Source organism: Rhodococcoides fascians A25f (genome assembly GCF_000760935.2).
Taxonomy (GTDB): domain Bacteria; phylum Actinomycetota; class Actinomycetes; order Mycobacteriales; family Mycobacteriaceae; genus Rhodococcoides.
This window is the reverse complement of record NZ_CP049745.1, coordinates 1-57,671: the sequence shown is the minus strand read 5'-3', so window position 1 is coordinate 57,671 and position 57,671 is coordinate 1. Positions and strand designations below refer to the sequence as shown.

The window sequence follows — 57,671 nt, the reverse complement described above, 5'->3', positions numbered from 1 at the left end:
CGAGGTCTTGTTGGATCTTCGCGTCGCCGGTCTGCTCACGGTCGAGAACGCCCACATCGGTGTCGGGCCGGTCGAACTCGACGACATCGGCCATCGTCACGGTCTCACGTCGGCCGTCCGTGCCCGCATCGTGCGCCACCGCGCCGAACGCATCGTCTGGCGAGAATGGCTCGCAGCGCGGGAGGAGGCACGCACCCCGCCCGAGCCCGATCGGTCATTGTTCGCGATTGGTGACGATCACCCGGCCGATCCACCCGACCACGACTACATCCTCGCCGTGATGGATACCGGGCCGCCAGACCCGTTCTGACGCACTGAGTACCGGTCACCCATCTAGGGCAGACGCGGGCGCGCCGGCCGTGTTCGCGTTGCTCGCGCTCGCCCGCCGCGTGGTTGGACGCGGCAACGGTGGATCGAACTGGTTCCTACACCGACCTCGCTGTGTGATGCCGCGCTGCGCGATCCGTCTACGTGCTCGACTTCGGCCCAGATGGCGTTCTGTATGAGATCAGATGACCGGAGCGTTGGGTTGGCGACGGATGAAGTCCGCCATCCCGGGGACGGTGAAAGCAACCAGGCCGCGGGCGGGAGACCAGATGAGTCCTTTGCGTATGCAGGAGTCACGGTGCGGTGCCATCGATTGCGGGTTCGATCCGAGGGCCTCGGCGAGGGTTGCCGTCCGCGGAGTGTCTGTTCCGCTGCGTGCGATGGCGACCAAATATCGCTTTTCTGCTTCGGTGGCCCGTAGCCACCTCGAGCTGTAGAAGCCGGAATCGAGCGAGGCATGGCCGGTGTCGACGGCGTCCTCGGCGTCGGCGAGAGTGAACGGGGATTGCTGGGCTGCCTGCCAGAGCTCGTGACCGAACACTTGAAGGAAGTACGGGTATCCGTCACTTGCCGCGACGATGTAGTCGGTCGCTTCGACAGAGATGTCTTGGTTCAGCCTGGCGATGGGTGTGACGATCGCATCGCGGGCCTGATCGTCAGCGAGCGGACCGATGGTCCTGTAATCGAACTGGCGCTCGGCGTACGACCGTGCGTCTGCCAATGCTTGCGCGAGGTTCGGCAGGCCTGCGCCACACACGAAGAACGGCCATTCTCGCTGGGCCGCACGGTGCTGGGTTGCCAGGATCACTTGCAGTAGCGCCGGCTCGAGTTCCTGCATCTCGTCGATGAACAGCCCCAGCGCGGTGCCGTCCTTGCGCAGTTCCTCGGTGAGATCTTCGACGAGATCCTCGAATTCGACCCCTAAGGTCGGCTTCTCGGTATCGGTTGAGCGAGCGAGCTCGACTCCGACACCGAACGCGGTGGCGGACACCGAGAACTCTTCGGTCAACTGCCGGATCTTGTTCGCGACCGGGCCGGCGAACTGACGACGACGTACAGCGCGAGAGATGTCTTTGGCGATGCGCCGTCTCAGGGCTTCGGCACCTTCCACACTGGTCTGGGCCTCGACCTCGACCACCACCCAATTGTGGCGGCGAGCCTGGTCCGCCATGGTCGCCAACAGCGTGGTCTTCCCTACCCCCCGCAGACCCTGCAGCATGAGCCCACGGTCGTAGCGCCGCCGTTTCGCCCGCGCGACCAACAGGTCGAATCGTTCGAGTTCGGCAGTGCGCCCGACGAGTTCGGGTGGTCGGGTGCCAGACCCTGGTGTGAAGGGGTTCAGTCCGTACTCCATAGCCTCAGACTATCGGATTGTATCTAGTTGTATCGGATTCTATCTTATATTTGCGTATACAATCTGATAGGAAAGCTGCATGGCGTAGATCCGGGCGCACTACGTCGACGTGCTGCACCTGGGCGAACGGAGTGTTGCATCGACTTGTCGGTGTCGGTGTCGGTGTCGGTGTCGGCGGATGGACGGTAACGGGCTACCGCACCGTCGAGAGATGTTGACAGTGTGCGGGGTGTCGGGACTGAGCCCGTAGGCCGCACGTCATTTGTCGCCGTTCTGCGTTGAGGTGCTGGACCCCTGTTGGGGCAACGAGTTGGTGTCCGATCGCTGTGTTCGATGAGGTATGCGACGGTGGGGTCTTGGTGTGTCGATCTTGAGCCGTCGTGTCAGGTGCTACCACCGTCGGCGGATGAGTCGAGGAGTTTCAGGGTGCGTTCGAGGAGTTGCTCGATGCGGTCCTCGACGTCGTCGACCATGTCCGGTACATCGGCCAGCGCCGTGTGGGCACGGCGACGTGCCTCGACGCCCGAGCGGTAGTACCCGGAGTCGAGGTCTACAGAGACCGGCTCCGGCGCGGCGATTGGGTCACTCCGATCGGTACCGTCGGACGGTCTGATGATGGGACGACGTGGGGTGTGCAGTGGAGAAGCTCCGATGCGGTGCCTGGCAATCACCGCTCCGACCTCGGCTGCGGTCATCGCCGCGACTGGCAGGGGCAGGTGTCCCCACCGGTCGATCGGTACCGCGATCGGACCCGGGCGGTGTGGCAACGCGGTCATATCCGGAAACGTGTTGCGCTGTAGATGTTCTGCCAGCAGTGTCGTCGAGGGGTAGCTGTCGGAGAACCGCAGCACCGTGTGCCATCGGTCCCATATCGTGGCCGGCTCGAAATCGGTGGCGTCGGTGGGGGCGATGCGGATTCGGTGGCGGCCGCCGATCCACACACTGTCGCCGTCGGTGGTGATGTCGGTGCGGTCGAGTCCTGCAATAGCCTTATGGGACAAGCCCGCTCCGGTGAGAATGAGCAGGACGGCGTCGCGGCGACCGAACAGTGCAGCCGTCGATCCGATATTGGGTAGTTCGGCCGCGATCCCTTGGTACTGCGAGGCACGCCGCATCGTTCGCTCGCTGCGAGCCGAGTCCAGTGCCATCCGAATCGACGTGACTCGCCCGGGCGCAGGATGGCCAGCATCGAGGTGAGCGCGGTTGATCGCGGAAACCCGACGCAGCTGAACCGCGTCGCCGGCAGGGTTCTCATCGAGGAACTCGGCCAACGTGACCGGCAACGCGGGGAGAGCCTCGACGTCGGCCGCGGAACACCAATCGACGAACAACGACCACTGATAGCTGTAACCGCTCACCGCGCTGCCCCGTCTCGGTGTCACAAGTGCGACGGTACCGGGCTAAAAGCCGACCGGATCGGACACAGTCGCCGTGGGTCGCTTGCCGCGCACCTGGTGCGTATTCGCGTTGATAGCCGAGCCGGCGATATCGATGGCCGATGTCGCCCTAAACCCAGGCACGGAAGACCCACGGCACTCACGGCAGGCTGTATTGAAGCGCTTCCCGGCGAGAAGGCGGAGCCACTGCGGTCGGTTTCGCGCACCGAGCTCGAGTGTTCTCCGACGCACACGGTGTCGACCGCATAACGAGCTTCGTCTCCGGCACGGTGCCTGCTATCGAGAGACCGTTTTCGCGAAAGTGCTTTCGGTGCGCGTCCCCACCGCATCACCCCACGAAGAGCGCATTAGCAGAATTCTGGCCGAAGACTTCGATTCGAGGCAGATCCTGGCAAGCCGGTCGTGAAAGGCTAGTAGGGATGTTTCGTCGTCGATTACCGAGGTTTGCAAGCCGCATCACGTCCGCAGAGGGTCGAAGCGCAGACCGTCTGCTCCAAGTGGGCATCGTGCACGAACGCACTGCGTGCATCCACGACCTCGCTATCAACGTTAGCCCATGGGGTGTTGGGCAGTCGGCGTCACGGTTGCCTCAGGTCGGTCTTGTGAATGACCCTACGAGACAGAGTTATTGCTCCCATGTTCTGGCGCAGCGTGTTCCGGACCGGCAAAGCTGAATGACGAGCTTCGGTGATCTACTGGGTCGTTCCGTGGACGCGGCTGCTTGCTCAGTGCGGGGGCTTGGGGCCTGTTCAATTTGCCGCTCTGATGTTGCTATACGGCAGGAACATCAGAGCGGCCCTCCTGACCGTCGCGCCCGGCAGGACCTGTCAATCCTGACAGGTATAATTCGAGGCGACAGCAATTAGGTTCCTACTGATCTGCGATCGCGGCGGTTTCGATGTCGGGCGGAGTGATCCGCGCGCGGTTGTCACGTAACCTCTCGTGTTCGGCACGGCTCATTTCCGCGGCGCTGGATTTGCGTCGTTTCGAGAGTTCCTCCAGTTTCGCTGAACCCATCCGCTGCGCGAACTCTTCACGCTTCTGCTTGAGGCTTTCGAATTCTTCTGAGGTCAAAGGTTGGTGAGTGGTCATGGTCTCCTCTATCAATCGCAGGAATTCTGATGTCGATGGCTCGACCGCGTTGTCAAGACCATCGAGCACAACGAGCAAACGATTCCGTAGAACCGCGGCCCGATCGATGCGTTCCTCGATCAGGACCAACTGCTCCCGAATGAGGTCTCCGGGATCCAAGTCGGGTTCGGCGCGCAACGCCGCAGCGATGTCTTCGAGTGGAAACCCCAAGCTCCGCAACGCCACAATGCGATGTAGCCGCCGAACATCGGCCTGCGTATAGCACCGATGGCCGCCCGACGTTCGCGACGACGCGACTAGCAATCCGAGAGCCTCGTAATGGTGCAACGCCCGCACTGTGACGCCGGACTCCCGGGCCAACTCTCCAACTCGCCATACCCGCTTAGCCAAGATCCCCTCCCATCGATGTGCGCCTCCTACTCTAAAACCTGACGTAGCGTTAGTTTCAAGTAACGATTTGATCACACCGCACGCGGGCTGAACCACTCAGCCCTAACAGTCAACTGAACTAGGGGCAGTCCCAAGCGTCAGACGGAGTTCTGTGACAGCTGGTCGATGTCTGGGGGTTCAACGTTGCAGGCGCGTATTCCGCAGTTACCGCACCGTCAAGACATGTTGACGGTCCGTCAGGCAGAAACACAGAACTGGGATCCGTGCTTTACCTCCAGAGGTGATGACGTACCTCTTCGGCGAGCCTTGCCTTTAACCCGGTCACATCGGAAATATCTTCGACGGGCAGACGGACTGTTGGTACACCGCAACGCTGCCACTGCAGATCACGGTTCTTGTCATCGGCGAATCGACGGCTACTGCGATGGTGCGGCCCGTCGACCTCAATCACAACGGCTCTGCGGTTACCCAAGACGACGAAATCAGGAGTCCAGGTGTGACCGGCGCGAAGTCTGACTCCCGGAGACGGTGCGATCGCAATTGTCCGGTCTTCCGGTGCACCCTGCTGCAGGTCTTTGAGCACCTTGTATACGGTCAACTCTTCTTTACTGCCGAACGTGAGACCATCTTCGACTGGGTAATTCGCCAAGTTGCGCTCACGTCTGGCCTGATTGCTCACCAGATCTCTGCCTAGACGTCCGGCAAAAATTTCGCGCCAGTCGCCGACTATGTCAGGCAGGGCTGGCTGCACCCGTACCTCGGTGATGTTGGGTTCACCCAACCGTCCAGCGACATAGCCGAGAACAGCGCTGATCTGTTGAAGGACGTCGTTCGTGAATCGATTTACGAGGTGATCATCGACGTCGAGAAGCGCCGCGCGGTTGTAAACCTCCTCCGGGAGGTTCGTCCAAGCGTTTTCGTTACGCCCGATCACGGTGGATCCGTCGGAGATGGTCATGGTTCTGACGTCAACGAGGAGCGCGACAACTCGCTCGTCGCCCCGCTCCGCGAACAATGCCGTTGTGCGAGCGAGGATGCTGTCATAGATTTCGGCTTGCCATTCGTCGTCCATACGCTCATCCTCCCTGAGCGCTCGGACACGAGGTCTTCCGTGCAGAAGCGACGTGTGGACGAGGCGGACACAGCAGTGTGCTGTCCACTCAGCCTGGGGGCCACAGATGCGGAGCCCCCAGGCTGAGTGGAGATATTTCTGTCATTCATTCAGTACACGTGCTGAAGTATCCCTCGCTGAGAAGCGACCCAAGGTCGTACCTGAAAACCGCATGGCAGATACGGTTCATCGAAGCGGCAAGGACCTTTGGCGCGTTTGGATTAGAGTCTGACCGCTTTGACTGCGGACTGGAAGGATGTCACGCCGGGCATGTTCGAGAACCTCACTGTAGAACGACTGACCTTGCATCATGTCTTCAAACGAGCGCCAGGCGGTGAACGGGTGACACCCATCTACGCCAGGTCGGTGTTCCGGCCCGATACCGACGTCAAGCGACTCATTGAGCAACGACTGGTCATGGCTGTAGCAAATCAGTCCAAGGCGATGACGGTAGACATTGTCAAGGCTGGTGCAGATACAACGTTCCAGCTGGGCAGGCAAGCAGCTTTCGCTAGCGACGATGAATTCATCAGGATATCCACAAAAATAACTGACGCACTTGCGGATGCCCAGAGGACAAAAGTTCCCCCCGAGGGATTTCTCTTTATCATCAACGGAACGACGGGGTATCCCGCTTTGTCATTCGTGGCCTTAATGAAAGCAGAGCCACAGTCCGGATTCTCAATTGACGAATCGGATTCGATTTCCCTGAAGCTTCTTGACCAATTAGTCTTGACACCTGCTTCCAAGCTCTACAAGGTGGGTATCTTTGTCGAACGGGACGGCGACTTATCTAACGAAATGGATGCCGAAGGTTGGGAGGCCGTCGTATTCGATCAGCGAATGACGCAAGCTGACAGACAGAATGCATCAAAGTACTTTTACGATTCCTTCCTGGGGTGCGCGCTGCCTAAAGATAGCGCATTTTTAACCAAACGATTTTATGAGCTAACAAGTCATTATGTGAACAATGCGATCTCGTCGCCTCAAGAGCAAGCGGATACTAAAACCGCACTGTACTCTTACTTGAAGATTGACGTAAGTCCAACAATCTCAGTGGAAGAATTCACTGAAAGATATCTATCAGAAGACACGAAGAGAGCGTCGGATTTTAGGCAATTCATGGAGTCCGAGAACTTTTCTACACGAGCATTTTCAAAAGACATTGGGGATATTAAGTCTAAGCTGAACAAGCGCACCGTCGCCTTCCCTTCTGGTATTCGTTTGACGGGTTCTGTTGAATCATTCTCCAAAAATGTAAAAATTGAGTACAAGTCTGCACGCGAGACCGGAGAAAACCACGACAAAACTGTTATCGAGATCAACGAGAACCCCACAGAAGCATGACCATCGAAAAGGATGCGCTCGCGAAGTGGAACCTTGAAAAGCCTGTTTACCAGGCTTGGGGGAAGTTTATCGTTCAAAGTGTTCTGTCGAGCCTAAAGAATATCGATGGTTCTTCGTTGGATAATTTTCTAAAAATACCACCCGCCCCCCGATTGAAAGCAGATGATTCGTACCTCGCGAAGGTTCAGAAAAAGACGGCCAAGGATCAAGATATCGAGACGATAGATGACCGTGTAGGTGTCCGATTCGTTGTGCTACTAACTGAACAGATTTCCGAAATTGAAGACATCGTACGGAGTTTTGGCCACTCCGTTTCGAAGGACAGGGACTACGAAGCGGAACGTGATCTGAAGCCATTAGAGTTTGCCTACCAGTCCGTTCACCTTGTAGTTCGGCCTAAGTCTGATCTGATCTATCAGGGTGTAGCTATTCCAGCGGGCACAGCTTGCGAAGTGCAGATCAGAACTCTTTTACAGCATGCGCACAGCGAATTAACGCACGACCGCCTCTATAAGTCTAAGCGCGAGGCTCCGAAAAGTCTGCACAGATCTGTTGCTCGTAGCATGGCGCTGATCGAAGCCACCGATGACATCTTTGGCGATGTGGCGAGAAAGCTTGATGAAGCGGAGTCTAATGTTCGAGGTGTTGTAACGAAATTGGATGAGATTTACCGAAAAGCTGTTGAGGTCGAGCCGACGGCAACCAACTATAACTCCGAGTTCATTGAAGATCTGATCGAATTGGGCTTCGAAGGCGACGGCACTTCTGTGGCATCTAGGGTTGAGTCCTTGATCGAATCGAAGCCGTATCTTGCCGAAAAAATTGCGAGTAATCGTGAACGCAGACCATTGATGTATGGAATTTCTGGAGTGCTCTACGCATACCTACTGGCGACTGAAAGCCTGTACGATTTAAAGGAATTGTGGCCCCTTGACCTTTCATATCTTCAAGAGATTTGTCTGGACCTTGGGATATCGATCGACTAGTCGCTGTGTGACTGACGGTAGTCTTCCGCATTTCGCGAGGTGAACCATCCGAGACCGTCGTTCTCGGCGTGGCCGTCGGAGTTCACTGCGTGGGCAGATGGCGGCGCATCCCCGTCCCCGCGCGGCTCCCGGGACACCCGATAGCAACAAATCCGCTTACAACGGGCACCCACAAGATGCCGGCGGTTGTCGAGACGGATCTCGCACGCTGGGACGAAGGAAGACGGTCGACTTGGCATGTGTCCAATCAGTTAGCACATGACTGTGTTGCTCCGCGCGGCCTATACCAAGAGGCCGTGAGTCCGGGCAGATGTGTGTGAAGGTGGCTTGATGTGCATCGAGAGTCTCAAGGAATCCGTGACTGGCGTGTCTTAGTCCGAATTCGATGTACCCGTCGCTGCACTGACTGCCTCGCTGAGATTGCTTGACCAGTTGCCATTTACCCTTTGCATCGGAGCTAGTCGATCTACAAAATTTGGGTGTCGAGGGAGTGTGTCGGTGGCATGGAAGAGGAACTCCCATCTCCCGGTAGGCGAGTACACACACGCAGCAACCACATCGAACTGATCTACACGGTAGTAGCGGCTGGCTGGATCGTTGCGTGAAGCTCTGGTCTTTTGCACCTCAACCTTCATGTCTCCATTCGCGTAGGTCGTGGGGCTGGCGTTCTTGCACTCCACTCTCCACGAACTACCAGTGGTCATGGTGACATCGAAGTCATGCTGGGCGTCTTGATCGAGCCTGTCGACGCGATCGATCTGTAGGTCCTGCTCGAGAGCGCGTTGTAGATGATGCTCAGCGACACCACCGCGAACCGCAACCTGGAGCCTGTTCCGGGTTGCAATGATGTGGAGGATTTCTGCACTGGTCAGGTCGAACTCGGATTCCAACGCGTGCAAACCTTCGGCCGCCGTCGCCCCGCTCGCTGCGGCTAGTTCCGCTGCGCTGAACCGCAAGGCGTGATCCAGGCCGAGATCAGTAGCTCGACGTTCAAAGCGGGCGTAGTCCAACAGCCTGTCGGGGGTGAAGGCCACCATTGTTTCGAGTCCCGCCGGGCCACGAGGGGAATTTCGTTTGCGTCCAGCTTTGTTTTCCTTTTCCCAGACGTGCCAGCTGTGGTCGGCAGCGCGGTCCATCTCCGCGGTCTTCGTATAAAAAGAGATACCCATCGGTAGCGGATCGTAGAGCGATGGCTGGAGACCGACTGCCAGACCTGCTTCGATGTCTACGCCAAGCACGAGCGTTATGTCGACACCCGTGATATCGCGACCTAGCGGATGGTAATCACGCCAGGACTCTTCGCCGCCGTATCGGATCTGACCGCGTACTTCATCGGTCGGCCGATGGTTTATTGCCTTGCGAGTCATTCGGAAGGGGTAGATCAGCAGCCCGAGTCGATCACCTCGACTGTCCTGCACACCCAGGTAGACGGGTGCTCTGGTGCTGTCGCTGGCATAGAGAACCTGGCCGCCTGACTGTTCCACGGATCGGATGAGGAAGTCGTGTATGTCTTGGCGGCCTTTGACGCGGTACACCCGCGGGTAGAAACGACCGGCGAGGAAGGTCTCCGACATCTCATCTCCTGGGACGTTTACGGCTCGGCGTCTCCGATGCCTACTCACGCCACTATGGCCGCTGAGCTTTTTCGCGACGCGGCAGCATCCGATACAAGCGGTGGTCCGCAGGCATGGGAAGCTTACGGGTATGGCAAGTACCCACGGAGTCGCTATCTCCCTGTTCTCCGGCGCGGGTGGACTGGACTTGGGCGCCGAGCAGGCAGGTTTCGACGTCCGCGCAGCCGTTGAACGCGACCGCGACGCGGCTCTGACAATGGAGAAGAACTTCCCGAAGTTGGCGTCGCCCGTGATCCAGAAGGACATCCTCGACACCAGCACCGATGAGATTTGTCGCGCTGCGGGACTCACAAGGGGGCAACGGCCAGACCTCTTGATAGGCGGACCGCCCTGCACACCGTTCTCGAAGAGTGGGTTTTGGCTGGAGTGGAAAAGATCGGGTCTGGACCCTGATGCCACGCTTCTTCAGGAGTACACGCGAGTACTCCGTGAAGCACGACCACGTGCCTTTGTTCTAGAAAATGTGTACGCCCTCACATACAACAACAAGGCAAGTCGACCTGCGCTGGAACGACTTTTGCGAGAGATAGGCGAGGCCGGGTACGACCACCACATGCAGGTCCTGAATGCCGCGGACTTCGGTGTCCCCCAAGCTAGGCCACGCTTATTCATTATTGGGGTTCCTAAGGGTAAGCCGCTGCCGCCACATCCCTTGCCCACCCACGGGGGCCAGTGGGAACGACGCGCCAGCGGCAATTCGGCCAAGGGGTACGTCACGGCCGGGGAGGCGCTTGCCGGGTTGGTCAGCGATCCTGAGCCGGAAGAGACGGTCGGAGGCCAGTACGGGCCTTTGCTGTCAGAGATTCCACCAGGCGGAAACTACCTGCACTACACCGCCGAGAAGGGCCACCCGGATCCTCGATTTGAGTGGCGCAGCCGCTACTGGTCGTTTTTGCTCAAGCTTTCTCCAGAAAAGCCATCGCCAACGATTCAAGCTCAGCCCGGACCAAACGTTGGCCCATTCCACTGGGACAACCGTCGCCTTCGAGCGAGCGAAGTCAAACGACTCTTCACGTATCCAGACGACTTCGAGTTGGTAGGAAGTCGAGGCAGCGTCCAGGCTCAGCTTGGGAACTCCGTTCCGCCGCTATTGGCCCGTCGCGTACTTGAGTCCGTGCGCACACACATGCGCCGCTAGCTCCGCCCGGGCTCAAGCTTGAGGCCTGAGTTCTACAACCCGATTTCCTCGACGGCGTTGCCGGCAAGGGGGGCGTGTTCGCGGCGATACCCCTCGACCGAGTCAAGACTGGCATGTCCCGTCTGCCGGGCGATCGACGGACCATCGGCACCGTTCCGAGTGCCTTGGGTGACGAACCCCGCCCGGAGGGAATGTCCGCCAAGTTTGGCGAGTACAGAGTGGTTGTAGCCGGCCTGTTCGGCTCGGCGACGGATGGTCTGATGGATCGCAGCGCCGGAGAGTGCAGTGCCGCCGAGGTTGCCGTTCTTTGCAATGGCGCGGAGCAGCGGTGCGCGGGCGGCGGTGCGCGGCACTCCCCCACGGCACACGTGCCCGTCGAACGGTTCTCGCCCCCGGAGCAGTCGGATCACAGACGGGCGGCCGCCGGTATCGAACGCGGCCACGACCTGGACCCAGCGGACGTATGCGCAGGGTGGGCAGGTCTCGTGGGACTCGGTGTAAGGCAGCGCCTTTACCACTCCCCTGCCCTCTTGGTCGGTCTTCGACTTCCGTAGCCGGATGTGCAGGCCGTCGTGTCGATGCACCGTGACGTCCCCGCAGACCATCTCCGACAGCTCGCTGCGGCGGTACGCGCCGGCGAACCCAAGGAGCAGGATTGCCGAATCCCGTCGTTCAAGGACCTCGTCGGCCCAGCATTGACACCCTTCCCGCGCGGTCCACACGAGCAACTTGATGTCGTCGACCAGCAGCGGGTCTCGTGGGGTGCGGGGGCGGTCGCCCGCCACGGCGTACTCGCGCCGAATCCCCGACAGGGTTGCGGTGACCAACTCGTGCGCGGACGGGGACAGGTGGCCGGTCGTCCGGTGGTGATGGTTGATCGCCGCAATCCAAGTGCCGAAGGTGGCGACGGCATAGGCCCGCTCCCCCGTTTCGGTTCGGGTGTCGGCGGCGTCGACGAGATAGGCGGCGACGGTGATCGGGTGCGCCGGTAACGTCACGTGACCATTCGTCTCGCACCAGTTGGAGAAGCGTCGCCACGCGGCGGCGTAGGTCTTGCGCGTTCCCTCCGACCGTGAGGAGTCCACGGCGGCCGCGATCCGTTTCGCGACGGCGGGTGGGATCTCCGGCTCGACCGCGACTGACCTGCCAACCTCGGCAGTGCCCGCAACGGTGGTCACGGCAGGTGTTCGGCCTGATCGGAAGTCCATATCGGCAGCATAGCGCAGGTCACTGACACGCCTGCAGCGAAAAACTACGCTGAGCTGGTGTTTCGTCGCATACAGTGCGGAAAATGTAATTTACGTGGGTGTAAACCAGAGACCTATGGGTGACAACCAATACGGTGACTGTGTCCATGCTGCCCAGCTTGAATGAGCCGCCGTAATAGACCCCCGTCGAAGTTGCCACGGGGCTGCACCAGGCGATCTTGGCGGTCGTTGCCTCCCCCCGGCGGATACAACTGCCGGAGTTTCGCATCCGCATTTGGGGCCTCGAACGGTGGGATGTCCTCGGTGGCCGTGGTCTTGACCGTTTACCCCGGTATTCCACCGAATGATCGGTTACGTTCGGGGCGTAGTTGTGGTTCCGACCGGTCCCCCGACCTAGGCAGGAACAGCCTCACGGTGGTGCTCGTGTGTGGGGTGTCGGCCTGACGCACGTCTCGCACCTTGAGAAATCGTGCCGGAGGCGCTTGTGTACACCGCCAACCGGCAACTTCCCGTCCTCCACGCTGAACTCACCGCAGGCTGAGTTGGTTGAATCCGACGAGTCGCGCGACATCCCATCGGTCATCGTTGTACGGGAAGGGTCCGTCCACCTTTTAGGTTGGATGTCGATGCTAGTGACGATAGCTATCCACGCTAGCAACGCTAGGGGCGTACTCGCCGAGCATAGTTTCACACGAGTTGAACAAGGCGCGCCCGGTCCGTACGTGATCACCGCTCTCGATTTGGTTGCGGTGTTGCGGCTCTGACGCATTCCGTCGCGGGTCGTGTCGCCTCTGCATCCAGTCCGCAGCCCCGGGTGTCCAACGACATTCATCTGACGCACTGCGGGGCAAGGTGTTGCAAGGCTCTGCAACGCCAGCGCCCCGCGGGCCCTCTCGGGTTTCAGCATACGTGGGTGCTAGGCCATCTAGCATTGCTATTTACCCTGTTGATGGCCGTTGCAGGCGAGTTGCGCCTGCGTGCGGTGGGCGGTTAGTCAGATTCGTTGGTGCGTGTTCAATTCATTCTCAGTTACGAGAGTATGAGTGCAATGATAGCTAGCAGAGCTAGCTAAGGACACAAAGCGAGCAGAGCAAGGTAAAGTAAGCTAATGTAGCTGACATAGCTAGCGGACCAAGGCACGATAGGGGCGATATACTAGTTGCGGGTGCTACGCAAGCGTCGATAGCGACGCAAGTGAGCGTTGCTGACATAGCACGCGTTTCTGGCTTAGCTAGTGCCACTTGGGTAGATAGGCAAAGTATTGCAGCGAGGCGTGCAAACAGTGCTAGACAAGCGAACCAAGCTACGTAAGCGAGCAGAGCGCTCGTCGCAAGCGACGCTCCGCGTGTTAACGCAGCACACGGAGCAATTGGTTGTAGCGTAGCGAGCCACGCTACGTAAGCGAGCAGGGCGCTCGTCGCAAGCAACGCTCCGCGTGTTAACGCAGCACACGAAGCAATTGGTTATAGCGTAGCGAGCCAGAAGGCTTGCAGGGCATAGGTCCAGGGTGCGAGCCAACGCAGTTTTCCTCGGAGAATAGTTCGTTGGCCTTGATCCTCGAACAGAGAAAGGAACGCGAATCCCAATGTCGACGTCGTCGAAGCAACCCAGGAAGTTCGCAATATGCAACCAGAAGGGTGGGGTTGGGAAGACGGCGACAACACTCGGATTGGCGAGTGCTTTGGCCGACAAGGGCAAACACGTCCTCGTCATCGATATGGATCCTCAGGCCAACGCGACGACCGGTCTGGGAGTCGACGTTGATGACGAAATGCGAACTACCTTCGACCTGATGTCGGTCACTGGCGAAGGTGCGGCAGCGGATGCAGTAGTAGCAACCGAATGGGATCGGGTCGACCTGATCGCGGCGACTCAGAGCCTCGCCAATCTTGAGGCTGACGGCGCAAACGACCTGATCTTTCGGTTGGATATCGCGCTTGAAGGTGTCGATCTGTCGCCTTATAGTGCAGTTTTCATCGACTGCCCGCCGTCGCTCGGAAAATTACTCTTCGCGGTCCTCTGCGCCTGCGACTCGGTCATTGCGGTTACCGAACCCACCATCGACAGCGTGCGTGCGATTACCAAGGTTGAAGAAACCATCACCAACGTCAAGCGGCGTGCGAACCCTCGTCTCGAGCTTGAGAAGATCGTCTTGTCTAAGAAACGAAGAACCTCGGAGCATCAGTATCGCGAGGACGAGTTGCGTGCTGCATACGGCGAATTGGTTGCAAGAGCAGGGATCCCGGAGCTGGCGGCGCGCCAAGACGCTCATAGCAGCCACACCCCCATCCATTCTTACAAGGGAGGCCGGGCGATAGACCTGCAAGTCGCCTATGACGCCCTGCTAAAAGAACTGTCTATCGACCTTCTAGGAGAGCCTGCCGCATGAGCGCACAACGCGAACCCGCCATCCGCCGCCACCCGGCTGCAGACCTCCCTTCGCGACCAACGGTTTCACCCCGGCGCGTTGGGAACGAAGCTCAGCAAGAATCAACCGCGTCGCCGAGCGTCGACTTCTCGACCAGTGCTGGCGCTATCAGCCCGACAAACGAGCCCACTCAGCCGGCGTCGAACGAACCGTCGGCTCCGCACAGTGCGCGGCCGGCGGCAGGACCAGGCGCGGAAAAGTTCACTGAGCAGCACAATGTGCGGATACGGAGTTCGACCAAGCTTCGTTTGAACAGAGCCGTTGACAGGCTGCGTTATGAGACGGGGGATCGATCAATCAGTATTGCTTCATTGACCGACGCAGCGCTCTGTGAGTACCTCGACAAGCGGGGCATCTAGACCGCTGAATGAACATGCCCGCTTGCTGTGCTAGCTAGCGTTGCTAGCACAGCTCGTGGGTCACCCATAAGCTTTGACTCGTGTACGCGATGGCGTAGACCTCTGATCTTGCAGGACATGTGCAAGCTCACAGACCTCGACCACACCGAAGCCGGTGTGCTGCTACAGATTCGGCGCACATGCGGTATGCACGAGCGTGCCGCCGCAGCTCAGTGGCTCGCGGATCTCCGCGCCGCTTGTAACCACATCAAGTACCCTATCCGGCCGCTAAGGCCCCGGCAGTGCTCCACACACCGCCGGGGCCGGTCGATCACAGAACGGACCTGCGATCAATGGACAACGCTAATACCCCTGCGCCAGACGTCACCAGCGAGGACACCCTCGACATCCACCCCCGCGTGTTGACCGGTGCCCTGATCACCGGCCTGGCCATCGCCATCATCGTCGGCGCGGCGTCCTTCAAGCTCTCCTTTTCCACCCTGCTCGACCTCGCCGTTATGGCCGGCATCCATCCGGCCGATGCCTGGGTTATCCCCGTCGCTCTCGACGGCCCGATTCTCGCTGCCGCCGTCATCCGGATCGCCCTCTCACAGCACACCGACGCAGCCACGAAGCGAGGTCGGCGACTCGTAGTGGCAGTGCTGACCGCCTCGGCGATCCTGTCGATCGCAGGCAACGCCTACCACGCAGTTCTGACCGCAACCGTCCTCAACGCCGCCGTCGCAGCCGCAATAGCCGCATTAGCGCCAGCGATGGTCCTCACGATGAGCGAGATCGTCGCCGTCGTCCTGCGCGCACCCCGCCGCCGTCGTGCCACGACCACAATCGACACGCCCCAACCATTCGATACGGCCACTGAGACAGCTCGCATCGACGGCCCGATCGATCGTGTGGAGGTCGAGCAACTCGGCGCGACAAAAGGTTCGACTCTCGCCGGGGTAGACGAAGATCTCGATAATGGCCTGCTCAAGCCCGCCGTGTGGACCAGCGTCTACCTTTACCTCGCGCACCCCGACTGGTCGCTGAGTGACATCGCCCGCCACCTCGAGCTGCACACCTCGACCGTCTCTCGGCACATCAAGACCTGGACACAGGTCCAGCAGAACATCGCCTGCGAACGCAGCACCGCAGCCCCCACCGTCGCAGCTAACCAGGCGCACAGCACCACCACCACCGTCGATGGCGACCACAGCGCCGACGACGCAATCGAATCGAGTTCGGGGTACGACGCGGACGACTACGACTCGATAGATGCCGGTCGTGACTACGCGGGCGCGACGCGGTGACCGAAGAGCACTACGTCAGAACACGCGCCGACGTACTAAACTGAGCAGCAACAGAGTTCGCGCCTGACCCGGTGATCAGGAGCATCGCGATACCGGCCCACTTCCGGGCGGTGTCTGTAAGTGTCGCGTGAGAATGTGTGACCCGCTGCGGGAGTGAGACATCGTCGTGTCGTGCGCGTGCGTCGATGGTTCACGACTCGCTGCGATGTACCGCCCGTGCGTCCTACAGTGCGGACATGATGCGAGAACTGCCCGACGGTCAATCGTTGTTGATCCGCACAGACTTCTCCGACGACGCCCGGTGGAGTGACACTGTCGAGGCGGCGACGCAGCCGACAGATGAGGGGTTTCTCGCCGGTTTGACCGTGGTCGACGACGCGGAGTTCCACCGACTCACGCTCGGCGAGTTGGCCGTGATCATCGGGTCCCCGCGATCAGACGTCGAGGCTGTTTGTTACCCGGCGTCAGGCAGCGCATCCCAAGTCCGTCCATCAAGAACGCGACCATTGCGCTTCGGGGTGCGGCCGCCCCATTGCTTGAAGAAAAACGGCACCCGAGCAACATCACACGTATCGCGAATGTCACGGGCCCACTTTGCGTCCATCGGCCGCGCCTGAGGCCCAGATTCGCCCCCTACGATGACCCAGTGCACACCGGACAAATCCAGAGCATCCAACGGCCCTAGTAGCGGCTCACAGGTGGGGAAGAGCTGAAGAATTTGCCGGTAAAAACCTACGAAGATTTGCGCGATTTGTATCCTAGTGAAGTATTACCGGACTATACATTTTCTTACTGTAGCCCCTAATTTACTCGATAAAGTGGGGTCCGCCTTGCCTCGTTCTCCTGTTGGCTGGTCACTTTAGATACCGATACAGAGTCGAACGCGAGACACCCACGACGTCTCGGATATCGGCTAGCGACATGCCGCCGGCTCGCATCCGTCTCGCCTGTTTGATCTTCGCATCGGACATCGCACGTGGTCGGCCACCCAACCGGCCTTGCGCACGCGCGGCCGCCAACCCGAGCTGAGTGCGTTCACGGATCAGGTTGCGCTCGAACTCGGCCAGCGCCCCGAAAATCGGGTAGATCAACTTTCCACCCGAAGTAGTCGTGTCGATCGACTCCGTCAACGACCGAAACCCGACACCACTGGATTCGAGGTCCTCGACTGTCTGCAGAAGGTGGGGGAGGGATCGCCCGAGACGATCGAGCCGCCACACCACCAGAGTGTCACCCGACCGCAGATGAGAGAACAGGTCCGACAACTCCGGCCGAGACGTCGTCGCACCGCTCGCCGTCTCCACCCACACCCGAGAACACCCCGCAGCGCTCAGAGCGTCCCTCTGCGCATCGGCGCTCTGCTCGGTCGTCGACACCCTCGCGTACCCCAAAAGCTCGCCCATGAGCGTCGAGTGTGTCAGAACTCAACGATATGAACCATTTTCCGCTCGCAGTTTTGGACACGACTTTTGACACATGCTCCAACCGTCGGCGGTGTCTCGAAGCGACTATGTGTCTAAAACGTTTGTTTTTGGGACACGATCTAAATCCGCGCTCCGGACGTTGAGGTGTGAACCGGGGCGAGCTGCAGTGAACCGATCCGGTGGGTGGTGGCTGTGCCTCGTTTGAAGCGAAGCATCGTAAGAGACCTGTTGCGCGCCTATTGTTGAGGGTATGGATGATGGTGAGACTGGATTCGTCGATCGCTTGAGCGGTGCCGCCAGCAATGCTGCTGCGCTACTTCGCAACAATACTGGGACGACTCGCAGTACAGCGAAAGATGCTGAAGCCGAGAATGTTTCGTTCGAGCAGGCTCTCAATTCGGTCGCAACACCTGTCGAAGCGGCCGTGATCGAGCGGGAGTGGCTTTCGCGGTATTACTCGCCTGGGCTGGCGCAAAGTGATGTTGCCGAATCTCTTGAGTCGGTTCGTATCACCGCGACCGATATGGAAAGGCAGTTCGGGCCAGGATGGCTTTACTTCGTGAACCGAATCAACAACTTGGTTGGAGAGTCGTTCGTGGGATTCGTCCAAACAGTCGAACGAGATACTTCATTCGAGGAGTTGATGTCCTCGGCCGAAGAAAGCTCCGATGTTGCAGTCGCCGTCGCTGAACAGTATCAACTAGACGAGCAGTGGGAGAATTCCGAGATCCTGTTGGAGGTCATCTTCGGGTATCACTCGGGGGTGTGGTATTCCTCGCGATCAGACGTCTCCGATATCGACACGGACACCCAACTTTTAGGTCGAGCGGAATTCGCCCTTAAGAAGGCTATTGCCGATGAATTTGTTAGTTCGTCAAAAATTGATGGCACTGCAAACTGAATAAAATGTCCGAATGCTGTTGCCTCGGGTCTACCGAGGGGGTACCTCATCCGGATAGTGCGTAACGCCACCCTCTTCGATGACATCCCATTCTTCACCGGGCGCAATGCCCTCACGGGAGTCCTCGATGAAGTCCTCGACGGTGGTGGGCTCTCGTCCGTCGACGACAGGGTCCTCTAGATCCGCGTCATATTCTTCGGGCACCGAGACCTCCTGGTTGGATACCGTCGGCTCGGGTGGTGCTGAGGGCGTAGGTTGCGAATTACCCTCAGCACCACCGAGCCAGAGTGTGACTGCCAGTCCGACGGAGGCGAGCACTGCAGCGCCGAGCAATGCTCCGTTTCGTGCTCGTCCAGTCAACTTCGGCATAACTTCCACTCTAGCGTGTTGAGCCCGAATCTACGGCGTGGGCGGCAATGCACCCGAGATCGGCGTGACGTAATACGAGTCCTGATTGACTACCCGATTCTTCCCGTAGAAACCTCCGAGTTGGCCGCCTGCTCTGAGGTTCTGGGTGTTGTCGATCATGCACACGCTGTATCCCTTGTTCGTCGTCGAGGTCAAGTCCGGGACGTGGCATTGAGGGTTGAACGATCGACCGAGGCCGTTTTTTCCTCGGGCACCTTGGTTGGTGCTGGCAAAGGGATATTCGTCGCAACTGCGATCAGGTACGCCCGCTTGTCTATCTGCTTGAATTTTTCCGCCGCGGGGGCATGCTTGCCTGCGGTTGGCGTTACGATCCGCAATGACGGTGGTCCGCTGAAGCAAGCTGCTCTTCGATCCTCCTGGCAAGCCGGCGGCCAGCGCTGCGAGCACATGCCCTGAGGCCTGCGAGACGTCTCCGAACTCGTTCATGGCCCAACCTGGTCGCGCTTGAGAGATAACGCACCCTTCTCGGAACTGCCCTCCCGATGTCTTCATCGTATTGTCGCATCGCACCATGTCTGACTCCACGGAGGCCCGCGACGATGGGCTGTAAATATTGGCCTGATCGTTGGTGAACCACCATGACAGGTAGGTCTGCCGGGGATCGACTTGGCCCTGTGGGACACCGGTGTAGTTCCATTCGAGCTTCCAAGTGATTTTGGTGTTGCTTCCCACAATAGAACCCGTTGGGTGGCTGGCAGTGACTGTCAGATCGGACCCGGCGTGGTCGCCGTTAGCCTCCCATTGCAGGTGAGGGATTCCGGTTGAACCCCATCCTTGCCCGAGTTGCAGGGTAACTTCTTGAACGAATTTGCCCGACAGATGTGAGGTCACCGTCGAGGCCGACAGTGTTCCTGGAATTCTTCCGACGGTCTTGGTCGTATCTTTGTCCTTCACGCGATAGCCGCTCACATAGTCAATAAGACAGGCTTGCTTTCGGACCGCCTTCCACTTCCCGACTGAGGTAGCTGCCGCGCTCAGGCAATCTTGTGGCATGAAGACAGACGGAGTGGGCTCGGGTGCGTCCACGACGGGCTCTTCAGGATCAGGTGTACCTCCAATGCAAGATGAAGTGGTGGTGCACGGTTGCTTCGTTACGCCACCCGCTGATACAAGGTCGAAAGTCTCGGCGGGGCTGCGTCCATCGCGGGCGTCGTAGGCGAAGTCGGCAGATGTGACGGGAGTCCGACCATCCACGAAGATCGGTTCTATATCGCCGTCGTCGACGATCGCCGCAGCGTCGGTGTACGGCCATGACATCAAGCCAAACTCGAACTGCTGACTCGAATTAGCACCGGAGACAACAGAATCCGCAATCGGGTAGCCCCAGGAGCCCTGCTCGTAGCCCGAGGACGTGTACCGGCTCAGCAGACCACCTGTCACAGGATGAGCGCCACCATTCGGTGACCAGTAGATAACTCCCCGTTCGAACCTGTTCATCCGGCCTTGCCCATCCGGCAGAACGATTTGGTCGCTCAGTGGATATCCAAGAAGGCTGCCGTTCGTTTCGGCTCCGACGCTCCACCACTTGTCGCGGATCGCTCCGGTGACGTAGTACGCCTCATTGAGCTTCCAGTGGATCGTTCCGCCCTGGAACTCCTGACGTCGACCGATACCGTCCGGATTGACGATTTCATCGGTGGTCGGGTACTTGAGTACGCCGGCTTCCCATCCGTTGCGTTGCCAGGCTGCGAAGAAGTGATTGACCACAGGATGAGCGCCGCCGGCGGGGGACCAGTAGATCGGGCCGTTGAAGAACGTCTGACGTCGTCCGTAGTTGTCCGGGTTCGCGACATCGATGGCAGTAGGGGGTCCCAGAAAGCTGCTCGAGCCGCCCAGCGAATCGTATTTGACTCGAATCTGACCGCACACCTGGTGTGGCGATGGCCAGTAGTACATGCAGTCGGTGGGCGCGGCCAACGCGCTCACTCCGCGCTGCATGGATCTCTGCTTGAGGAGTCGTGCCTCCTCGATTTCGGCCTTGTCGGCGTCTTCCTTCGTGAAGCCCTCGGGGAGCTCTTCACGGTCGGAGCGCATCTTGCCGGGAACGATTGTGTCGTTGGGGTTTTCGGTAGGAAGACCCGTGAACGGGATCTTTTTGGTGCCGGGCGGGGCCTCCGTTGCCGTCGACAGCGACAGCGACGGCTCAGGCGTGGCAGACGGCACCGTTGGGGTGGTCGTGTCCAGCGAGTCGGGCGAGGTCTCACACGACGGTTTGGCAGCATTTGGGTCGGTGGTCGTCGGTGTCACCGTGGTCGAGGTCGGTGCACCACTAGTGGACGTTGAGGAGGGTGTCGGTGTCGCACACTGATCGGTGGCCGGTGACTGCTGAGCATCAGCCGATTCCGAAGTTTCGGTCGTCGGTGCGGGCATCGGTGTCGTTGTGGGTTGCGCCACCGACATGGGCCCACTCGACAGCACCAGCAGCACCGCGGTGCCGGCAACGAGCAGCGAGCGAGCTGCCGCACGCCGTGGGGCTCGTGGAGGCCTGAGAGGTCTCAGTGAATTATTCATGGGCGTCCTTGTCTCGCAATCGCGGCACCCGATCGGTCCGCTGTCAGCATCTTCAAGGAAGTCCCACAGGTTTACAACAGAAACAGAAAACACATCAGTAACAAACGGTCGCCAGGCCCGCCTTCTACACCGAAACCGGACTTTGGACCGAACGGTGAAGGGAGACTAAATCATGAACCACTTTGATAGGCAGAAGGATTCAACTACACCGGGGTGTAGTTGAGAGCACATTTTCATTGCCACTAGATGCGGTATAGCGCTATCGGTGCAGATTTCGGGAAACGCCAAGGATGCTCTTCGGTCGGAGATGAACCCTGTCCCGATATGACGGCAGTCTGGGCACGGAGCTCAATCGTCGAACCACGTACCGGCCACCGCCCGCAGCGGTGCTTCGGTGTTTCTCTGCGCACGAGCCGACGCAGCGCCGAGGACCAATTCGAGTGGGTAGTGCGCGCAGTCAGCGAGGATTCGTGAACACAACACGTCCGACAGAGACTCTCTAACGGCAGCGATATCGACCGGGCCGTGAGCTTTCAGCGCCGCCAACCAGTCCTCTGACTCTGTCTGCGCCAGAGACAGTCCTGCGACGTGCAGGGCCGGCCAGGCAGCAACACCGTATCGCGCCGCCTGGGTCGCGGATTCAGGGCTGAACGCCGAGGCGTCGAGTTGATCGACGTGGTGGGAGATGAGCAGCCCCGCGGACAGCGAGGTCCGTGCCGCTCTGTCGAAAAGCTCGGTGGTGAGTCGTCGGCTCACCCCGGACAGTCCCAGGCGGCTCGAACTCGACATCAACGCTTCGAGGTTCTCAGTTGGGAGCGCGGCGAGGTCAGCCGCAAGAAGATCCATGCAGGCGTCGAGAACGTGAGGGGCCGCAACGGCGACCAGCGCATACCCCCACGTCCCGAGTTCGAGGACCGTGAGGTTCTCACGCTGCTCGATCCACCATTCCGCGCGAGCGCGGTTGATCCGCACATCGTTGACCAGGCGGCCATAGTCGATATTCGGTCCGAACGTGGACCGAGCCGGGTTCATCGGCCCGACGTCGCGTCGGACTTTCGGGTCGATCGCGGCACCGATGACCGCGATGTCGAGGGCGAGCCAGGTCGGGCCATAGATCCCGCGTAGTTGCTCGGCTGCGTCGCTCCAGGGAGCGACAGAATTGGGTGAGAGGCGCACTTTGTTCATCGACCGTTGCACCTTGTCGAATCCGGCATTGACGTTCTTCAGTCGCCGGAACGCATCCTGCCGCTTCAATGTTCGGAGGGACGTGCCGCAGTGTCCTGACCGACGAGCGAACAGGACAGTCGATTCCTCATCTTGGGCGAGCCGAAGGAACTCGCGCGGGGCCAGCGTATTGACGAGGTCGGACGCAAGGCCGCCCTGCGGTGCCGCGACGTCCGAACAATGGCCCGCAAGCACCGCGTTCACCAGTCTGGCCTCCAGATCCGAGCCGGCCGTCGGTACGACCCCCGCAGCGATAGCAGCCGCAATCGTTCGAGGCTTCGACAAAGCGAGCCGGTCCAGATCCGCTGGTTGCAACAGGCGGCCAGCAGCGATGGGTATCCCCAACCGCAACCACGTCGATTCGTCCGCGCCGCCGATACCCGGGCGGGCCTGAACAAGCCACCATTGCTCCAGTCGAGCAGCATCGATTCCCAGGCCGGCTGCCAGTGCGATCCGTTCCATTGAGATCGGCTGCTCGGGGACCTGCAAAACGGAATCGAGCAACTGCGCGTGCAGCCGGTCGGCACCGCGATCCGCCGGCATCACCGGAAGCGGTTTTGCAGAAGCGTTACTCGCCAGCAGCAGGCGAATGCTCAGGTCGTCGGTGAGCAAATCCACCGCGCGCCGCTGCGCAGTGGTCTTGGACGAGAACACACCATCGGCCAACAGCGTCCACGCCGCGACGCGCTCCGCCAGGGGGTGCCGCGCCTCAGCGAACTCCTCGACGAGCCCATCTACCAACCCACCAACCTCGTTCGCGTGCGCGAATCCAGCGAAGAAGCGGCTGGTGTTGAACCAGAACGGCCGCCGGATAAGTTCGTTGAGCACGTCGGATTTATCGACCGCGGCGTACTGAGACAGATATTTAGCGGCAAAGAACTCCTGAACCGGCTGCACGTCGAACTGGAACGTACCCTGCGATTTGCTCGACAGAGCCCACACACGGTCGGTGACGCTGGTGAACAACGCCTCGACCAGCGCTGCGTCCTTCTCCGCTGTCGTCAGGTATCGGTATATCTCTGTTTTCAGAGCTGTCGTGGTCAGGCGTCCGATGGAGCCGTTCTCTTCTGCCAACCCCTGCAGGTACCACCCCAGGTAGGCGGTGACCTCCTCGAGGTTCTCGCGATTGTCCCGCACCGAAGCGCTCTTCTCGGCTTCGCGATTCAAGAATGTCTTCATGTAATCGTCGTAGAGCGGTGTTCTCTTGTCCGGAACCGAGTGCCCCTGTAAATGAAGGAGGTAGAGCAGGATCGTCAACTGCATAGGGTTTTCTGCGAGCTGCGCGATGTGCGGTTCAGCTGTGCGAGTGTCGAAAGTGTGCATCAACTCGCGGCGGGCGCGGTTGACGATTCCCCTTGCCGCACACCACTTCCGCAAATACTCGGTCCGTAGCTCGTGGTCGAGTTTGATCAGGGTGATGGTCTCGAACCACTGCGAGCTCGGCTCGGCCAGTTTCGAGACGTTCGGGCGGGTAGTCACAACGATCTTGGGCGGGACAGAGCTAGCTCTCCACCGCCCGATGAACTTCTCGATCTCGTCGACGACCCGTTTTCGGGTTGTTCGCTGAGCAACCTCGTCCAAGCCGTCGAACACGACCAGCACCGGAAATCTGGTCAGCAAGTCATCGATTGTCGACTGAGTTACGTCGCTCGAGGCGGTGAGGGACGTGAGAAAGATTGCGAGGAACTTTTCCACCGACCCGAGCCGGCGGGATTTCGCTGCCTTCGTCGGCGTCGGTTTTGACTCGTCGAAGGGGTCGTATCCGTCCAACCAGGTGCCGTAGTCACGTAGGTCGATTCGTAGCGGCATGCGTGAGGCAGTAGGCGTGAGGGTCGGACGCTTGAGCGCTACACCTGGATCGTCGGGCACGAACTCGGATCGATAGATCTGCGACAGATACTGACCCAGCGTCGATTTGCCCTGGCCAGGTTCGCCTCGAACAAGGGTGAACGGCTGCGGCGACTTTACGAGGTACTCGACAGCGCCTAAGGGAGCCGGTATCTGAGCGGACCGCGTGCCGTACGGATTCGAGACCGACCTCGGGGACTCGGTTGTCTGTGCCCGCACATCGATGAACAGATCTTCCAAGTCATCGTTATCGAGTTCGGCCTGCTTGAACTTGACCTTGGCATCCTGCGACCACTGCGCGCCGACCGCCTTGCGGACCAGCAGCGCAATCCGCGCATCGACGAGTTCCGACTGCTCGGCATCGAGTAAGAACCGCATCGCCTCAGGACCGGCCAGCATCCTCTGGAACCGCCACAGGACTGAGTGAGACAGCGTGGGTATGAGGGCATCGATGTCGTCGCGCCACCAACAGTCCATCGTCTCCAACTTGTATTCGGCGGCGAAGGCAGCCAGTTTGAGTTCGAGTTTGTCGATAGTTCCGGCACCGTAAGCATTGGGACCGGTTGCGGCCGCCGCTGTTCCGGACACTGAGGTCATCAATACGTAGCGCGTTGCCCCCTCTCTGACGCGCGCCTTGATTTTCTTCGACTCACCCTCGACCGCTTTCTCCAGCCAGGTGACTGGGTTCTTTACCGCAACTTTCGACCATTTCACCTGATATACAACTGAGCCTGTATCAGTCTTCTGGGAGATGTCACGGCCGCCGTCCTTCTGGCCCACCGGGTAACACGTCACCCGGTCGAACTTGCTGGCAATCAAGACATGACACAGCTTCTGAAATTCGTCCTCACCCAAGTTCTCGTACCAATAAGGTCCGATGGGCGACTGCGGTACGGGGGACGATGGCGTGGACACGGTTCGATTGTTCCTGACTCGTCCGACGTTTCGGGCATATCAGCCGGTGGTGTCCCGGCACGTTTTCAGTCGGCTGGCGCGCATCGGTGGCTTGGTGGGACCTTGAGGAGGACGCACCGCCGGTCATGCGGGCGCCGAAGTGTCGCTATCCCGCCTAGGCCTACAGTCGGGGGCCACCACTTATTTCGCCTCGGACCCCAAGTCGACGGCCAGGTATCGCCGATGCTCAGGGGGGGGCAAACGAGCCCTGTACCGCCACTTCGAGAAGTTTTCCGGTAGCGGGTAGGGCCCGAAAATCGACGTTAGGACTGGTGCCCGAAGAAACTTCGTCTGTCGACCTGGTAATTGGCTCGTGGGCTGGACATCAATGAGTAGTAGCGCTGTTCATCCCGAACGGCGTGAAAGACGAAGGAGTACCAGATGATTCCGAGAACGATTTCAGACGACGTCCTCGCACGCGCGATCCATACCGCGTATGCCGAGCAGCTGGCAACCCATGCCGGCAGCCTCGACACCAACTGGGGCAGCATCTACCGCGAGCTCGATAACGAGCGCTTGCGCAGGGCCGGCCTCACCGAATGGCCGGAACCGCGCACGCGATAGAACGTAGGAGGTGGCTCGCTCGGCCTGGCCGAGTAGGTCCGCTCCGGGGTTCGGCCTCGACTGCACCTACTCGGCCAGGCCGTGTCACCATCGCTGCCGCACGTCAAAAAGGTTCATCCCCTGACGCCGCAGACTCGGAATCACCAGGCGGCCAACGATTCGACTCGCCCAGGCCTGCCAAAAATTCATCAAACTGCACGCCAGATTCCTCCGCGGCCGTGTCCGCCGTCCTGTCCTTCGTTGACCTGTTGTCGACCGGCGCGTACTGAGGAGTGAGCATGTACAGCCGTCGCCGGGTAGTGCCGTAGCCTCCACCGAGTTTGGGAGCGTCGACGTATTCCTCTTCCATCGATGCCATACCCAGATTGACCAGCTGGTTCAACCCACTCAAGCGGGTGTTCTCACTGAACCCATGAGCGTCTCGGAACGCTCTGTCCGAGAACCACACCGGTCGCGGTTTCGACGGGATGTAACGCGAGAGCAGGATGACGTACATCGCCAGCCCTGGCCCGTCGAGGTCTCCGATTCGGCCAGTCGTCCACAACGCAGGAGGGACCCGGAAGTACACATCGCCGTCCGACCCCTTGGGCCTGGAATATGAGTCCTTGGTTCCCAGCTCGCTCAACACCTCAACCGTCGGTGAATACCCGGCACTTCCCGGGGTCAGCACAATGTGTTTGCGCTCCGCGAGCACCCTCAAATTCTGGTTCACCGACCGAGTCGCCGCACGACTTCGAGGATCCTCGAGGGCGAGCATGTCCGCCCACCAGCTCGCCGCATGGCTCACGGTGAACGGTGGGCGCGCCGCCACCCACAAGGCAGTGAGCAGCAGCGCAAGCCGCTGCTTACCGCCCCGCCCACCCGAGGACCGCTGACTGCTCATCAGCGCCGAGAGTGGCGATTGCCCCGACTGGCCGGACGCGAGCACGAAGCCACGTCGAACAGGAGCCCCGAGTCGTCGGTTCGGGTCGACAAGTAACCGATTCGCCTCCGACAACCGATGCCGAGATGCCATCGGGGTTCACCTCCTTTTCGATGTCGACTCCCGCGACAATGGTGAAGTAATACTATCGCGCCGCTCGATAAAGGGGGGTCCAACCGCTCGATACGTACCCCAGTCCCGAATCGGCCTTGCCGACGAGCGCGCCCGACAAGTAACGTGGCTCTCGCAACGTCGCCCGTCAATGGCGGAACGGTCGCACCGCTCAGGCTCAGGCTCCGGAGCTGGGTCTGCGGCCGGACGGTGCCGAGGCCCGACACTGAGTACCGGCTCCCGATATGGGATCGGGTAGGCCGCCCTCGTGTCGGGTTTCCTCGTTCTACCGCATCCCTGCTGACCGTAATCAGCTCGATGCGGATCCGACCGTGGTCACCTCCTGGCCTTCTGGATCAACGCACAGGCCACCGACAGCGCAGCTGCCGCCGCAGTCATCACCGCCACGAGAAGACCGCCGCTTCCAGTCGCTGCGACCAGGTCGGCGACTAGCCTGAACCACAGCACCGCTGCCTCGAGCCTCTCGACCGACTCCGGCGACAACGACGACGCCCAACGACGCCACCCAGTTGCGATCCACTCGACAGCAGCGTCCGCAGCCCTCGCGAATGCATGAAAGCCCTGGTGGAGGCGCGTAGCAGCCCACAGCAGTACGGCCACAATCAGCATGACAACTTCATCTAAGTCTAAACCGTTGAAATTCATTTCTTTTCCTTTATCTGGTTAATGTTTGGTTTGAATCACCTTCTCTGAGCGTCCGAAAATGGCACAGCTGACCCCTTCGCTCCTTCCTTGAATGGCGCGTGGCGGCTCGTTCGCTCGAATGCTTGAGAGGGACAGTATGTGATCGCGGAACCGAAGTCAACACCCTGCTATATGATGCATAACGCCTGGTCCATGCATCATTTGGCCTGAAATCTAAATCCCGGATCGAGCCTGCATATCGAGCCGAAAATTTAATTAGATAAAACTCCGCGAACGATCTTTTGTAATAGCCTGTATCGAATATTACTTTTCTTATTCGGCGCGCACTGATCGTATTGCAGGCATGCCGGGGTTGGACGGGCTACCGCCATGCCGAGCGTGGCCGGCCTCCGTCGCTCCCGCACAATCACCCCACGGGCTTCACGGTCGGGGAGGTGGATACCGCCGACGTCGACCAACCGGCCCGCTCCGGCCAACCGTTCAAACGGCCACCCTGCGGGCGTCCACCGAATGGAGCTCCACTGCGCTCCGCACCGTGAAAGAGCATCGTTCTTTCGGGCATCTGGCTGCCGGGCGAGTCTGCGTCACCCGGGCCCGCCTTACCCACCCCCGACTCCGCTGCGCTCCGGCCCTACGGGCGAATCGTGGTCAAATCGACATCCGTGATGTTAGCGCCGGTGAAATCAGTTTGTGGAACGTTTGTCACATTCATGGTTGGGAAATTCATTACTGAATTGTTAAGTTTTGCAAGAAATAGGTACGACCCATCTAGATTTGCCAACGATAGATTCGCGCCAGTCAGGTCCGTTCCCTGTAGATCCGCACCCGATAGGTTTGCTGTGGGGAACCCGCGCCCCTAAGCTTCAACCCACCCAGCGGCATACCCGACAAATCTAATCCAGCAAAGGGGCGGGAGACAGACTCGTCGGTGGAACTTCTTTCGCGAACAAATCTGAGGTTTTCTAATCGCTCCGCACGCAGCGACGCCTCATTCTCGAAATGCAATTGAACTAGTATCCCTCCACCGGACACGAGTGTTCCGACCAAACCGGCTATGAAAATGTCACGCACCCACCATCTCGGTTCGGTATGCGTTCCCGTGCTACTTGACATCCCCCTTAGTTGACCTGTGCAAAGCCCAATTTAACGCACTGACACTGACGCGACAGATGCGAGGTCGCCAGCTATGTCAGACTCTTGCGCCATGGGGAGAGACGAAGGGCCTGAGGTAGGGAAGGACGTCGGAAAGGTTCTGATCTCCACGGTGGTGCTGTCGCCGCTAGTTACGATTCTGCGTGAGCAGTGGGGATTGTGGGCGGTAGTCCCTGCCTGTGTTCTGGCGGTGTTGTTTCTGGTGTGGCAGTCGGTCAAGTCGGACTACCTGGCGCTGGTCCGCCGGTGGGCTCTGGCCTGCGTCGGTGTGGCGTACGTCGTGGCTCTAGCGGCTATCGCAGTGTGGCCCCTCGCGCCGACAGCGGCAAAGGTTGGATTGCCGGCAGCCGTGTGGGTGCTAGCTGCGGTGGTGTTTGTCCGAGTGATCGCACCGGACTCGCGTTTCGACAGTGTTGCGACGATAGGGGCAATAGCCATCGGCGGATTCGGACTGGCAATGGTGGGAACCGGTGTATCCACTTTGGTGAACGGCTCAGCCGCACAAGGACTCGCCATCATGAGCTGCGGGGTCTCGGCGATCGCTATCGGGGGGTCTCTTCTCTGGGGCTTGTCGACTCTGGCGGGTAGTGCAGGGATCGGTTATGGGCTGTCGATAATCGGACTCGGGGTGGCGCTGTTGTGGGATGGATCGAGATTGACAGGCGGTGCAGTGGTCGGCGGGGGGATCGCAATAATCGGCGTTGGGTTGTCGATCATCTATAGCGACATTCTATTTCCGCGCTTTGTGCGGCTTGGAGCAGGCGGTGTGATGGTCATTCTCGGAGTGCCTTTCCTCTCCTCCGAGTCGGTGCCGCTTCACATCGTAGGGTCCATTATGGTGGTCGCGGGGGGTGTTGCCGCGATCTCAACATTCCTGGGTGGTCTGCCGATGTTTAAATTTTCAGTGTTAATTGGCTCCGCTGCCGTGGTCGGTACCGGGGTTCTGCTTTTCTCGGATGGTGAAGAAATGCTGGGCATTGCCGAATCTGTTTCAGGGGCCTTCGTATTTTTGGTTACGGGTGTCCAGCTGTTCATGCATGTACGCCGTAATTGGAAACCTATCCGGCCGACCGAATCGAAGGTCGGAGAATCGGGCCAGCTCACGCTTTTTGATTTACCGAATGTAAAAGATTCGAGAAAGCCTGAAACCGACTAGTTGGGGCGTGGTGCTTTGCGCTAACCCCTTGTTGTATGTACCGACGCAGGATCGAGTCGCACTTTGCTCGTTGCTCGCGTCTGCCCCAGAAACGGTCGTTTCTGGGACACCGATCGGTGAGACACAGGCGCGGCCTAAACGAACGGCGCGATCGCAGACTGCCGGCCCAAGCCCGAACAGGCCAGGAGCCGTTTAGGCCTCGACGGATCTGTCAGGTTCAGAAGACGGCTGCACTCTTTGCAGGCGTTTCGAGGGTGAGTGCACGTGTCTTCTGACATTCTGATGTCAGAAGTGCGGTGCACGGTCGCACGTTCGGCTCTCGGTGACAGGGAGGCTTGTGATGGACCCCGACAAGCTCGACGTCGTGGAGACCGGCGTGCTGACAGCGTCGGGGGAGCGGTGGTCTCAGGCTGAGGCCCGTTTCGCTGTCCTGGCTCCCTTGCTGGAGATGCATCCGGTGCGTTCGGAAGCGGTCGACGATGCCGCGCAACGGTTGGGATTGTCCAGGCGGCAGGTCTACACGTTGGTCGGCAGGCTCAGGAACGGGACGGGGACAGTCACCGATCTTCTGACGAAGGTCTCGTCGGGAGGGCGTGGCCGCAGCCGAGTGACGGCTGAGGTCGAGGAAGTGATCGGCGATCATCTCACCCGCTATTTTCTTCACCGCCAGAAGCTGAGTGTCGCTGCGCTGCATCGACGTATAGCACTGGCCTGTCACCGCGCGGGTCTGCCAGTGCCGGCCAGAAATACCGTCACCGCGCGTATCGCCGCGCTCCATCCGGCATCGGTGGCCAGGTCACGCGGAGGACCCGATGCCGCCCGCCCACGTCAGTCCGCCGGCGACAGTCCACCGACGGTTTCGGGGATTCTCGATCAGGTCCAGATCGACCACACCGTCGTCGATCTGATGGTCGTTGACGAGTACGAGCGACAACCGATCGGCCGCCCCTACCTGACGATCGCCATTGATGTCTTCAGCCGTTCCGTACTCGGGTTCGTCGTCACTCTGGAGCCGCCGTCGTCGATATCGGTCGGGTTGTGCCTGGGCCGCGTGTGCTGCGAGAAGCAGACATGGCTGGAGGCATGCGAGCTCGCGGAGCAGGTGCAGTGGCCGATGGCAGGGAAGCCGAAACAGTTGTATCTCGACAACGCCTCCGAGTTCAAAAGCGAAGCACTGCGCCGCGGATGCGCCCAGCACGCCATCACACTCGAATACCGTCCTCCGGGCCGACCGCACTACGGCGGGATCGTCGAACGCATCATCGGAACGGCGATGACGGCGGTGCACGAGCTGCCTGGGACCACCTTCTCGAACCCAGCGGACCGAGGAAGTTACGACTCGTACAAGCACGCGGCGTTGACATTGCGTGAGTTGGAGCGCTGGCTGGTCCTGGCCATAGCCTCGTATCACGCGAGCGTTCACACAGGGATTGGGAACACTCCGGCCACCGTGTGGGCCGGCGAGGTAGCCGCAGTTGGTCACGCCCCTCGTGTGGTGCTCGGCGAAACCGCGTTCCTGGTGGACTTTCTTCCCGTCATCCGGCGACGTTTGACGCGCACGGGCTTCGTTCTCGATCACGTGCACTACTTCTCGAACGCGCTCAAACCGTGGGTTGCGCGGCGAGAGGACCTGGGGCGGTTCGTGATACGACGTGACCCACGCGATTTGAGCAGAATCTGGGTCCTCGAACCAGACGGTGCCGGCTATGTCGAGGTGCCGTACCGGACGATGTCACATCCCGCGGTGACACTGTGGGAGCACAGAGCTGCTATCGCCCGTCTCCGCGAACAAGGTCGGTCGAACGTCGATGAGAGCGCACTGTTTTCGATGATCGAGCAGATGCGCGAGGTCACCGACCGCTCGCAGAAAGCCACCCGCAAAGCCCGGCGCAACCGTGCCCGCCGCACGCATCTCAACGGTGCCGCGTCTGCACCGATCCCGGCGATCCACCCGCCGGTGGAGCCTCGAGCGGGCGGCGGCACCGCAACGCCTGTCTTCAGTGACATCGAGGAATGGTGAGGCGATGACCGCATCGACAGGAAGCAGCGACGAACCCACCGAGTCGTCGATCGAGGATTTGGGGCACTTGCGGGAGTCGGTTCGACCGCTCACCGCACTCGACGACGCGGAGCGGATCCGGTTGATTCGGTCGGAGAGGTGGATCGGGTATCCGCAGGCCCGTACGGTCATCTACCATCTGGAGTCGTTGCTGTCGTGGCCGGACCGGCAGCGTATGCCGAACTTACTGTTGCTCGGTCCGACGAACAACGGCAAGTCGATGATCATCGAAAAGTTCCGGCGCACTCATCCGCCGATCAGCTTGTCCGATCGCGAGCAGATACCGGTGTTGTGCATGCAGATGCCCCCGGACCCGTCACCCGGCCGGTTCTACCTCGCACTGCTCACAGCGTTGGGAACACCGACCCGACCACGCAATCGGGTCCACGAACTCGAACAGCAAGCATTGATGCTGCTCCGCGCCACCGGCGTGAAGATGTTGATCATCGACGAGCTCCACAATGTTCTCGCCGGCCGCGACAACGTCCGCCGCGAATTCTTGAACGTGCTGCGGTTCCTGGGCAACGAACTACGCATTCCTCTTGTCGCTGTCGGAACCCGCGACGCCTACCTCGCCATCCGGACCGATCCCCAGCTGGAGAACCGATTCCACCCCATGACTTTGCCGGTCTGGACCAACACTGCCGACACCAGATCACTGCTGGCCAGCTTCACCACGAGCTTCCCCCTCCGCAAACCCTCGCACCTGACATCACCGGAGATGACCGACTACCTCCTCACTCGCTCCGAGGGCACTATCGGTGAACTGACAACGCTGCTCACAGCCGCAGCAGTGACCGCCGTCGACAGCGGAGAGGAAGCGATCACCTCATCGGTGCTCACGCGCACTCCGTACGTCGGTCCCACGGAGCGACGCCGCCAGTTCGAACGCCACCTCGCATGAACGCGCGGCTCGCGGCGGTGCCCGGTGATGCGTACGTTCGCCCGTGGCCGCTGCACCCGCAGCCACTGCCAGGCGAGGTCCTCTCGTCCTGGTTGGCCCGGATATGCGAGCTGTATCCGCACATCAAGCCTTCTGACCTGCTTGCAGACCTCGATATCGATTGTGCTGTCGAGGATCTCGACCGCTACACACCGGAGCCGATACTTGTCGAGCTGGCCGGTCGCGGCGCAGTCCCGGTGGAGAGGGTGCGGATGATGACGTTGGCGGGGTGGACACCGTGGTTGCTCGACAGCACTGACCCCGCCGACTGCGACTTCGACACCTACGTCCACCAATTCTCGATCCTGCTGCCGGCCGACCTCGCGAGGGAGGATCGACGACGTCGCACACCCACGAGCGAGGCATGGTTGCCGTGGGCGAGCACTCTGCGCAGTCGGGCATGCCCGGCATGTGTCGACAGCCTCGAATCCACTGCTGATATCAACATGACTCTGCTGCAGCAATATCCGGTGCTGAGCAGCTGCCTCGACCACCGTTGTCGACTCGAACCCTGCTCTGCTTTCCCTGGTTATGCAATCTTCTGGGATGAGGTCCGGTTCGGTTCGGATGAACGGGTCTCGCCCGTTCCGGTTCCCTCAGCGGTCACGGACCTCGATCGGCGCAGTACCGAGGCTCTGACGACGGGATGGGTGGAACTCGGCCCAGGCCGGGTACATGCCGCAGTGTGGTTTCGGCTTCTGCGCACCGTTGTCGACGAAGTGTCTTCGCCACTGGTTCGCACGGGACGGTGGGCGACGAGGCTCGTTGCGATCTGGAAGGCCGCCGGTCGTTCTCGCCCGTTGCGGACAGCGTGGGTTCCGTTCGAGGACCTGCACTGGGACGAGCAGGCGAAAGTCCTCGAGGCCGCAGCGATCGGCATTGCGTTGGTCGAGAGCGGTGAGATCGATGCCGGCGGTGCGCACGCATCTCTGCTGAGCCCACGACCGTATGAGCCGGTCGATCCCGGGACAGCTCCGACGCGCTCGTCTTATCCCGCACCCGAGCGCGATTTATGGGCTGACGCGCACGCTGCGGCCGAGGCCGCCATCGCGGCGGCGCGTGTCGATCCCGCATCCGCCAGTTCGTTGTACAACTTCCTGCGCATGGGGTGCCGCACCGCGGCGGAGCTGGATGAGACGGTGCAACTGTTCCTTGACCACGGGATCCCGCTGCACCATCCGCCGACATAGCTCTCGCCCGATGGAGCGGGGTCGTCCGCGATGTGAAGTGACACCGAAGTTGTCCAATCGGACCAGGTAGTTGTCCACCGCGTTGCTGGGGGAATGCCTGGTCGGGTGCCAAATAACCTGTCCAATGATCGAAAATCTTCGGTCTCTGCGCGTGTTGTCAGTGAAGTTGTCCAACGTGAAGACCAGCCGGAGCCCGTCCTCGTGTTGGCGATGAGGGGGTCTGGACCTGCGGCGATGACAAGGAAGCTAGCGCGGCCGTGGGGAGCTTTCATGCGGGCGGTCTTCAGGAGTGGACATGCCCTGGTCACGATTGGACAGAAAGGCTGTCAATTGGACAACCAGCGTGTCACTTCACACGCGACGCACACGCGGCGATAGCAGAGGAGCCCGTTTTCGCGCCGGGGTCATAGTCACCAACGTTATTTGTGCGGTGACCGACGAGAATTTTCCTTCCCGCACCGTCTCCGCGGAAACGCCTGCTCAGCGTGCTTTCGGCCTGAGAAGTCTGTCGGGAGGGCCCGCTACAGTCCAGCCATGACAGATCGCCAGCTCGTAGACGGCCCGACCACGATCCCGGCTGTCGTGCCGGGTGCCGCGGCGGTGTTTCCAGACCTACCGCCCGAGGTTGCTGCTCGGATCGAGCGTTCCATGGCCGCGTCCCGCTCGACCGGTACCCGCCGGGCCTACACCTCGGCGTGGCGACGCTTCGAGACCTGGTGCACCGTCGCCGGGCACCACGCGTTGCCGGCGCATCCCGCGACAGTGGCGGCCTACCTCGTCGCCGCGGCCGACACGCTCACCGTCGACGGGACGCGGGCGTACGCGGCCGCGACGTTCGGCAAGTGGATTGCGGCGATCGCCGACCGCCACCGCGCTACCGGACACGACAACCCGTGCGGGCACGAGATGGTGCGCGCCACCCTCGCCGGTATCCGGCGGGACTACGCGTCGGCGGGGGAGCGGCCCCGCAACCCGCGCGCACCGCTGCTGACCTCCGACATCACCACGATCGTCGACCACGCCCGACGCACTACAGCGGGGTGGGCGTCGGAGGTGCTCGAACGCCGCGACACCGCGCTGCTGCTGATGGGATACACCGGCGCATTTCGACGCAGCGAACTCGTAGCGCTGGAATGCCGCGATGTGCGCCGCGACCGTCTCGACGGTGCGCACGTACGGATCCGAAGATCGAAGACCGACCAGGACGGAACCGGCATCGGAACGGTGAAAGCGCTTCCGTTCACCGACTGCCACGAATCCTGCCCGGTCTGCGCGTGGGTGCGATGGCTGCAGATCGTCGCCGCGTTCGACACCGGGGGCAGAGCCGCCGTCATTCGACTGCTTTCTCGCGCAGCACAATTCGACTCCCATCTCTGCCGCGGCACCCTGCCGACCGCCGAGAAACGGTCGCCGCTGTTCCGGTCTGTCCGCAAGAACGGCAACCTCTCCGACACTGTGTTGTCCGGGGCAGCGGTCCATGCGGCGATCCGCCGCCGCGCAGCTCACGCCGGGTACGACCCCGAGACTGTCATGCAGCTCGGCGGCCATTCCCTGCGGGCAGGATTCGTCACCCAAGCCTTCCGTAACGGTGCCGATGCACATGCGATCATGCGCCAGACCGGGCACACCACACCCGCAATGGTCGAGACATATGCCCGCGAGCACGCCCCTCTGGTCGGCAACGCGGTCACCGAACTCGGTCTATGACCGGGCGTGTGACTTCACCCGTGAACGCCGATAGGGCGACCGGGGTAGATGCTGACCACGACGACTGCACCGGTTCGATTCGACCAGCGGATATCACGAACGTGGCGGTGCCGAAGCGGGATCGGCACACGTGGTCACTGTTCGAGGACTGGTGCACCGCCCATGACGAAACACCACTGGCGGCCTCCCCGGATTCACTTGCTCGGTTCCTCTCGGCGCACCCCGCGGCGTCCACGACCCAGCGCCGCCGGATCGCGGTGATCGACGCCGCCCATTCCCGGCACCTGTTACCCCAGCCGGGCCGTGCGGAGGTCGTCCGGGCTGCGCTGGACGTGGCGCGTACGGCGCGCCTGCACGAGCTGGCAGCCGTGATCGGCGGCGTCATCGCGCGCCTCCCCGAATCCGGTTGGCCGTCCGAACTGTTCGCGCGGCGAGACGCCCTCGTCCTGGTCTTTGCCTCGACCGGTCTGCCGTACACCCAGATCGCGGCCCTGCGGCCCTGCGACGTCACCGCCGATCCGAGGATCGATGCCCTTCGTATCGACACAGGCCGCGGCGTTCGCACCGTCACTCCTCTCGCACTGATGGAGACGGGTATCTCGCCGCGGACGGTGTTCCAGCGCTGGTTGGAGGTGCTGGGCCATCACACGCGGTACCCGAACACTCGAATGCTCGCCGACGCTCTCGATGCCGTGGGCGGTACCGGGCTCAGCGGATTCGACCGGTACGTCGATCCGGCCGGTCGACAGCCGCTGTCGACCGCAATCGACCGGTGGGGTCACACCCCGCTGACTGCGACTGCACTTACCGCCCATGCGGTCGCCGACATCGTTCGAGCGCACCTGGACGGACGAGCACCTGTGCACCGACACCATTCGGTGCAGGCACGGCAGCCGAGCACAGATCTCGTACCCAAGCCCGCCTCGGCTTCGCTACTCGACCCCGGCTACTACGAACACGGGACTCGGGCACGCCGAGACGCACACCAGCTACTCGGTGGCGTCGATTCGACGCTCGACGACGTCGAAGAGCGTGCGGATTCACTGTTGAAGCGGCTTCTCGAATTCGTCGAGGCAGAAGTGCCGCCGTGAGGTCGGCCGTTCGTGCCGCGAAGATGGTCCCTGCACCCGTTCAGGCCGCTTCTGTGGCGTGGAGACGCTCGACGAGACCGGGGTGAACCGATCGATCAGATCTCCGCTTGCGTGAACTCGACTGTGTCGCCCTCCGGTGCACCGACATTCCGGGAGCAATCGCCGGAGGGAACTTCGGTTCGGGTGAACCCCTCAGGCTCGGTGTGCGTACACCACAGTGAAGCCCACCGCTGGCGTGGGCACGAGGACAGGACACGTGATGAGCACTTCAAGGTTCCGTATGGCAACGTCGCTGCTCGCGTCGGCGGCGGTGATCGCCCTCGCCGGGTGCGGTTCCACCGAACCCACCGGTTCGGTGGCGGTGTCGAGCACTCCGGTGTCCACGTCGGCGGACGCGAAGGCTGCGACACCCGATGTGGCACCGTCCGAACCCGGACTGGTGGTGTACGCCAGTAACTACTCTGTGAGTGACACGGTCTCTCGGGTACAGCGCGCGCTGGAGACGGCGGGAGCTGTGGCAGCCACTGTGGATTTCGAGAAGTTGGCACAGGGAGCAGGTGAGACGATCCGCCCGACCACCGTGGTGATCGGGGGGAATCCGAAAGCGGCGTCGCCGTTGATCGCCGCGGACCAACGGGCCGCGATCGACCTTCCACAGAAGTACCTGGTCTGGCAGGCCGCCAACGGAACGGTGTTTCTGGCATACAACTCCGCCGAGTACATCGCGACGCTCGCAGGCATCCCGGTCTCGTCCGACGCCCTCGACGGACTCCGGGCCGGCTCGGCATCGACCGCGTCCGATGCGACGGGATCCTCGGCGGCCGCCGCAGAGGGCACCGATGTGTCCGCAGCGCCGGGATACCTGGTCGAGAAGACCAGTGATGCATCGGTTGCAGCGTCCATTGCCCGATACGAGGCAGCGTTCGCGGCCAAGAATCAGCCCACAGTCGCAACCGTCGATCTCGCGTCCGCCGCTGCCGAGACACCTCTGAGGCCCACCATGGTCACCTACGTCGGTAATCCTGCGGTCTCGACTGCGCTGGTCGGAGCGCAGCAGACCATGGGGATCGACCTCCCCGCCCGATACGTGGCGTGGCAGGATGCCGAAGGGATCGTTCACGTGGCTCACCCCGATATCCGTGTACTCGCCGCTCGGCATTCGATCTCGCCGACCAATCCTGTTCTCGACATGGTCGCCGCCGCCACGACCGGTTTCACCGATGCCGCTTCCGGCTCGGGCAGTTAGGTGGACGGTGTCGAATCCGGCTCACAGCACAACCACCAGCTCGTCGATGCGTCCGAAGTCGCCATGTCGGCGCTCTTCCGCGAGCACCAGCACGCAGTGACTCGATTCGTCAGCCGCTACACCCAGACCCGCGAGCAGTGTGAGGACATCGTCCAGGAGACGATGTTGCGCGCGTGGCGCGGGATCGACCGCATCGATGTGACGGCAGCATCGACGCGGTCCTATCTCATGACCATCGCGCGAAACGTACTCACCGATCAGTGGCGGGCGAGCACGAGCAGGCCGACTCTCGTCCACGATCAGATCGCACTCGCCGCCGAGTGCATCGACGACGAATTGGGCGGGGTCCTCGACGGGTGGCTCATAGACGAGTCGCTGCGTCGGTTGTCCGAGGAGCATCGAGCAGTCATCGTGCTCATCTACTACGAGGGTCGAACCGTCTCCGAAGTGGCCGCGCACCTCGATATCGCGGTCGGCACGGTCAAGTCCCGCTCCTATTACGCTGTGCGTGCCCTACGCCGGATCTTCGACGAGTTGGGATTGATTCCATGAGCTCAGCGCACGACGAGATCCGACCACTGCTCGGGGCGTACGTACTCGACGGACTCGAGCGCGACGACCGAGCAGCGGTACGACGACACCTCGACGACTGCCTTGCCTGCCGAACCGAAATCGACGTCCTGGCACCCGTCGCAGGAGTGCTTCGACGTCGCAGGCAGCCAGCAGATCTCTCACCGGTGCACTCGACGGCCGGTGCAGACCAGCGACTCGACCACCTGCTGAGCGCGATGAGGCATCAACGGACCTCCGAGAAGAGGCGGCGGCGAGTGTGGACTGCGGTGTCGGCGACCCTCGTTCTGGGAGTCGCTGCGGCGATCGTCCCGCTCAGTACCCTCGCCCGCTCCGACGATTCGACAACGGTGAACGATGCGGGTGCCCGCCCGCTCGTTCTGTCGAGCACCGTCGGGGCCACAGGTGACCTCGAGCTCACCACGAAAGCCTGGGGCACATCGATCGACGTCGACGTTCAACAACTCCCCGGCGCAGGCATCCTCACTCTGCAAGTGGTCGGCAACGACGGGACTCGACAACAAGCAGCTCAATGGTCGGTCACCGCGAGCCGAGCAGCAGCGGTGACCGGCGCAACGTCCCTTTCTGTCGAGGACATCCACTCGATCGTGATCGACGATCCGGCGGGCAACACGATCGCGCGGGCCTCTCGCTGAGACCGAGTCGTCACGGACACGGGCAGGTTTCGATGCGGTGCCTCGGACAGCGTGTCGGTCGCGTGGCCGCCCGAACGGCTGGACCGCGGTCGAGTGAGATCGGGACGCTGACGACGTACCCCGGATCGACATCCGAGTCCGAACGCGCTGGCTCTGCGTTCGCCGCACCGCATCGGTCCGTCGCTCGTTTTCCGGACTCATTCCAGAAAAGTCGTGCATACTTTCGGTCGGTTCGGTACCCACTGTGGCATATACCAAGGGGGGTATGTAAGTACCCTAGGGGGTATCCGACCTGATCTGGAATCGAAGTCGATGAGAAGACGGGTGCAATAGGCACCACACGGCCTGTCGTGGTTATCTCATAGGTGTGTTCAGGCAGCGGAGTCGTCAAACGCTCAGCAGTGGTCGTCGAGGCGAGCCACCGAGAGCTGGCGTCTACGGCTCACGGTGCGTTTCCCCATGGCCAGCAGTACGTGTGGCGTGGGTCAGCAGTGAGTGCGGCGTATGACAGATGATGACGTGTGGTCCGGAAAGCACGCCCGAGCGCACGATGCCCCGGTCCGCTCACTCAATGCGTCGGTGTTGCGATGGAGGATCGACACTGCACGGTCCATTCCACTGTTCGATCCCGACGACGGCGGCGACGCGGCTCGCTGTCTGGTGCTGTTGGAGTCTCCGGGGCCGAAAACGATACGTCCGGGCGGGACCAACATGTGTTCGTTCGACAATCCAGATCGAACGAACCCCGTGCTGAAATCGGTGTTCGCCGACGCGGGTATCGACCGGGTGCAGTGCGTCAAGTGGAATATTGTGCCGTGGGCAGTGCTCGATGACGCCGGTCATCCGGTATCGCCGACGGCATCCGTTCTCGGTGAGGCGGGCCCATATGTCGGCGAGCTTATGGCCTTGCTGCCGAAACTGGAGGTGGTTTTCGTTCTTGGTGCGAAGGCTCTCGATGGCTACATGCGCGTCATCACTGCATCTGCTCCCACCCGCCTCCTCCCGGTGATAGCGGCACCGCACCCCTCGGCTCGCAACGCACACGCACCGGCGGCTGCTCGCCAGCGGTTGATCAACGCAGCACTGTCGGTCGCAACGCACCTGGAGAAGGCACCTGAACCCCGCACTGTGCTGAGGTAGGGCGGATCGTGCTGCTGCTGCCTCCGACCGGTCAGTCCTGGTGGGGCTGGCGTTCGCCGGTGTCGGTGTCGATGTCGATCACCTCGTCCGGGCTGTCGGGGTGGTACTGGATGATGTGTGGTTCGGCGGCACCCCGGCGTGCACCGTCTCGATATGAGAACCAACATCCCGCGAACAGCACCACTGTCACGATCGCTGCGACGACGGTCCAGCCCTCGAACCCGCCGGCGAGGGCCGTGAGAAAGGCCCCCGCAGCAGCTGTTCCCGCCATCAGCAACAGCCAGGTCAGATAATTTTCGGTGACTCGTGCCCAGACGCGTCCGCGGCTGCCCCGTCTCGGGGTATCGGAAGTCGGTGTGTCTGCATTCGGTGTGTTCATCGTGATCGTGAGTCCTTTCCGGGGTCAGTGGTCGATTGGATCAACGCTGTTCGTTCGGTATCAGCGTTCCGAGTGGGTACTACCCGGCGGTCGGTTCCGCTGGGTTGAAAAAGTTTTCCTTGCACGCTGCCGCGGAGAGTGTGGGCGGCGACTGTGCCCCAGGCTGCGAGCAAGGCCGCATACAGTCCGATTGCAAGGGCCTCGACCGCGGCCGACCCCAGAGCGCCGCCGAGGGCAGTGGCACCGGTGACGCAGGTGCCGATGGGGAAGGTGAACGACCACCAGGTCAGTGAGAATGTCAGTCCCTTCTGGGCGGCATGGATGGTGAGGGCGGTTGCGAGGGTGAACATCAAGACGCCGAAGCCGCCCATCGTCAGTCCGTACAGAATGCCGAACACGTGCAGGCCGGTTGCGACGGAGGCGGTCTCGCCGGTGAACACCAAGGGTGCATCGTTGCCGAGCAGGTTCGCGGCGGTGATCGATTGACCGATCATGCCGAGGGTGATCCACACCGTCGGTGCTGCCTGGACCGGCGGGATTCCGCCGTGGACGAGCCGTCCGTAGATGAGCGTCATGGTCAGCATTCCGATGATCAGTGACAGCCCGAACATCGCGTAGCAACCGGACAGCATGGCCAGGCGCCATTGCCCATCCGCGATATGAGGGAGCAGCAGCGCACCGGTGGAGGCGGACACCATCGGCGGTACGACGGGCATCAACCACGCCGGGAGTGCGACGGCGGTCTGGTGATCGTGGGCGGTGATCATCAGGTAGGGCACGAGAATGCTGGTGATCAGCCCGAGGGCTGTGCCAGCGGTCCACAGGACGGCAAAAATCACGGTTGCGGGCGCCGCTCCGATGACGTCTTTGCCCAGCAGCATCGTCCCGGCACCGACGGTCAGCAGCGCCATGGGGGGTGCGCCGTAGAACTGCACCATCACCGGATGCGCGGCGTGCTCACGCGCATACTGCCGGTGTCGGATCCAGTGCACTGCGAAGGCACCGGAGAGTGTGATCAAGGCGACCGACGCTGCGATCCACACGATCGTTGCGAACACGTGCAGTCCGGGGATGTGGGCGGGCAGGGTGGCGGCGGCGTTGGCGACGATACCGGTGCCCATGACCGAGGCGAACCAGTTGGGGGTGATGTGTTCGAAGATCTGGCTCGGGTGGTCGAGGTCGGAGAGCACCGGCCACTTGCGCGGCCGCTCGGTATCGTCGCCGCGCCGAGACGTGATGGAGGAGCGGTGCAGAGCTGTCGTGGTCATGACTTCCAGCGTCCTCGCACACAGTCGTCACCGGTAGACACCGATTACCTGGCCGGTCCCAACCTCAGGTTATGACTGCGGGGATTTGAGGGCGACGACGAGCAGGTCGCTCGACGGTCCTCGCAGTTCACGGCCCGCGGGCCACACGGCACGCAGGAACCGGCGCAGGTCGAGCCCCTCTGTGTGAACGCGGGCCAGCGTTCCGGCGGCGATCTCGGCGGATACCGCGAGGGAGCTGAGTACGGCCGGTGCGAGGCCGCCGATGACGGCAGCTTTGATGGCAGTGGTGGAGGACACCTCGAGCAGTGGCGCGGCGAGTGGGCCCGCAGTCCGGAGCGCACGTTCGAGCGCGAGACGTGTGCCGGACCCGGGTTCGCGGGTGACCAGCGGTGTCGCGGCCAGTTCGCTCGCCGTGATCGTTCGTCGAGCCCATTGATGATCGGGGGCGACGACGACGACGAGTTCGTCGCGGGCAACGTCCTTCGAGTGGAGTCCGCTGGGCAGATCGGGGCTTTCGACGAATCCGATGTCGGCGCGGCCGTCGAGCACCGATGCGGCTACGTCGACAGAGTTTCCGGAGGTGAGAGTCGGTGTGATGGAAGTGTCGTGGGAGCGCAGTGTGATGAGCCATCGCGGTATGAGGTATTCGGCGATGGTGAGGCTTGCGGCGATACGAATGTGGCTGTGGCGGTCGGTGCGCAGCATTGCGATGCTCGTGGCGAGCTCGGCGGCTTCGGCGATGACGCGCTCGGCCCAGCCGGCGACCAGTTCGCCGGTTGCGGTGAGGGTGGCACCTCGCTGCCCGCGATGCAGGAGTGCTACCCCGATGCGGCTTTCGAGTGCTTTCAGGCGTGCGCTCGCCGCTGGCTGCGACATGTCATGCGCCTCCCCTGCGCGTCCGATGCTTCCCAGCTCGGCGACGGACAGCAATAATTCGTAGCTGATCAGGTCGGTCACATGGGTCGGCAGGGGCACGGTGCCAGCGTAGAGACTGCAGTCGTAGCGGGCGCGGAGCCCACAGGCGCGTTTGCCGGAAAAGTCCCCATTCGATGCTCAATGCTCGCGGGAAGTGGAACGGGGTCGCGGCACTGGATCCCGTGGTTCGTTCACCCTCACTGACGCCACCTGCTTTTATCCAGTTCTCGTCACCCAGGATTGCCTTGGTTCGTGCGAGTTGTTTCGAACTTCACCGGTGCTCTCGCAGCGTGAGCTGGGACAAGGCAGGGGATGAGTCGGACGTAGGCGACCATTCCGATCAGCTCCACCAGTGTCTGCGTCACCACGACCACGGCAGCAAGAGACAGTGCTGGTGGCAGCGCGAGCGCCAGCGGCAGAACGACCAACGAATTTCGGGTGGCACCGGAGAAGATCAAGGCCCGAGCGTCCGGGACGTCCAGGCGGGTCACTCTGGCCGTCGCCCATCCGACAACCGCCATGATGACCAGGAACGCGACGAAGATCGGCACCGCGGCAAACAGCTGGGAGCCTTCGGAGCGGACTGCGTCGATCTGCGACGCCACGACGACGGCAAGAGTGGCCATCATGACCGGCACCATCGCCGCGGCCATCACATCCATGATCTGGGTGCCGATACGCCGACGACGCGCAAGTGCTTGCGTCAGGGCCGCCAACACCAGAGGAACAACGATCAACAGCACGAACGCTTCGACGAACGGTGCAATGTCGATGATCTCCACCAGCTCGGACCCGACGAACAACCACAGGTAGAGCGGCAGGAACGCGATCTGCAACAACATCAACAGCGGCGCGCTCGCGAGGAGCCGTTCCGACGCTGCACCGGCCAACCCACTGAAGACGATGACGTAGTCGATGCAGGGAGCCAACAACACCAACAGCACACCGACGAGTACCGCCTGATCAGCAGCAACGAACCGGGTCAGAGCGAATACGACGATTGGAACGAGCACGAAATTCAGTACTACGACGCTGAGCAAGAATGTGCCGTCGCGCAGCGATGCGCCGATGGCGGAGAACGGAACCGCGAGGAACGTAGCGTAGAGCAACACGATCAGTACCGGATTGATAGCAATCTCGAACGCATGCGCCGACGACGGCGCACCCAAACCGACACCGCCACCGATGAGCAGGGCCAGCAGGTAGAGCGGGATCTGGAACTTCTCCAGCCACGCCACCACCGAGGTGGTGCTCGATATGTTCATGCGGTGCCCACCGCGGTGTTCGCTGAGATCAGCCAGGTGCAGTCCGGATTGCATGGCGTCGGCGCGTCGGGTGTGTCCCCGAGCCGGGCCAGCGCGTCGGTCAAACTCTCACGCAGAGCGGTCAATTGAGCGATCGATTCGTTGGCGTGCGCGATGTGGGACTCGATGGCGGGGCCGAGTTCGGCTTTGACTGCTGCGCAGGAGTCTTTCTCCCAGACACGAAGGAGAAGTTTGATCTCCGGCAGCGACAGGTTCAGGCTCTTGGCGGCGGTGATGAACGCCAAGCGTTGCCGAGCGCGGTCGTCGTAAACGCGGTAACCGTTCGCCGAACGGTCCGCCGGGAGCAGGCCCTCGCTTTCGTAGAACCGTAGCGTGGTCGCCGGGACGCCGGTCGCCGATGACAGCTGTGAAATGCGCAGAGCGGACATGCGCACGAGGATAAACCTTCGAGTCGGGTGGAAGGTCAAATCCTTGACCTTCCACGCAGGTGCTGGGGCTAACGTCGGGCCATGTTCCCAGCGAGACCGCGCCCGGACGTCCGGGCGCTCATCCGTCTAGACCTGACGCCTCTCAGCGAGATGAAGGCCCCGTCGGCGTGCACGCTCTCAACGGCTGACCAACCTGAGGGTATCGAGTTGTGGGCAACGATCCTCACCTGCGCTACCAGCCGCGGACGGTCGACGGCGGACTTGTATTCACCTTCCCGTCACGTAGTGCTCGGAGTCGGAGTGGGTCCGCGATCAGTCGGGTGAGGCTGCCTGAGGGGTCGGTCCGAGCCGGACATTGACCCAGTGTCGGACCGGAGGGATCGACCACATGGTCCACAGTGCGAGGAGCGCAGTGCTGGCGGCAAGAATGCTCGCGGCGACGTCGAGCGGGAAATGTACGCCGAGGTACAGCCGGGAGGCAGCGACGGCGAGCGCGAACAGCACTGATGTCGTGCGGGCCAACCGCCGGACAATTACGTGCGCCCGAGCGGTGAGCAGGACCACAAGCCCGATCATGGCCGCAGCCACCGCTGTATGTCCAGACGGGAACGACCACACGGTGTCGGGAGGAATCAGCCAGAACCGTTGCGGGGGACGGGGTTCGCGGATGCTGTATTTCGCGATTGTCGACACGACGAGGGTAGATGCCATCACTGCCAGGGCCCATGCCGCGTCGACCCGTCGGCCTCTCCACGTGAGCCATGCGGCGATACCGATCGCCACCACGATTCCGACGACCGGTTGTGCGCAGTCCGTGACAAATTCGGCGAGGGCAGTGGCCCAGCCGGCGCGATGAAGGGCGATACGGTCGTGGAACCGCAGACCCGCCTCTGTCACAGCAGTGGTGGAGGCGAGAGTGCCGGCGGCGAGCAGTGCGGCAAATGCGAGCAGAGCGGCGGCAAACGGCCGAATCCACGGACGAGCAGGAAACATAGGTGACTTTCCTTGGTTGGGTTGCGTGGGATGGACGGTGGGGTGCCAGGTGCGGCGACGACCGGTGGCGAGTAGGGCGGCCACTGCGATGACCTGGATTGCGGGAACGACGGTGAGCGACGCGGGAATCGAATGTCGTAGAGCAGATCGGTTTTCGGCTGGGGAACGGATGGCTTTGCCGCTCCGTTCGTCGATCACGAGAACGCAGACGCGCCAGTGCGCCGGCGATCCAGAGGAAGTGCACGGCGATGACGGGGTGGGCGTAACCGGAAACGTCGACGCCCAGAAGCGGCGGCTTGGTGTATGCCACCGGGCCGGAGACCGAGCGCACCATCAGCGCTGCGACCTCGTCGGATGCGGTGACCACACCCCGACGACGAAGGCGGTAGCCCCCCGCGAGGCGAGGGGGCCGGTGATCGAGCGGGCACCTTCGTAGACGAAGTCCGCGAGCATGCTGACCGTCCCGAACGCGACAACGAACCGACACGCCCCCCATCGATGGTCGTGGCGGTTCGGTGGATTTCTTTCTGGAAGCGCGCGGCGGGAACCCGGTGCGGCGGATGGGTCACCGGCGTGTTTGGGCTGCGTCACTATGCTGCCTATCGGTAGCGGGGACGAGGAGGACCGGGCGGTGGGCGTGGCGGGCGAGTGTCGCGGACACCGATTCGCCGACGGCCCTCTCCACCAGTGACATCATCCCGCCGCGGGTGGTACCGATGATGATCATCAGGGCGTCGTTGGCGTCGGCGATCGTGGTCAACAGTCGAGCCGGGTTGCCCCGCCTCGAGTAGAACGCCCAGTTCCCGGGGATGGCGGCCAGCATCGCGCATGCCTCGCGGCGCTCTTGTTCGACAGCGTCGGCGATGCGTTGTTCCCAGTCGTCGCTGTCCGGGTCGATCGGCAGGTCATCGGTGTCGACGATGTGCGCTACATGCAGGAACGCGTTCAGTCGACCGGCAAGGTCCATCGCGTAGGTCAAGGCAGCGTGGCTTGCTGGGTGCCGGTCGAACCCCACGACCAGGTGGCACACCGGTTCTACCGAGGCGGCGGGGCCGTCCACCTGTAGCGGAGCGCGCCAGTCCCCTAGGTCGTCGCAGGAGGCGTGGCTGGGATCGTCCTCGGTCATTGTTTTCTCCTCATATTGTTTTCTCCTCATACGGAAGCCAGGACGAGACCGGCACCGCCGGCGACGACAGTCACCAGCAGGGTGCCGACCGCGTTCAACACGCCAGCGATGTACTTCTGACGTTGGATCAGCCGCACCGTCTCGAAACTGGCGGTGCTGAAGGTGGTGTACCCGCCGCAGAAACCGATGCCCACGATCAGCTGAAGTTCCTGGGGTAGTCCGTGGAAAAGGATCAGTCCGGTGACGAATCCGAGGAGCAGTGATCCGGTCACGTTGATGATCGCTGTCGCCCAGGGAAAATCCGACGCCCGGCGGTGCCTGATGGCCCCGTCGAGCACAAAACGGACGATCGCCCCTGCACTGCCCGCGCAGGCGATCCAGAGTGTCGTCATTGTGTTGCCTCCGCGGGCCGTGTCCGCAGTCGCGCGGCGATCGCGATTCCGGCGGTGGTGGCGACCAGACCCACCAGTACGGTGCCGGCCGCGTAGCTGCCGGCGGCCCACCACTGATGGCTGCGCAGAAACAGATCGGTATCGACGGCCAGTGTGCTGTAGGTAGTGAACGAACCGAGCATCCCGGTGCCCACCAACAGCCGGACCCGCTGCCGCCACCCTGTGTCCGGGCCCAGGCGAGCCAATCCCTCCAGCAGCATTCCGAGCAGGAACGCCCCGACGATGTTGATAGCGAAGGTCGTCACCGGCCAGCCACTCGCGGCAGAGGAACACCACAGTCCGAGTTGGTATCGGAGCGGGGCCCCGACCAATCCACCGACACCGACGGCGGCGATCGCGGACGCTCGCGCATGCAGCGGGCTTGGGGGCGCACTGTCGGGATCGACCGGTAGGGTCGGATTCGGGTCGTGATGGCCGTTCATGGACAGACTCCTTCCACTCAGGGAAAGGAGCCATCAGCCCCAGGGTTGGGGCGGTTCAGACAACCCCCTACGGGGCGGTCTCGGCGGAGATCCATCGCCGGACACCACTATAGCCTGACCAGGGATCGACCCAAGCAGATCCGATGTACGTTCGAGATTCTCGGTCAGCAGGCCGAGGTGTCTATGTGCCAGCGCTGCAGCTCAACAACCGAACCCGGTTGTTGAGCTCGACTAACGGCCACGACGGCACCGGCCACGACGGCACCGGCCGTGCAACGGGTCGGATTGGACACCTGTGTTCGCGTATCAAGCCCGGTATTCCCGATCCGCCGACCACCGCGATCTTCTCAACACGGGTACGTGGCACACGGCGTCACCAAGACGCTGAACATTTCGCCGAACACAGCATTGTCGTCGAACTCAGAGCGGGCACCAGGCTCGGAACCGAGGTTCATTGCCACGCCGCATCGACACGCAGTCGACTAGACCACACTCGAACATGAACTGCGCCACCCAATTTAACCCCACTGCAGTAGGTCGAGAGTGAATCGGGATACTTCGAATCGAACGCATAGAACGTCTGGCGCACAAGCGCACTCAACATACCGGTGACGAGCTACGTCAAAGTCAAAGACTCCAAGGGAACACACACGACGTGTCGAGGGCAATCATGTTCACTGGTAGATCGAGGACTTTTCGATCACAGAAGCTGTTCTATATGGTGGTTGTACGCGTAGCTCGGCGGGATGAATGCTACTGACCGGCGCTCCCGTGTGGTGGGTAAGTGCAGTCGTCTTCTGAACTAGTGCAGTCGTCTTCTGAAACTGACAGGCCGATCCGCCGACCAGCCGCCGAGCAGTGCCAAAAACGTGCGCTAAACCACTGCATGTCAAAACATCGAAACCGATGAGTTGTGGCACAGTAGACGATTGTGGGCCACAAATACGGATACGCCAGGGTCTCGACCGCCGAACAGAACCTCGATCTACAGAGCGACGCTCTGAGCGCCTTCGGCTGCGAACGCATCTTCACCGACACCGCGAGCGGATCCACCACCACCAGGCCGGCGCTGACCGAGCTGCTCGAGATCCTCCTGCCCGGTGATGTGCTCACTGTCTGGCGACTCGACCGACTCGGCCGAAACCTCCCACACCTCATCGAGCTCATCGCAGACCTCAAGGCCAGGGGAGTGGCGTTCGCATCTGTCACCGAACAGATCGATACGACCACCGCCGGCGGGGAACTTGTCTTCCACATCTTCGGTGCACTCGCCAGCTTCGAGCGACAACTTCTCCGCGAACGCACACACGCGGGCCTCGCCGCAGCCCGCGAACGAGGGAAGGTCGGCGGCCGCCCACCCGCGCTCACGGTTACCAAGAAGCGGGAAGCGACCCGAATGCGTAACCAGGGCAGGACGATCGGAGATATCGCAGAAGTGCTGGGAGTCAGTAGGCGCACTCTGTATCGGTACTTCGAGCAGGCTGCGCAGAAACCGGTCACCCTTAATTCGACATCAGGAGCAGTGCCGGAATGATCGATCGAGTAGCTGACGCTGACTACCAACTGCGTTGGCCGAGAAAACTTTTCGTACAGGAGGCAGCAAAGCTGCTCAATCTACGGTCTGAGGATAATTGGGACGACCGCTGCAAGCTGTTGCTTCGTGACGCGTTCGTCGACTTTCCAACGTGCGGGCCCCTGGACGATCTGAATGAGCTTCCTGAGAATCTTGGCCGGGAATGGGGGGAGAAGCCTCTCGACAATGTCTTCTCACGTCGGCATATGTTCCTCCGCGACCTCATGTCGCAGGCCGACCAGCTCAACGAGGATCCGCCAGCTAGACGGCCGCTCTGGCGAGAACGCCGCGGCATCACTACGTCCGCGGAGTCGCCCGCGGCGTTCGATACCTTGGTGGCCCGCTACCTAGACCTGGTCAACGACCTGGACGCCCTCTGCTACTTCGATCGTGTCTTCACCAAGGACTGCGTCGACGATCAACGAGGCAATCAGCCTGAACGGTACCTGTATCAACACTTGACTGTAGATCTCGCATGGCCGCTCGATTCGAGTGTGCTGATCGACGATCGCGATCTGTTCTACGACGTCGTCGAAGTTCTACACGACGCGGCGGCCCGCCCGTGCGATGGCTACGAGCACCATTACAACGAATGCGGTTGGCATGGAAAGCAATTCGACTCGACAAGCGGACGCGCCGTCTATCGCTGGCGTGTCAACAAACTTTTCGACCGACACAACGTCAGGCTCCGCCTTGCCGAGGACGGTGCCGAAGAGGGCCGTCTTGTCGCCACTTCGGACGACGCACGCAACGACCTGATCGACGCCGCCACCAGTAGGACCACGCCCAGCGTCGATCGAGTCCAGCACGGCGTAGAGCAGTTCCGCCGGCGGGGTGCCACCCGCACCGACAAGCGTTCGGCAGCCAAGGATCTCGCCGATGTTCTGGAGTCTCGACGCAAGAATGTACTGGCGGACGCTCTGGACAAGACTCATGCCGGCGAGCTGTTTCACATCGCCAACAAGTTCGACATCCGCCACCACACCGAAGACCAGAAGGCCGACTACCCCGACTACTACCTGGACTGGATCTTCTGGCTCTATCTCGCCACGATCGAGCTCACGAACAACGTCATCGACGACCAGCAGCGGGGCGAAAGCTAGGGCCTGAGTTGCGAGCCGCTTGCGCGGATCTGCGAAGAAGTCGAAGTCGCGTCCTCGGCCTCGAAGCTTGCCGGGTTGTCGTAACGAGATGTGCGACTGCTTCGCTGGGTCACGATGCCGGCGACCACGTGCCGCATCCCTTGGAGTCGAAGGCGTAATCCGACTGGTCGATGGTGACCTGAACGCGGCGAGCGTTGGGGATGAAATCGTTGTCTATCGTGTTCCCGCTGGAGTCCTGTCGACTCCAGTAGCAGCCTTCGATCTCTCCCTCGATTACGTAAGTGCCGGGGGCGATCTCGGCATTGACGAGATGCGTACCGTTACCGAATCGCTGACCGGACGCTTCCAGCTCGGTGTTCACTGCGGCGTCGCCCAGCGCAGCGTTCCAAAGTGGCGCTTGCGGGTGTCCCGGGCAAAGCATCAGCGCAGCTTGCAGCTCTTTGGCCTGCGGACCGCTGAGCACAAACCCCGGCTGCGCACGTACATCGTCGGGATCGTTCTCTGCGCAGATCGTGTAGAGAGTCTTGATGCTTCCGCCATTGTCGTATCCGGACGCTGCGTAGGCGGCCTTCTCTGCATCGGTGGTGGCCATGACGGCATCGGCGCGGATATCGCATGAATGCGGGTTGGTCGCCCACAACGCTCTGAAGTCCAACAGGCCATCCTTGGGATAGATCCTGTAGGTCCCCTTCTTCTCATACCCAGGACCTAAGTAACAGTCGAAAGAGATGCTTCCGGCCCCCGGTTCAGGCGTAGTGGCGGTCGATGACGGCGTTGCTGCCTGCGTCGATGACAAGGTCGCGGACGGTGAATCGGCTCGGTCCGCCGCGTCGTCATCTGCGGAACCGGAGCAGCCTGCAATTAGAGTGAGGCCCGCAACCACCGCAGCCAAAACGACACGTTTCATAGCGATGTTCATACCACTCGGTCCGTTGGGTCCTTCGCGCACGCCGAAGCGGCGCGATAGCCGGTCCCCCCGTCGTGGGACACGGCCCTGGTTAGAGCATTCTGAACGACCAGGAAACCACTGAACCGCATAGGCAACGTTAACGCGACACTAGTGATAGCCTTAACGGAACCCCAATAGAGGTACTCCCCGTCGGCGCGTCAGTACGCTCGCAGAACCATCAGGCTACCGCACCGAGGCTTAATTCGGAAAGGGCGAAGACAGTGGTCGAATCAACCGTCCGGCGAGAATCCCCGGCAGCGGCGGTCAAGCGCGACACCTGTCCACTTCGCCGTTCCTTCGTCGAACGCGAGCTCGGCAGCCAGGACCTCACTCCACTTGCGAGCCTGCTGCGCACACGAGGCGCAGCAGGTGGGCAAGGAGGCGCGCTCAGGATTTCGCTCCTACTCTCGCTGATCTGGGTTACAGCGCGGGAGCCCTACACGACCAGCCGTGTCGCCGCCTACTGGGCCGAACTGATCGGTCGCAGCGACGACCCACGAGGAGACGGTGCCCGAGCTGTGCGGGACGCCCTGCACGAACTGGCCGATAGACGCCTGGTGGGACTGCACACCATCGGACCCAAAACGTTGATCGAGCTCCACAACGAATCGCGCCCCATCGACAGCCGCGGCGCACCTGTTCCCTATAAGCCGCCCTACAACACCGAGCCCTACCTGCCGATCCCGCGTGCATTCTGGACCGAAGGGCTGGCCGCAAACCTCTCCGGGGCCGGCGTGGCGATGTACTTATGCTCGCTCGCGATGACCAGAGCCGAGGATCCCGAATTCTTCATCGTCGGGAGCTACTTCGACGACCGCTACGGGATCTCCCGATCGAGCCGAAAACGAGGACTAGCCGAGCTAGTCGAACGAGGCGTCCTCACAGTGGACGTGACAGAGAGTCAGGACTCCGTCACCTTCCGAACGGTACGACGCAACCGGTATCGACTCGCGCAGCCGTTCCAGCAGCCGGCCCCGTGGGTATCGCCCGACGCGAGTCAAGCGACCTCAGGTGGTCCAGCAGCGGCGAAGTCGAATGCCTCGACCGTGCGGGGCTGAGATCAATCCGCGGGCCTCTCGACGATGCTTCTGATAGCCTGAGAGAGGCAGGCCTGGCCTGTGCTTCATACCGGGAAGCGACGCGGCGGCAATGCAGTAGTGCCGACCACGACCTAACGGCATCGGGGTCCAAACCCGGAACGTCGGAGGGCCAGGAGTGAGGGGCCGAACCAATAGTTTCGACGCGATATTGGTTCCCTCATTCAGGTGGGTATGTTGCAGAGAGGCACCTCAACGGGATTCCAACCCCCGCGAGGTGCCTTTCTCGTGCGTAAAACTGCCTTGTCGTCCTCGATCTCGAAGGCCGAATGTGGCCCACTCGACCGTGATTCCAGTGATGCCAGGCGGTTCGAACCGTGAGCCGTCCTCGGTGAAGCGCTGACGTACATGCCGACCTGCGCAATACTCTCCGGGTGGAACAACCGGCCAAGCCCCCCGCAGATGTCAGTGACCGATTGAACAAGCCCTCAGCCATGGCTGACTCGGTCGCGACGATTACAAAAGCATTCAACCATCTAAAAATGGAATTCAATATCGGAAAGGAGTTCTCATTCAACACCGCCGAGATTGCCGTTAATGCCGATGAATTCTCCAACCCGCGGAGCGTAGCTGCGATCACGATGAGAAAGATGCAGCTATATGTCCACCTCGCGCATCCGGACACGGTCACCAGAACCAGGCATGTCATGACTTTGGCAGGGGAGATGCGAGACGCACTCGTTCAACTGGGCCGCCACTGCGCATCTGACGCGTCTGAAGCCATAAGTGCAGCCCAGCAGTCCATCGACGAGGTGTTGAATCAGTTAATCGAACTCACCTCCATGCACAAAGACATTCGACACTCGACAAACATCGAACTCGGGCCGACACTATTTCCGGATACCGCCGAGAACCTGCAATAGCGCGTAGGTCGAATATATAAAAGGTGGGGCGCTTTCAATTGAAAGCGCCCCACCATTTATTCGTGGACCGTTCTGCCTATGCGGCGACTGTCGCTAAAGCCCGGTGCATGAACGCGTGTATCTGACGCATGCACCGGACCCTTTGCGGCTAGCAGGTCGCCGTCGCTAAAGCCCGATGCACGGCGCGTGTATCAGACTCATGCACCAGACGTCGGCTATAAACCAGTGGCCTTGTTGCAGTCCTGTCCAATTCCGATGCCCGATCCAATATCTGTCGATGGTTCCTGAAAGCCATAACGTCGTCGGACGATGCAGTGTCTACGGGCAGAGTGTCGAGGGTTGCAGGGGCCGAGCGTGGACGACGTAGTGATCCTTCTCCGGGTTCTGGACCTGTCCGCTGCGTCGTGTTGTGGATCGACGTGCGTCGATGCTCGAGACGGTGGTCTTCGATCTGCCAGCGCATGACCCGTTCCGTCATGTCGACATCGACGGAGTTGATACGCCGAGCATTCGCGAACGATGCTGTGACTGCGAGCAGCGCGCTCTCAAACACGCGCAACTGGGATTTTCGATTCACAGCAGGTCCCCTCCGTCGTCCCATACCTGGGGTCAGTGATTCTGCCTGGTCGTCGACTGAAGGGCAATAGACGCGACCAAATTCTTGCTTCGCTCCGCCTGCTCCTCGCGAGCTTTCTGCCGTTCTGCCGCTGCGGCCGCCCGTTGTTCCTTCTCGACGCGCTTGCGTTCTCGTTCGGCTTCGATATCTGCGATGTCCGTTGCGAACTGCTCTTCGCCCACATCACGGATGTACCGCTCGCAGATCTCGAGCATCATCTCCCGCACGAACGCGGACATGTTCGTGCCGTGATGATCGGCAACTCGCTGAACAAGCGCGCGCTCGTCGTCGGAGGCGCGGAAGCAGACGGTCTGGGGCGCGTTAGCAACCACCGCTGAGCCACCTTCCTAAGTATTTTCTCAGCTTTCGTATACGCCCTCCATGATCGCATCCCTTGTCAACCCATAAACGAGCAAAATTTATCTAGGGCTTGCGTATACGCAATCAGACCATTTACGCTCTCTCTACATCGCACAGTGTGATGGAACCCGCACAACGGGGTGACCGAGAGGGAATGCGATGACATCGCAAGAAGCTCTACAGCGTCCAAACCGCAAGTGGCGCAGAAAAATGGGAGTGGTCGCCGCGACAGGATGCCTGGCCATCGGCGGGTTGAACTTCGCCGCAGCACCGGCCAACGCGCAGGACTCCAACTGCGCGGACGTGATCGGCATCGGCGTGCCGGGCACCAACGAAGGGCAGGCCCACCACCCGGGCAAGACCGACAACGACTCGATCTACGGGCCCAAAGTTGCGGACATGATCGAGGCAGCAGCCCAGACGCTGCCGAGCTTCGAAGCCCACGCCATCAACTACCGTGCGACGGGCCTGGGCGGTGTCGGCAACTGGAACGCCGCCGCGGCGAAGCTGGCGTACAACGCCTCGGAGTACAAGGTCAGCAAAGACGAGGGCTACAACGTGGCCTATCAGACCCTCGTCTCGTACGCGGACAGCTGCAAGAAGTCGAAGTTCATCCTGTTCGGATACTCGCAAGGCAGTCACATCGCGGGTGACCTCACCAACTCGATCTTCAACGGCAACGGCCCGATCGGATCCGACCGCCTCGCAGCGTCCGCCCTTCTCGCCGACCCCGCCTTCAACCGCGTCATCAAGGAGGCCGGCGTCACTGGCCGGTCGGCTTTGTATCAGTACAATGGCCCGGCCCCGACGTCGGCCGACTTCGATCCGAGCGATGACACTGTGTTCTCCACAGTTGGCCGGGGGTGGAATGTTCGTGGCTCGCTCGGCAAGCGCGAGGCATACCCTGCGGGCGCGCCCGTGCTGTCTGCATGCATCGTCGGAGATCCCGTATGCGACCTCAACTCCGTCGGCCTCGGTGGCATCAACGCGAAAGAGGCCGCCGAGAAGAGCTGGTACCACGGCCTCTACACCGATGTGAACTTCCAGGACACTTCTGCGACTCTGGCCACTTTCGTAGGCAAGGCCGCAGCGGGCATGGCGAAGGGCTGACCAATGAACAAGACAACCACCCTCCTCGCAGGGCTCACCGTCGCAGGGTCCGCCCTTCTCACCGGCTGCTCCTCGGCACCCGAGATCACCGGTATGTGGGACTCCACCGGTCCATCGAGCACCGTCTACTTCTACGACGACGGAAGCTGCGAAGGCATGATGAGCGTCGACATCGGCGGCCCGATGTACTGCACACTCTCGGACGACGAAGCCGACGGCTACTACACGATGAAGGTCCGCCAGAGCGAGAACACGGCGACCTACCTCGTCCAACCCGACGGCGACGACCACCTCGGCGTCTACAACTCGTCCGGAACACTGGTCTTCGAGCTCGACCGCATCTGACACCCGCACGAAAACGGCGCACGACCCACGAGAACAACGGGTCGTGCGCCGTTTTCGTACCTGCCAACGAATCCGCGATCGGCAGCGACAACCGGCGTGGCCGATGCCCAGCGCGTACCGCGACACCGAGCGTGGCCACGCCCGTCGCTCCCGCACAATCACCGCACGAGCTCCACGACCGGGAGTGGCCACGCCGCGAATCGGAGACGAGCGTCATGCGTCCGCCTGCCGGCGGTGCCGGCCGCCCTCCGGGCGTCCACCCGAACCGAGCCACTGTCGATCCTCTAATTTCACCGCTTTCGCGACGTAATGAATGGACACGTCGTTCATTCAGAGCGGTGTGCGGAGAGATAAGAGGTATTGACCATGATTCCTTCGAGGATCACAGACGCTAGTCTCCAACGCGCCAGTGCAATCGCGCTCGCAGAGCAACTGGCGACCCGCGCCGGCACCCTCGACACCGGCTGGGGCGGAATCTATCGTGCCGTCGAGAACGAGCTCCTGCGCAGGCACGGCCACGATGAATGGCCGCCGAAGCAGCGCGCGCAGTGTTCCGCTGCTGAACTGTCTGCTCCACATCGCGGACGGGGACGGCTACTGCTTTTGCGTGTAGTTGTGCCCCGAGCACCCACAATCCCGATTGATCACGATCCGAGTCACGTTGCCCCCGACGGTGTAGTACCCGTTCGTGTGCACATTTCCGCTGTACACAAGCCCGCCACCGGCGTTGTACATCCGAATCGAATACGTGGCCCGGCACAACGTGCCGCCACAGTCCCGATCGGACCACACATTCACCCTCAAGCTCGCATGACCGTTCGGGTACGTCAGCGTCGTCGACACATCCCTCTCGAACGTGCCCACCGGATTGTTGAACGTCCCAGCGCCAGCCGATCCGGGCAAGCCCAACAGCAGTGCACCAGCGGCAAGCAATGCCACGACCACGCCCCTGAGCTTGCCTGTCGAGATAACCGATCTTCTCATCTGAACCGCCTGACTCCGTAGAGAAAAACCTATGCCAGAGCGGACGCTATGCCTTCGAGATAGCCCCAATCAGATTGAACGGCAACGAATCATCCAATCGACAGACACCGAATCATCCGATCAACCGACACTGGCAACCAGCTCGACGCGTGACCCGCCTTCGGCACCGACCGGCCACCTGCGGTGTCCCCTGAGTGGAGCTCCGCTGCGCTCCGCACCGTAGACGAGCATCGTTCTTTCGGGCATCTGGCTGCCGGCGAGTCTGCGTCACCCGGGCCCGCCTTACCCACCCCTGACTCCGCGATGCTCCGGCCCTGCGGGCGCCGAAAACTTTTCACGAACGCCTCCGGCTGAAAACTTCCCGGCCCAGGGGCAGGACGCCGTTCCCGTGCGCCGCCTACTCTCCCCACGCCAGATGACGGCGAAAGAACGCGGGGGAGGACGCAAGACCGACCCGGCACGAGTTCCGAAGGGCAGCAACAGTTATGACCGAGACCACGAACACCGACGCCGTCACCTGCATGGCGGACGGCCCCGATTGCACCGGCGACGTCGACTACCGGGACGCACTGTCCGGCATTGGAGTAGCGCACCCGAGGTGCGACAAGCACTGGCAAGACCGGCTCGACCTCGAGGGCGACCTCCGACGCCGCTACCCGGCCCACGCACCCGCCGACTTCGACCCCACCTACGCAGGCGAGCACTGGGACGAGGACTACTGACCCGGCCCGCTCACCACACCCCATCCGAACCGCATCGACCGAGGAGCAAAGTCCATGACCACCAACGACATCGACGACTACTGGACCACCTACGACAAGGCCCTCGACGCGGCCGCGGACTGCCGAAGCGTCGAATCCCTGATCGATACCCTGAACCGCTACTACCCGCCCTCGTCCGGA

General features: G+C 61.5%; 50 protein-coding genes and 2 pseudogenes (1 of these 52 running past the window's edge). 27 read left to right on the top strand and 25 right to left on the bottom strand.

Annotated features, from left to right (window positions below; all coding sequences use genetic code 11):
• Positions 1–310, top strand: the 3' portion of a protein-coding gene (locus BH93_RS27080; RefSeq protein WP_155290974.1) for a hypothetical protein. The gene continues 1,520 nt to the left of window position 1, outside the view; only the last 310 of its 1,830 coding nucleotides appear in the window; its start codon lies off the left edge, out of view; the stop codon is at positions 308–310.
• A gap of 198 nt (positions 311–508) precedes the next feature.
• Here the strand turns inward: BH93_RS27080 and BH93_RS27075 are convergent, their stop codons facing one another.
• The 4 genes from BH93_RS27075 to BH93_RS27060 all read right to left on the bottom strand — a co-directional run bounded on the left by BH93_RS27075 (position 509) and on the right by BH93_RS27060 (position 5,632).
• Positions 509–1,681, bottom strand: coding sequence for an ATP-binding protein (locus BH93_RS27075; protein WP_037174518.1), 1,173 nt, complete (start codon positions 1,679–1,681; stop codon positions 509–511).
• 383 nt (positions 1,682–2,064) lie between these two features.
• Complete coding sequence (locus BH93_RS27070; protein ID WP_242459269.1) at positions 2,065–3,063, bottom strand: hypothetical protein; 999 nt, start codon at positions 3,061–3,063, stop codon at positions 2,065–2,067.
• Positions 3,064–3,948: 885 nt separating this feature from the next.
• Positions 3,949–4,506: a MerR family transcriptional regulator gene (locus tag BH93_RS27065; protein ID WP_242459274.1), complete on the bottom strand. Its 558-nt coding sequence runs from the start codon at positions 4,504–4,506 to the stop codon at positions 3,949–3,951.
• 322 nt (positions 4,507–4,828) lie between these two features.
• Complete coding sequence (locus BH93_RS27060) at positions 4,829–5,632, bottom strand: hypothetical protein (RefSeq protein WP_052065177.1); 804 nt, start codon at positions 5,630–5,632, stop codon at positions 4,829–4,831.
• Between the two features lie 309 nt (positions 5,633–5,941).
• Here BH93_RS27060 and BH93_RS27055 point away from each other — a divergent pair, with 309 nt between their 5' ends.
• Both BH93_RS27055 and BH93_RS27050 read left to right on the top strand, forming a co-directional pair.
• The gene (locus BH93_RS27055; protein WP_080739079.1) at positions 5,942–7,018 is read left to right on the top strand and encodes a nucleoid-associated protein; all 1,077 of its coding nucleotides are present in this window, start codon (positions 5,942–5,944) and stop codon (positions 7,016–7,018) included.
• Positions 7,015–8,004: a GTP pyrophosphokinase gene (locus BH93_RS27050; protein ID WP_052065176.1), complete on the top strand. Its 990-nt coding sequence runs from the start codon at positions 7,015–7,017 to the stop codon at positions 8,002–8,004. Before BH93_RS27055 ends, BH93_RS27050 begins: the two co-directional genes overlap by 4 nt.
• A 371-nt stretch (positions 8,005–8,375) precedes the next feature.
• Here BH93_RS27050 and BH93_RS27045 read toward each other — a convergent pair whose 3' ends face one another.
• On the bottom strand, positions 8,376–9,578 hold the full coding sequence (locus BH93_RS27045; RefSeq protein ID WP_037174513.1) for a hypothetical protein: 1,203 nt from the start codon (positions 9,576–9,578) through the stop codon (positions 8,376–8,378).
• A gap of 130 nt (positions 9,579–9,708) precedes the next feature.
• Between BH93_RS27045 and BH93_RS27040 the strand changes: the two genes are divergently transcribed.
• A complete protein-coding gene (locus BH93_RS27040) occupies positions 9,709–10,776 on the top strand; it encodes a DNA cytosine methyltransferase (protein WP_037174637.1) in 1,068 nt (355 codons plus the stop codon).
• A 32-nt stretch (positions 10,777–10,808) separates the two neighbouring features.
• On the opposite strand, the gene BH93_RS27035 is transcribed toward BH93_RS27040, so the two are convergent.
• Positions 10,809–11,984, bottom strand: a complete 1,176-nt coding sequence (locus BH93_RS27035) for a site-specific integrase (RefSeq protein WP_037174512.1) — start codon at positions 11,982–11,984, stop codon at positions 10,809–10,811.
• A 1,585-nt stretch (positions 11,985–13,569) separates the two neighbouring features.
• On the opposite strand from BH93_RS27035, the gene BH93_RS27030 reads away from it, so the two are divergent.
• From BH93_RS27030 to BH93_RS28335, 4 genes and pseudogenes are all read left to right on the top strand, one after another.
• Complete coding sequence (locus BH93_RS27030; RefSeq protein WP_037174510.1) at positions 13,570–14,373, top strand: ParA family protein; 804 nt, start codon at positions 13,570–13,572, stop codon at positions 14,371–14,373.
• The gene (locus BH93_RS28340; RefSeq protein WP_080739078.1) at positions 14,370–14,771 is read left to right on the top strand and encodes a hypothetical protein; all 402 of its coding nucleotides are present in this window, start codon (positions 14,370–14,372) and stop codon (positions 14,769–14,771) included. Before BH93_RS27030 ends, BH93_RS28340 begins: the two co-directional genes overlap by 4 nt.
• A 332-nt stretch (positions 14,772–15,103) precedes the next feature.
• Entirely contained in the window at positions 15,104–16,057 is a 954-nt protein-coding gene (locus BH93_RS27025; protein WP_052065175.1) for a DUF2637 domain-containing protein, read from the top strand.
• 185 nt (positions 16,058–16,242) lie between these two features.
• Positions 16,243–16,470, top strand: a pseudogene (locus tag BH93_RS28335) (DUF6924 domain-containing protein); the annotation flags it as partial.
• A 41-nt stretch (positions 16,471–16,511) separates the two neighbouring features.
• Here BH93_RS28335 and BH93_RS27020 read toward each other — a convergent pair.
• Together BH93_RS27020 and BH93_RS27015 are read right to left on the bottom strand one after the other, a co-directional pair.
• Positions 16,512–16,763 (bottom strand): annotated as a pseudogene (locus BH93_RS27020) (DUF5131 family protein); the annotation flags it as partial.
• A 148-nt stretch (positions 16,764–16,911) separates the two neighbouring features.
• A complete protein-coding gene (locus tag BH93_RS27015; protein ID WP_037174507.1) occupies positions 16,912–17,460 on the bottom strand; it encodes a recombinase family protein in 549 nt (182 codons plus the stop codon).
• A gap of 271 nt (positions 17,461–17,731) precedes the next feature.
• Here BH93_RS27015 and BH93_RS27010 point away from each other — a divergent pair, with 271 nt between their 5' ends.
• The gene (locus BH93_RS27010; RefSeq protein ID WP_037174506.1) at positions 17,732–18,382 is read left to right on the top strand and encodes a hypothetical protein; all 651 of its coding nucleotides are present in this window, start codon (positions 17,732–17,734) and stop codon (positions 18,380–18,382) included.
• 30 nt (positions 18,383–18,412) lie between these two features.
• Here the strand turns inward: BH93_RS27010 and BH93_RS27005 are convergent, their stop codons facing one another.
• From BH93_RS27005 to BH93_RS26995, 3 genes are all read right to left on the bottom strand, one after another.
• Positions 18,413–18,751: a hypothetical protein gene (locus BH93_RS27005; protein ID WP_037174505.1), complete on the bottom strand. Its 339-nt coding sequence runs from the start codon at positions 18,749–18,751 to the stop codon at positions 18,413–18,415.
• 30 nt (positions 18,752–18,781) lie between these two features.
• Positions 18,782–20,974: a NucA/NucB deoxyribonuclease domain-containing protein gene (locus BH93_RS27000; RefSeq protein WP_052065174.1), complete on the bottom strand. Its 2,193-nt coding sequence runs from the start codon at positions 20,972–20,974 to the stop codon at positions 18,782–18,784.
• A 696-nt stretch (positions 20,975–21,670) separates the two neighbouring features.
• Complete coding sequence (locus BH93_RS26995) at positions 21,671–24,991, bottom strand: NACHT domain-containing protein (RefSeq protein WP_155290971.1); 3,321 nt, start codon at positions 24,989–24,991, stop codon at positions 21,671–21,673.
• Positions 24,992–25,729: 738 nt separating this feature from the next.
• Here BH93_RS26995 and BH93_RS26990 point away from each other — a divergent pair.
• On the top strand, positions 25,730–25,912 hold the full coding sequence (locus tag BH93_RS26990) for a hypothetical protein (RefSeq protein WP_037174502.1): 183 nt from the start codon (positions 25,730–25,732) through the stop codon (positions 25,910–25,912).
• Between the two features lie 103 nt (positions 25,913–26,015).
• Here the strand turns inward: BH93_RS26990 and BH93_RS26985 are convergent, their stop codons facing one another.
• The 3 genes from BH93_RS26985 to BH93_RS28330 all read right to left on the bottom strand — a co-directional run bounded on the left by BH93_RS26985 (position 26,016) and on the right by BH93_RS28330 (position 28,413).
• On the bottom strand, positions 26,016–26,927 hold the full coding sequence (locus BH93_RS26985; protein ID WP_165712982.1) for a hypothetical protein: 912 nt from the start codon (positions 26,925–26,927) through the stop codon (positions 26,016–26,018).
• A 354-nt stretch (positions 26,928–27,281) separates the two neighbouring features.
• Positions 27,282–27,575 (bottom strand): hypothetical protein, encoded by a 294-nt coding sequence (locus tag BH93_RS26980; protein ID WP_155290969.1) that lies wholly within the window; start codon positions 27,573–27,575, stop codon positions 27,282–27,284.
• Between the two features lie 667 nt (positions 27,576–28,242).
• On the bottom strand, positions 28,243–28,413 hold the full coding sequence (locus BH93_RS28330; RefSeq protein WP_080739075.1) for a hypothetical protein: 171 nt from the start codon (positions 28,411–28,413) through the stop codon (positions 28,243–28,245).
• 402 nt (positions 28,414–28,815) lie between these two features.
• On the opposite strand from BH93_RS28330, the gene BH93_RS26970 reads away from it, so the two are divergent.
• From BH93_RS26970 to BH93_RS26925, 10 genes are all read left to right on the top strand, one after another.
• Complete coding sequence (locus tag BH93_RS26970) at positions 28,816–29,919, top strand: hypothetical protein (RefSeq protein WP_037174499.1); 1,104 nt, start codon at positions 28,816–28,818, stop codon at positions 29,917–29,919.
• Between the two features lie 340 nt (positions 29,920–30,259).
• Positions 30,260–31,939, top strand: coding sequence for a Mu transposase C-terminal domain-containing protein (locus BH93_RS26965; protein WP_037174498.1), 1,680 nt, complete (start codon positions 30,260–30,262; stop codon positions 31,937–31,939).
• A gap of 4 nt (positions 31,940–31,943) precedes the next feature.
• A complete protein-coding gene (locus BH93_RS26960) occupies positions 31,944–32,882 on the top strand; it encodes a TniB family NTP-binding protein (RefSeq protein WP_037174497.1) in 939 nt (312 codons plus the stop codon).
• Entirely contained in the window at positions 32,879–34,111 is a 1,233-nt protein-coding gene (locus BH93_RS26955; protein WP_052065173.1) for a TniQ family protein, read from the top strand. The genes BH93_RS26960 and BH93_RS26955 overlap by 4 nt, the downstream gene beginning before the upstream one ends.
• A 534-nt stretch (positions 34,112–34,645) precedes the next feature.
• On the top strand, positions 34,646–35,818 hold the full coding sequence (locus BH93_RS26950; RefSeq protein ID WP_027494235.1) for a site-specific integrase: 1,173 nt from the start codon (positions 34,646–34,648) through the stop codon (positions 35,816–35,818).
• A gap of 101 nt (positions 35,819–35,919) precedes the next feature.
• A complete protein-coding gene (locus BH93_RS26945) occupies positions 35,920–36,909 on the top strand; it encodes a hypothetical protein (RefSeq protein ID WP_052059180.1) in 990 nt (329 codons plus the stop codon).
• A gap of 259 nt (positions 36,910–37,168) precedes the next feature.
• On the top strand, positions 37,169–38,155 hold the full coding sequence (locus BH93_RS26940; RefSeq protein WP_080729192.1) for a DUF302 domain-containing protein: 987 nt from the start codon (positions 37,169–37,171) through the stop codon (positions 38,153–38,155).
• The gene (locus BH93_RS26935; RefSeq protein WP_027494238.1) at positions 38,156–38,707 is read left to right on the top strand and encodes a sigma-70 family RNA polymerase sigma factor; all 552 of its coding nucleotides are present in this window, start codon (positions 38,156–38,158) and stop codon (positions 38,705–38,707) included.
• Positions 38,704–39,381: a zf-HC2 domain-containing protein gene (locus BH93_RS26930; protein WP_027494239.1), complete on the top strand. Its 678-nt coding sequence runs from the start codon at positions 38,704–38,706 to the stop codon at positions 39,379–39,381. Before BH93_RS26935 ends, BH93_RS26930 begins: the two co-directional genes overlap by 4 nt.
• A gap of 504 nt (positions 39,382–39,885) precedes the next feature.
• Complete coding sequence (locus BH93_RS26925; RefSeq protein WP_051364861.1) at positions 39,886–40,521, top strand: uracil-DNA glycosylase; 636 nt, start codon at positions 39,886–39,888, stop codon at positions 40,519–40,521.
• Positions 40,522–40,552: 31 nt separating this feature from the next.
• Here BH93_RS26925 and BH93_RS26920 read toward each other — a convergent pair whose 3' ends face one another.
• From BH93_RS26920 to BH93_RS26880, 9 genes are all read right to left on the bottom strand, one after another.
• Complete coding sequence (locus BH93_RS26920; protein WP_051364864.1) at positions 40,553–40,900, bottom strand: hypothetical protein; 348 nt, start codon at positions 40,898–40,900, stop codon at positions 40,553–40,555.
• The gene (locus BH93_RS26915; RefSeq protein WP_080739074.1) at positions 40,897–42,168 is read right to left on the bottom strand and encodes a TDT family transporter; all 1,272 of its coding nucleotides are present in this window, start codon (positions 42,166–42,168) and stop codon (positions 40,897–40,899) included. The genes BH93_RS26920 and BH93_RS26915 overlap by 4 nt, the downstream gene beginning before the upstream one ends.
• Positions 42,169–42,237: 69 nt before the next feature.
• Complete coding sequence (locus BH93_RS26910; RefSeq protein ID WP_230074817.1) at positions 42,238–43,143, bottom strand: LysR family transcriptional regulator; 906 nt, start codon at positions 43,141–43,143, stop codon at positions 42,238–42,240.
• A 170-nt stretch (positions 43,144–43,313) separates the two neighbouring features.
• Complete coding sequence (locus tag BH93_RS26905) at positions 43,314–44,348, bottom strand: arsenic resistance protein (protein ID WP_051364866.1); 1,035 nt, start codon at positions 44,346–44,348, stop codon at positions 43,314–43,316.
• Positions 44,345–44,776 (bottom strand): MerR family transcriptional regulator, encoded by a 432-nt coding sequence (locus BH93_RS26900; RefSeq protein ID WP_027494242.1) that lies wholly within the window; start codon positions 44,774–44,776, stop codon positions 44,345–44,347. Before BH93_RS26900 ends, BH93_RS26905 begins: the two co-directional genes overlap by 4 nt.
• Positions 44,777–45,088: 312 nt before the next feature.
• Complete coding sequence (locus BH93_RS26895; protein WP_051364869.1) at positions 45,089–45,967, bottom strand: phosphatase PAP2 family protein; 879 nt, start codon at positions 45,965–45,967, stop codon at positions 45,089–45,091.
• Between the two features lie 367 nt (positions 45,968–46,334).
• Positions 46,335–46,895 carry a universal stress protein gene (locus tag BH93_RS26890; protein ID WP_027494243.1) on the bottom strand — a complete coding sequence of 187 codons (561 nt, stop codon included), beginning with the start codon at positions 46,893–46,895 and terminating at the stop codon, positions 46,335–46,337.
• A 26-nt stretch (positions 46,896–46,921) separates the two neighbouring features.
• Positions 46,922–47,287 carry a fluoride efflux transporter CrcB gene (crcB, locus tag BH93_RS26885; protein WP_027494244.1) on the bottom strand — a complete coding sequence of 122 codons (366 nt, stop codon included), beginning with the start codon at positions 47,285–47,287 and terminating at the stop codon, positions 46,922–46,924.
• A complete protein-coding gene (locus BH93_RS26880) occupies positions 47,284–47,769 on the bottom strand; it encodes a fluoride efflux transporter FluC (RefSeq protein WP_027494245.1) in 486 nt (161 codons plus the stop codon). The genes crcB and BH93_RS26880 overlap by 4 nt, the downstream gene beginning before the upstream one ends.
• A gap of 931 nt (positions 47,770–48,700) precedes the next feature.
• Here BH93_RS26880 and BH93_RS26875 point away from each other — a divergent pair.
• Both BH93_RS26875 and BH93_RS26870 read left to right on the top strand, forming a co-directional pair.
• Positions 48,701–49,303 carry a recombinase family protein gene (locus tag BH93_RS26875; RefSeq protein ID WP_052065172.1) on the top strand — a complete coding sequence of 201 codons (603 nt, stop codon included), beginning with the start codon at positions 48,701–48,703 and terminating at the stop codon, positions 49,301–49,303.
• 245 nt (positions 49,304–49,548) lie between these two features.
• A complete protein-coding gene (locus tag BH93_RS26870) occupies positions 49,549–50,445 on the top strand; it encodes a hypothetical protein (RefSeq protein ID WP_242459268.1) in 897 nt (298 codons plus the stop codon).
• A 109-nt stretch (positions 50,446–50,554) separates the two neighbouring features.
• Here the strand turns inward: BH93_RS26870 and BH93_RS26865 are convergent, their stop codons facing one another.
• Complete coding sequence (locus BH93_RS26865) at positions 50,555–51,364, bottom strand: hypothetical protein (RefSeq protein ID WP_155290968.1); 810 nt, start codon at positions 51,362–51,364, stop codon at positions 50,555–50,557.
• A 251-nt stretch (positions 51,365–51,615) separates the two neighbouring features.
• Here BH93_RS26865 and BH93_RS26860 point away from each other — a divergent pair, with 251 nt between their 5' ends.
• Complete coding sequence (locus BH93_RS26860) at positions 51,616–52,452, top strand: hypothetical protein (RefSeq protein WP_037174495.1); 837 nt, start codon at positions 51,616–51,618, stop codon at positions 52,450–52,452.
• A gap of 413 nt (positions 52,453–52,865) precedes the next feature.
• Positions 52,866–53,354 (top strand): hypothetical protein, encoded by a 489-nt coding sequence (locus tag BH93_RS26855; RefSeq protein WP_155290967.1) that lies wholly within the window; start codon positions 52,866–52,868, stop codon positions 53,352–53,354.
• A 609-nt stretch (positions 53,355–53,963) separates the two neighbouring features.
• Here BH93_RS26855 and BH93_RS26850 read toward each other — a convergent pair.
• Positions 53,964–54,302 carry a DUF1778 domain-containing protein gene (locus tag BH93_RS26850; RefSeq protein ID WP_037174493.1) on the bottom strand — a complete coding sequence of 113 codons (339 nt, stop codon included), beginning with the start codon at positions 54,300–54,302 and terminating at the stop codon, positions 53,964–53,966.
• A 187-nt stretch (positions 54,303–54,489) separates the two neighbouring features.
• On the opposite strand from BH93_RS26850, the gene BH93_RS26845 reads away from it, so the two are divergent.
• From BH93_RS26845 to BH93_RS26835, 3 genes are all read left to right on the top strand, one after another.
• Positions 54,490–55,440 (top strand): cutinase family protein, encoded by a 951-nt coding sequence (locus BH93_RS26845; protein ID WP_080739073.1) that lies wholly within the window; start codon positions 54,490–54,492, stop codon positions 55,438–55,440.
• 3 nt (positions 55,441–55,443) lie between these two features.
• Positions 55,444–55,785, top strand: coding sequence for a hypothetical protein (locus BH93_RS26840; protein ID WP_032393541.1), 342 nt, complete (start codon positions 55,444–55,446; stop codon positions 55,783–55,785).
• Between the two features lie 1,469 nt (positions 55,786–57,254).
• The gene (locus BH93_RS26835) at positions 57,255–57,491 is read left to right on the top strand and encodes a hypothetical protein (RefSeq protein ID WP_037174490.1); all 237 of its coding nucleotides are present in this window, start codon (positions 57,255–57,257) and stop codon (positions 57,489–57,491) included.
• The last annotated feature ends 180 nt before the right edge of the window (positions 57,492–57,671 follow it).

What these genes read in the sequence shown, in the direction of transcription:
- BH93_RS27075 (WP_037174518.1), bottom strand. Translation starts at nt 1,681, where the DNA reads ATGGAGTACGGACTGAACCCCTTCACACCAGGGTCTGGCACCCGACCA.
- BH93_RS27060 (WP_052065177.1), bottom strand. Translation starts at nt 5,632, where the DNA reads ATGGACGACGAATGGCAAGCCGAAATCTATGACAGCATCCTCGCTCGC.
- BH93_RS27055 (WP_080739079.1), top strand. Translation starts at nt 5,942, where the DNA reads ATGTTCGAGAACCTCACTGTAGAACGACTGACCTTGCATCATGTCTTC.
- BH93_RS27050 (WP_052065176.1), top strand. Translation starts at nt 7,015, where the DNA reads ATGACCATCGAAAAGGATGCGCTCGCGAAGTGGAACCTTGAAAAGCCT.
- BH93_RS27045 (WP_037174513.1), bottom strand. Translation starts at nt 9,578, where the DNA reads ATGTCGGAGACCTTCCTCGCCGGTCGTTTCTACCCGCGGGTGTACCGC.
- BH93_RS27040 (WP_037174637.1), top strand. Translation starts at nt 9,709, where the DNA reads ATGGCAAGTACCCACGGAGTCGCTATCTCCCTGTTCTCCGGCGCGGGT.
- BH93_RS27035 (WP_037174512.1), bottom strand. Translation starts at nt 11,984, where the DNA reads ATGGACTTCCGATCAGGCCGAACACCTGCCGTGACCACCGTTGCGGGC.
- BH93_RS27030 (WP_037174510.1), top strand. Translation starts at nt 13,570, where the DNA reads ATGTCGACGTCGTCGAAGCAACCCAGGAAGTTCGCAATATGCAACCAG.
- BH93_RS28340 (WP_080739078.1), top strand. Translation starts at nt 14,370, where the DNA reads ATGAGCGCACAACGCGAACCCGCCATCCGCCGCCACCCGGCTGCAGAC.
- BH93_RS27025 (WP_052065175.1), top strand. Translation starts at nt 15,104, where the DNA reads ATGGACAACGCTAATACCCCTGCGCCAGACGTCACCAGCGAGGACACC.
- BH93_RS27015 (WP_037174507.1), bottom strand. Translation starts at nt 17,460, where the DNA reads ATGGGCGAGCTTTTGGGGTACGCGAGGGTGTCGACGACCGAGCAGAGC.
- BH93_RS27010 (WP_037174506.1), top strand. Translation starts at nt 17,732, where the DNA reads ATGGATGATGGTGAGACTGGATTCGTCGATCGCTTGAGCGGTGCCGCC.
- BH93_RS27005 (WP_037174505.1), bottom strand. Translation starts at nt 18,751, where the DNA reads ATGCCGAAGTTGACTGGACGAGCACGAAACGGAGCATTGCTCGGCGCT.
- BH93_RS26995 (WP_155290971.1), bottom strand. Translation starts at nt 24,991, where the DNA reads ATGACCTCAGTGTCCGGAACAGCGGCGGCCGCAACCGGTCCCAATGCT.
- BH93_RS26990 (WP_037174502.1), top strand. Translation starts at nt 25,730, where the DNA reads ATGATTCCGAGAACGATTTCAGACGACGTCCTCGCACGCGCGATCCAT.
- BH93_RS26985 (WP_165712982.1), bottom strand. Translation starts at nt 26,927, where the DNA reads ATGGCATCTCGGCATCGGTTGTCGGAGGCGAATCGGTTACTTGTCGAC.
- BH93_RS26980 (WP_155290969.1), bottom strand. Translation starts at nt 27,575, where the DNA reads ATGCTGATTGTGGCCGTACTGCTGTGGGCTGCTACGCGCCTCCACCAG.
- BH93_RS26970 (WP_037174499.1), top strand. Translation starts at nt 28,816, where the DNA reads ATGGGGAGAGACGAAGGGCCTGAGGTAGGGAAGGACGTCGGAAAGGTT.
- BH93_RS26965 (WP_037174498.1), top strand. Translation starts at nt 30,260, where the DNA reads ATGGACCCCGACAAGCTCGACGTCGTGGAGACCGGCGTGCTGACAGCG.
- BH93_RS26960 (WP_037174497.1), top strand. Translation starts at nt 31,944, where the DNA reads ATGACCGCATCGACAGGAAGCAGCGACGAACCCACCGAGTCGTCGATC.
- BH93_RS26955 (WP_052065173.1), top strand. Translation starts at nt 32,879, where the DNA reads ATGAACGCGCGGCTCGCGGCGGTGCCCGGTGATGCGTACGTTCGCCCG.
- BH93_RS26950 (WP_027494235.1), top strand. Translation starts at nt 34,646, where the DNA reads ATGACAGATCGCCAGCTCGTAGACGGCCCGACCACGATCCCGGCTGTC.
- BH93_RS26940 (WP_080729192.1), top strand. Translation starts at nt 37,169, where the DNA reads ATGAGCACTTCAAGGTTCCGTATGGCAACGTCGCTGCTCGCGTCGGCG.
- BH93_RS26930 (WP_027494239.1), top strand. Translation starts at nt 38,704, where the DNA reads ATGAGCTCAGCGCACGACGAGATCCGACCACTGCTCGGGGCGTACGTA.
- BH93_RS26925 (WP_051364861.1), top strand. Translation starts at nt 39,886, where the DNA reads ATGACAGATGATGACGTGTGGTCCGGAAAGCACGCCCGAGCGCACGAT.
- BH93_RS26920 (WP_051364864.1), bottom strand. Translation starts at nt 40,900, where the DNA reads ATGAACACACCGAATGCAGACACACCGACTTCCGATACCCCGAGACGG.
- BH93_RS26915 (WP_080739074.1), bottom strand. Translation starts at nt 42,168, where the DNA reads ATGACCACGACAGCTCTGCACCGCTCCTCCATCACGTCTCGGCGCGGC.
- BH93_RS26905 (WP_051364866.1), bottom strand. Translation starts at nt 44,348, where the DNA reads ATGAACATATCGAGCACCACCTCGGTGGTGGCGTGGCTGGAGAAGTTC.
- BH93_RS26900 (WP_027494242.1), bottom strand. Translation starts at nt 44,776, where the DNA reads ATGTCCGCTCTGCGCATTTCACAGCTGTCATCGGCGACCGGCGTCCCG.
- BH93_RS26890 (WP_027494243.1), bottom strand. Translation starts at nt 46,895, where the DNA reads ATGACCGAGGACGATCCCAGCCACGCCTCCTGCGACGACCTAGGGGAC.
- crcB (WP_027494244.1), bottom strand. Translation starts at nt 47,287, where the DNA reads ATGACGACACTCTGGATCGCCTGCGCGGGCAGTGCAGGGGCGATCGTC.
- BH93_RS26880 (WP_027494245.1), bottom strand. Translation starts at nt 47,769, where the DNA reads ATGAACGGCCATCACGACCCGAATCCGACCCTACCGGTCGATCCCGAC.
- BH93_RS26870 (WP_242459268.1), top strand. Translation starts at nt 49,549, where the DNA reads ATGTTCCTCCGCGACCTCATGTCGCAGGCCGACCAGCTCAACGAGGAT.
- BH93_RS26865 (WP_155290968.1), bottom strand. Translation starts at nt 51,364, where the DNA reads ATGAACATCGCTATGAAACGTGTCGTTTTGGCTGCGGTGGTTGCGGGC.
- BH93_RS26845 (WP_080739073.1), top strand. Translation starts at nt 54,490, where the DNA reads ATGACATCGCAAGAAGCTCTACAGCGTCCAAACCGCAAGTGGCGCAGA.
- BH93_RS26840 (WP_032393541.1), top strand. Translation starts at nt 55,444, where the DNA reads ATGAACAAGACAACCACCCTCCTCGCAGGGCTCACCGTCGCAGGGTCC.
- BH93_RS26835 (WP_037174490.1), top strand. Translation starts at nt 57,255, where the DNA reads ATGACCGAGACCACGAACACCGACGCCGTCACCTGCATGGCGGACGGC.